This window comes from Pelagimonas sp. (assembly GCF_050633425.1).
Lineage (GTDB): Bacteria > Pseudomonadota > Alphaproteobacteria > Rhodobacterales > Rhodobacteraceae > Pelagimonas.
Window position 1 is genome coordinate 1 of record NZ_JBOEGM010000030.1, and the last position, 41,411, is coordinate 41,411.

A 41,411-nucleotide genomic window follows, 5' to 3' on the forward strand; every position below is an offset into this window, starting at 1 on the left:
CTTATTGGACATAGAAAAGATGTTTAAGGCGGGGCGGTTACTGCTTCATACGGTGGACGAAAGCGCCGTAGCGAGATAGTGTTGTGGCATGACCTACCAGCGTCCCACGACTTCGGACAACTCGAGTACCCTACCGAAACCGCCCGGCTGGGTCACCTCCCGTGCAGGCGAAACACCTCATAACGTTGCCTTTTTGTCAGGCGCGGGTTTTGCAATGCTGGATATGGTTCTAAGGCAATCCAGTGAATTGGTTCCTAAGACCCTGTTGGTCAACACCCTTGCGCTCAGGGCCGCCGTTGCGACCTCCAAACTGGAAGGACGGTTGGCACGAGAAGCTGACATCAGGGACGCCTATCATCTGACGCCACCCGATACCGATGGGATACGCCATTGGGGGCCGGACGGCGATGTGCTGGACTTCTGGCGGGGTGCTGTGCGTCTCCGGCTTGGTGGCTCGGACTGGATGCGAAATGTCGCGGATCATATCGACGCCGGTTTTGCGGATTCGGTTGAGGGCTGGCTGAGCGATGCAATGGAGCAAACCAAGTCGCAGGGGCCGTTGATGGCCGCCACAAACATCCTGCGGGCCGTGCTTGAGTCCGATGATCGCGCGGAGCGGATCGGTTGCCTGCTCGCCGATATGGTGCTTGCGAAGTTTTTCGGGTGGGAGCGTTTACTTCCACTCACCGCCCTTCAGGTGACCAAGGGAAATTTGCGTGACCTTGAAGATAGGGTCGGGGAGTTCGCGATCCATGATGCAATTTCAAAAAGCACTCAGACCACATATCGGCTTGCAATGACTCTTGCCGAACGCGCTACCGCCGTGCATGCAGTCGCCCCGAAGCTACGTTCCAAAGGATCGGACGCGGCCATCAACCTGTTCCTGTCCGAGGATGCGATCGCGCCCTCCGGCATGCTATCGCCGATAATCCGGGGCACGACGACGCCAATGACAGGTCGCGCCGCGCGACGGCTCTGCGATCGCCTCGTTGAATTGGGTGTCATCAAAGAGTTGACCGGCCGCTCGACATTCCGGCTTTATGGGGTGCCCCTATGAGCGTGGCTGCCAAACGAAAACCTGCCGGTGAAGGCGACACAGTATTCGACCGTGAGCTTGACGACTTGCCCGAAGACCTTCGGTGGCGGGAATGGATGGGGCGGATCGAGGCGGTGCTGTTTGCCAGCGGCTCGCCGGTTGGTCGTGAGGATCTGGCACGTGTTGTGGGGCAGGGCGCTTCAATCGATTCGCTGATTGATGACATCCAGGCCGAGCTCTCGGGACGTCCTTATGAAATCGCTCGCGTCTCTGACGCCTGGATGTTCCGGACTCGCACACGGTTTGCCGATGCGATCAAAGCCGCGGCCGATCTCGGCGACCGTTCGCTTGATTTCACCGAGATCGAAATGGCTGTGCTATGCGCCGTCGCGTACCACCAACCGATCGACCGGGCAGGGCTGGCCGACATCTTTGGCAAGGAGGTTAATCGCGATTTGCTTGCACGGTTGCGGTTTAAGAATCTCATTGCGTCGGGCCCAAGGTCACCGCGTCCCGGTGCGCCACATACCTTTGTAACAACAGCAGAGTTTCTTGCGACGTTTGATCTACAGACGCTGAGAGATCTGCCGGAGTTGGAACTGGCGGATGACTAGACTTATAGCGAGCTTATCGGTTCCCCGCATAAACTACCTAGAACTCATGATGATCGGGCAACGGCGATGACGCAGTGGGAATGGATCGTACCTTTCAAGGGGCGGAATCACTCGGGAGCCATCGAGCAAAACTTTCTTTGCCGTTCTGGCAACATTTATGTGATGGATAATCATCGAGCCGCGCTGTGGTGCTGGCTCCAAGAGCTTGATTTGAGCAAGCCGCATTCGCTCTTACATATAGATCGACATACAGACACCCTTCAGAGCCAGATGGACGAATGGCTCGATAATCTCCCCGACTGGACCGCCGGGATCGACGAACATCTTGGCAAGAATTACGATTGTGGCGGCTTCACGTGCCCGGTCATCCGGTGGGACAATTACCTTTCGATCTACTTGCACGAATTTGGTTCAAATCTGACCACGCTGAGATTTCTTACGCACAACGATGGCGATCCACCCAATTACGAAGGTACGATGTTTAGCCCGATCTGGGATTTGCCCGAAAACATATCGTACTGGCTCGGCGGAAACGAAGCCCCTTGGATCGTAAACGTCGATCTGGATTACTTTTTCTGTGATGCTGACGACGGTTCAGTCCGGATGATATCCGACGAGTATGTGGAAACAACTTTCAGCGGATTGAAAGATGCTATGGACCGAGGCGTTGTCGGGGCTGTGACGCTCTGCCTTACGCCAGATTCGTTCACTCCCGGATGGGAAGCAACCGAAGCTCTCGCTGCTCGCATTTTAGCCATTCTCGGTTTGGAGTTCCGACTTCCCGCCACGTGAGTTGTTCTGTTGTCAGCTCCTAAACGTCCTTGAACTTTCAATCAGACGCCTTTTCACTTTCAATCGGTCGGTCGTTGACTTTCAATCGGTCGGAGGTGTACTTTCAATCGGTCGAGAAAGGACACCCTTAAAATGTACCCCAGATTCGCTAAGTCCAGAGTAGAGGACGCCCTGTCAGACACCCGCGTGGTGCTCATCTCGGGCCCTCGCCAATCCGGGAAGACGACGCTCGCGACCGACATCGCCTCTGACAAAACTCCCTATCTCACGTTGGATGACGCGACCGTTCTTCGATCAGCACTCGAAGATCCGGTCGGCTTCGTCCGAGGATTGGATCGTGCCGTGATCGACGAAATCCAACGCGCACCAGACCTGCTACTGTCAATCAAGAGCGCGGTCGATGAGGATAAAACCCCTGGGAGATTCCTGCTAACCGGTTCCGCTAATCTTATGACCATCCCGAAGGTGGCGGACTCGCTTGCGGGCCGGATGGAGGTCATCCGACTACTTCCACTCTCTCAAGCAGAAATTTTCGGCAAGAAGTCCGACTTCATTGATAGAGCATTCGCGGCGCAAAAGCCCAAATCTGACCATATAGTCTTAGGGGGCGACCTGGTTGAGATAGTCCTTTCGGGCGGGTATCCGGAGGCTCTTGGCAGAAAGAGGTGGGCGCGAAAGCAGGATTGGTATCATGGCTATCTCGAAGCGCTCGTTCAGCGCGATGTCCGAGACGTAGCCCAAATAGACCAACTCGCCATCATGCCAAAACTACTCTCCGTCCTTGCCGAGCATTCCGGTCAGTTGACCAATTACACGGGCATCGGCGCCGCCGTTGATCTAAACCATGTAACCACACAAAAATATGTGCGGATCTTTGAAAACATCTTTCTGGTGCATACCCTCCAACCATGGTTCACCAATCGGCTGAAGCGATTGACCAAGTCGCCAAAGCTTCACTTCCTCGATGCGGGGCTCCTCGCGGCGATGCGCGATGTCTCACCGGAAACCGTACAGAAAGACAAAACGCCGTTTGGTCCAATCCTCGAAACTTTTGTGTTCAGTGAACTCCGTAAGATCGCGTCCTGGAGCGAGCAGAGTTGTTCGTTCTCGCATTACCGAGACAAGGACAAGAACGAGGTCGACATCGTGTTGGAGAACCGCCGCGGGGAGATCGTGGGTATTGAGGTGAAATCGTCAGCCACCGTTTCCGGTGATGACTTCTCTGGCATGCGCAAACTGGCAGAGGCATGCGGGAAAAAGTTTGTTCAAGGTTTGGTGCTTTACGACCATGATCAGGTCGTTCCGTTCGCGGACAACATGTTCGCCGCTCCACTCTCTTGCCTGTGGGGTGCGCCATGAGCTTGGTGGAGGAACAATGCGTCGAAGATCTAGCGGATCTGCTCTACAACTTCTTGCCGGGAAGCGGAAACTCCCGAACGGCATTTCCGCTTGCGGCGGCCAAGGTCCAGACCGAAGACTTCTGGATAAGAGGCAGTAAGCGCCCTGCAATCGTCCATCTCCTGTCCTCGACCCTCAGCCATCGCCGCCACAAATTCGCGCCACTTATGATGGCTATCGTACGCCAGTCAATGACATGGCGTCGGGGCAGAGGCGAGCCGCTGACACGCGACGAGATCGAACGGCTGAACCAATTGCTGCCGCGCCTCTCTCTAAAGATTCCTGAGTTGTGTGAGGCGGCGTTCCTTGACTCACTACATGCAGAGGAACCGAAGCCTCAAGAGCAGCCTAAGCCCTCGGGAATCACCCTATCGGATGATACAGCGACTTCTCTCTCGCAACGTCTGTTAGGTCTTTTCGAGCAGCAGCCGCAGCGTCGAGGCTATGAGTATGAGCGCTTCCTTACAGAGCTGTTCGCCGCCTATCAGCTGACGCCCCGGACGCCCTTCAAGCTGAAGGGCGAACAGGTCGATGGCAGCTTCAAGCTTCACGGAGAGACTTATCTTGTGGAGGCCAAATGGCAGGCGGGTTTGACCGGCCAGTCCGACCTCCTTGCCTTCTCGGGGAAAGTATCAGGCAAAGCGACTTGGTCGCGCGGTGTATTTATTAGTAATTCGGGGTTTTCTCAAGACGGATTGGCGGCGTTCGGCACGGGACGTCGAACCAATATCATATGTATTGATGGTCTCGACTTACATGAAATCGTCCACAACAGATTGTCGTTGATCGAGGTTGTCGAAGAGAAACTCCGACGCGCCGCCGAAACCAACCGGGCTTTCGTCCCAGTTCGAGAGCTTGGTATGATTTAACAAAGCAAATTTGATGTGTGGCATCATCTCGTACAATACTGAGGCGTTGTTCCCCCGGATGCTGGTATGACTTCCTCATCGCTTAGTTATTGTGTAATTATTTGAAACACATGCATTTCAAGCGAAAAATTTGAAGAACAGATAGAGACATTCCGACAATGATCATTCCCGACAACGAAACTGCGACCGACATGATCTATTTCGAGGCCATCTCGGCTTCGGTCGCCAGGGTGATCCGTGATGCGGGTGATGCCCCCTTGACCGTCGGCGTTCACGGCGATTGGGGCGCGGGCAAGTCGAGCGTACTCTTGATGCTCGAAAACGAGTTCGCCGACGATGATCGAACGTCCGTCGTCCGTTTTAACGGCTGGCTGTTTCAGGGGCTCGAGGATGCCAAAACCGTCGTTATCGAAACGATAATCGATCAGCTCTTGCGTGATCGCGCGACCAGCACAAAGCTGAAAGACGCCTCGCTGAAACTCTTGAAGCGCGTGGATCTCATGAAGGTCGCGTCAAAAGCTGGCGGGCTCGCTCTTACCGGTCTGACGGGCATCCCGTCCCCTGATATGGTTTCTAGCCTTATGGATATGGGCAAGGGGCTGCTTGCTGCTGGAAAGGATATTGACGTCTCAGACGTCACCGGATTTGTAAATAGTGTGACCGGCTGCCTCGGCGAAGCAGAGGCTGAAACTTTGCCGACCCACATCCATGCGTTCCGAGACGAGTTCTTAGAGCTTCTGCGGGCGGCCGATATTGATAGACTGGTCGTGGTAGTGGACGATCTGGACAGGTGTTTGCCCGAGACCGCCATCGAGACCCTCGAAGCAATACGTCTGTTCCTTTTCGTACCCGGGGCGGCATTCGTGATCGCGGCCGATGAGGGCATGATCGAGTATGCCGTCCGCTCCCATTTTCCAGATCTTCCGCTGTCTTCCGGCCCATCTACATATGCCCGCAATTATCTTGAAAAACTGATCCAGGTGCCGTTCCGGTTACCGCCGCTCGGCTACGTCGAAACTAAAACATATTTGAGCCTGTTGATCGCGGGCCGATCGTTTGCCGCAAACTCAAAAGAGTTTGGCGCACTGCTCGAACTCGGGCGCGAGTCTCTCCGACGGCCTTGGGACGGTGCTGGACTAAATCGTAGCCAGATCGAAGAGAAACTTGGCAGCGTTTCAGCCGAATTGGAGAACGCGCTCCAGCTCGCAGACCAGCTCGCGTATCCGTTGGCGGAGGGTGCCCAGGGCAACCCACGTCAAATCAAGCGGTTCCTGAACACGCTTAATCTACGTCTGGCTATCGCGGAAGAACGAAAAATCATCGACGACATAAACCCGGCTGCTCTGGCAAAACTCATGCTCGCGGAACGGTTCCAGACCGAATTCTTCGAGCGCATAGAAGCGGAGGCGGCCGTAAGCGGTTCATCGAAGATCGTCGAGCGGATAGAAGCCGCGATGAAAAAGGAGAATGACGAGCGGGACTCGATTAAGCCGAAGACTGCAACTAAAAAACCGGTTTCGATAGATACGCCGTCGGAGAACGACCCGCTCTCAAGTGATTGGGTCAGACGCTGGGCGGCGGTTTCCCCCGCGCTGACAGGTCAAGATCTCAGACCGTACTTGTTCGTCTCTCGTGATCGGAAAGCCCTCTTCACCAGCGGTTCCGCCTTGGCGCTGAAAGAGGATTGGATCGAAAAGCTTTGCGGCAGCACGCTCGGTGCGCGCGCCGCCGCCGTTGAAGTGGCGAAGCTCACACCCGGTGAGATCGAGCAGATTTTTGATGTAGTAGCGGCACGTGTCAGGACCGCAACCGACATGAAGAAGAAGCCGGCGGGTGTCGACGGACTTGTCGAGCTCTGTAAGATATCAGCACCGCTGCAAACACCGACTGTGCGTCTGCTCGCAGAGTTGCCAACCGGTAGTCTTGGACCCTGGGCGGCCACGGGCTGGGAAGCCATGTTGACCGATCAAAACGCAAAGACAGAGTTCAAAAAGCTCAAACAGGAATGGGCCAAACTGGATAGTAACGCGCCACTGCAACTTGCGGCGGGCGGGACTCGACGATCAAAGTCTAAGGGGGCCGGTTGATGGGTACGTCCAGTTCCTACTCGGGTCCTTCTTCCGGACTCGTGCCCGATTGGGTTGACGGGGTCGATTCAGGTATGGATGGCGGCGGTGACGATGACGGGCCGACGCAAGACGACTCTGAAGGCACCGGTGAAGCGGATCAAGGTCAAGATGCGGGGCAGACTTCGGACCTGGATGCGACCCCTCAGACGGCTCCGGCGGCAGCAGCCGCAGGCGACTTTCAATATCCGCGCGGGCAATTCACTCGGTTCACCAACGGTGGTGGACGAAAAGCGCTCGGTCGAGCGCTAAAGGGTTACGTTAGTAGCGCCGGGGGAGGAGCCGGGGCGGCCAGGCGGATGCCTAGTTCGACACGTGTCGCCTCCGGCGTCGCCGGTTTGGCGAGTACCTTCGCAAACGAGGGTCCGGCCGCGGCGCTCGCACGCTTCAATCTGCAAGACCTTGCGGGACGACCCGCCACGGAGGTTTTGGAATCTGTCGCGGAGATAATTTGTCCGGACGGTGGTACTATCGACGAGGCGATCGCACGGGATGCTATGCTAGAAGCGATCGGGGACCTCGCCGCCGAGGATCCTGGTGCCTTTGACGAATTATCATCCGATCAACTCAATGATTTCCTCTGTGATGTCATCGAGCGCAGTATCGTGACAAAGGTGTTGAACGAGATAGGCACCAATGCGCTACACGGCTCGGCAACCGATGCCGACTTCCGCGAAGCTGAGCAAATCACCCGAGACTACACACACGGCAGGGTACGAGACGCCTTAGGCAGCCGGTTCGATCCGGGATCGCAACCAACTCAAGCGGAGATCGACCGCAGCATTTCCAATGTCTTTGCTGACTCGTTCGAGATGCTGGGTGCCGTGTTGGAGAGCATGCAATGAGAAGAAACATCTTTGTCCGGATGGGAAAAACAGACGTTTCGCCGGTAACCGGCGGCGCGGACATCACTATCGATATGATCGATAATTTCAACACGCTCGACAGGGGGATGAACCAGCTCTTGGAAAGGCTGTTCAAGCTCAATGTGCGGCCCAGCGAATGCGCAATCGACCTCATGATCGTGGCCACGTCCGTCTATGCCGCCGACACCGGCGTGTCACGCGAACGCTACGCCGATGACAAATGGACGCGCATGATCAATCTCAGTATCCCGGTCAGCGATCCTGAGATTTGGGACGGGGTGAAGTCGAAACTGTCGGCAATGCTGCGTTTCCTGACCGGAGACCATTGGACATTCACTTTCCGGCCCAGACCTAAAGGGTTTGAAGAGATCGCGCGACTCCCAGAAAAGCTGGACCTTACCGATTTCACACACGTAAGCCTTTTCTCTGGCGGGCTCGATAGCCTCATCGGAACGATCGATCTACTCGCAGCTGGGGAGCGACCGCTCCTGATCAGCCATTACTGGGACGGCGAGGCATCGAGCGCACAAAGGAAGCTCCTTGATGTATTGGAAGCCCGACACGGTAACGCGTTCGAATCCATCCGCGCTTACATCGGATTCCGCAAGACAGATTTTGCTGAGGCTGGGAGCGATAATAATCAGAGAGCTCGTTCATTCCTTTTTTATAGTCTCGCAATCCTCGCGGCCGACGCTGTAGGCTCGACCGAAAAAGTTCTCATACCGGAAAACGGTTTGATCGCATTGAATGTGCCTATGGAATCTCTCAGGCTAGGGTCACTGAGCACACGCACCGCGCACCCACATTTCATCAACTCCATGTCGGACCTCATTGGCGACCTTGGCATCGGTGCGACCCTCGAAAATCCATATCGCTTCAAGACCAAGGGCGAGATGGTTGCTGGATGTCTTGATCCGAATCTTCTTGCCGAACTCTCTCTGATGTCCATGTCCTGCTCACACCCGGCACAGGTCCGGTTCGAGAGCGCCGCCCCACAGCATTGCGGACGTTGCGTTCCTTGCCTAATCAGGAGAGCGTCACTTAATTCCGGCTTGAAGATCCCCGACACAACCGAATATTTTTTGGACGATCTCCATTCGAATACGTTGGATTCGAAATCCGCAGACGGCAAAAACATCCGCTCTTTTCTGTTCGCCGCCGATAATTTGAGACGTAACCCGGAAAGGGCTAGATATCTTGTACTGAAGCCCGGACCGCTCGATCGCAGCGAGTTGGATCGCTATATCGACGTATACCGCCGCGGCATGGACGAAGTATCAGATCTTCTAAAGGGCGTGAGTGCGACACATGGTGGCTGATGATGGCTTGGGCCCGGTCGACTTTCATTGTCATCTGGATCTGTGTAAAGAGATGGAGAAAGCATACGCTGACTGCGATCAGATGTCTTGCATCACTCTGGCTGTCACAACTACCCCGAAAGCTTTTGAACGTAACAAGGTCATGGCCGAGCGCACGAAACATGTTCATGCGGCGTTGGGGCTGCATCCACAACTCGTTGCTCAACGAGCCTCCGAAATTACACTGTTCGAAGAGTTGGCGGCTAGCAGTCGATTTATCGGCGAGATAGGTCTCGATGCTGGACGTCGTTTCTATCCATCCTTTGACCGTCAAAAGCACGTGCTCGAGCGGGCCCTGAATGTATGTGCCAAACTTGGTGACAAAGTCATTAGTTTGCATAGCGTCCGGGCGGGTAAGCACGTCTTGGATGCGATCGAACGTACTGGAGTTCACTTAAATTGTCGGCCAGTTCTTCATTGGTTCAGCGCCTCTGACAGCGAGATACGCCGCGCGATCGACCTTGAATGCCTATTTTCGGTAAATGAACAGATGTTATTATCGCCAAGGGGAAAAGCCCTTCTGGGAATCGTTCCGCTTGAACGTCTGCTGACCGAGACGGATGCCCCCTTCCAATCCTCGCCAACAGCTACCCAAAAGGCACCGGGCGACGTCGCAGGCGCCATCAAACTGATTGCTGAAGCACTTCGCAAAGATCCTAAGTTGGTGAGGCGACAGGTTAGGCAGACATCAGTAGCGTTAGTCTCTCATCTAGTCACCTGAATGAAATCTTATAGCGGATCTTACAACCACAGACCAAGGCATCAATTCAGCTTTCTAGCAACGCTAGGTAGTCAACATGATCGTGTCGGGACAAGGCTTCGAGCGCCGCAATCCGAGATTTCCTGGTAAGCTTCAGGTCTGGTTTTCGTGTCGTTTTCCGAAGATTATCTGCATGACCATCTGCAAGTTTGTGTTCGAGTACCCCAGCGACGATGAGTGCAAGATACCAGTCAAAAGGTATCATGTTGCTATGTCTTTCTGAGGCCAAGTAAGTCACAGCCTTTACGGAACCTTTGGAGGTCTCAATCTCAAAGTCATCTAGGCGGTCATAGCCTTTGCCTGCACCCTCGAACCGGTCGAGGTCGTTCAGTTCCCGAACATTAACCTCGAACAGCACACCTGGTGTGTGGATGGCTTCCGCGTTAGTTATCAAAGTCGCCTTTCCGGAGCCATCGATACTCTTCTTGGAAAACTCTAAGTCCCAGCCTTGGGCGACTCCATGATCAATGGCTTTGGCACTAGGACAGCGTGCAATCAGCCTGCTGCTCAACATGTTCGATCCATATGCGAAGTAAAGGAAACTCATTCTCGATCGCAATCCCACTTAATCTGGAAATTCTTTGCATTGTAAAAATCTTCTCTAGCTTAATACACAATCATGCAACAGCGGTTCGGCGGACTTTTCATCCTTCGCATAGCGTACTCCATTTGAGATTGTTCGTTGAGCGGAAGTTACGACTAGGTTCAGCAATCAAGCACTTGTAAGTAGTTTATGCTCTGTCGGTGTAAACTAACTTTAACCTCAGCTCTGATCGGCTTCAGCAGCAGCCTGCCCTTCGACATTGTCTTCAAATTTCAAAAACCGAGGATAAGTCTCAAAACGCACTCCGACACCACGCGATATCCCCACGGATTGCTGGCGTGTCAAAACGTGGTTCTCAACAAGAAGTAGTTCGATCACACGAGCAATATCGCCTTGAGCAGAACTCTCCACCTCCCGCAATCGAGCGACGAGATCGTCGGAGTTGATTGATATGGTTCTGGGGTCCTCCACCACGTCGAAGTCCTTGCAGTTTGCCGTTCATCTGGGCGCGCCGTGCCGGCCGCGCTCTAGGAGCTCACGCTCCCGAAGCCCGCTTTGCGGTCTTCGCCATCCGGTGACGATCGCTCGCGCATCACATGATCCTAACTCAAAATCGCTAAATGTCGAAGTCGACACCGATATATATAACGATATGATTGTGACCGAAGATGCGCATGTGCGGATCATCAAACGCACCATCTTCTATTGTTTTCATTGCAAATATTGCGCGAACGCAGCATAACACAGGCGCGCTCCGCACACGGAGGGTGAGGCTTAGAAACCTCTCTGTAACAGCCCCAAACGGCTTACGGGCCGGGTGGCGCTGCCATGTCCAAGGCGCTCGCGCCCAAAAGCGGCGCGCCTTTGTTACAGAAGGTTTCTAACACCCGGCTTTGGGTCGTGGCCTCGAACTGAGGAGGCGAACTATTGACGCAATCGACATTCACAAATCCCGACGAACGCGATGCGATCGTGCGCGCTCTGGAACGCGGCGATGCCCAACGGGCGTTCACTCTGCTGGCCGACTATCTGACCCGTAACAAGATCGCCCTATCTGATGAGCTGTTCCGCCTCTACCTCGAGCGTGAGCTCTTTGCCTGCCTGAAGGGCAGGGGTCATATCTTTGACACCATTTAAGTGCGTGATCTGCTTTTGATTGCATTCGGCACGAATTTGCTCAATTCGCACGTGAAGACAAAAACCTGTTTCTTTTCTGCCGCGCTGCAGCAAACCTGTGACCTTTACACCAAGTCGTCGTCACTTAAGTTTGCTTGTTTGTAACGGAGATATACACGTTGTGATGGAACAGGCGGCTTCCAAATCGCGTAATATATAGTATAGATAGTTATCGTTATATATTACGATATAGACGGTTTTTGTATGAGGAGCAGTGATTTGAAACAGCTCGACGACACATTCAGGGAAAGCTTGATGCTGGCACTGGATGAGGATCGCCATGACGACCTTGTCCTGATGATCGCCAACCGCCTGCGCAGTCGGCAACTCGTGGTCAGTAAACACGCCCGTGCCGCATTGCCCATCAACAAAGATCTTTGCCAACCCCTTTGCACCAACAGACTGACCCAGACGGAGATCGACAATTTCGACATCCGCGACAATGGCTGGCACATCATCGCTGTCCAGAACTGCCAGATCGCGGGGGCAGAACTGTTTCCCTACACCGTCAAAGATTCGGACTACCGCGCACGCATTGAGGAATATGTCGTCTCACTCAGTAGCTATTACGGCGACACTTCTGACATGTTTGGAGCCTACCATCTGAATGGTATGTTTCTCGATTTCCAGCACCTGCACGAGTTTCGCCCAGAATGTCGCGGGGACGCCTGAAGCATACGGCGCTCGCCGCTGCACTTATTCTTGGCGCTGTCTTTCCAAATCAAGGCTTGGCCCAAGACGTGATATGGCGTGTCTGCCTGCCGGATGAGCGCCGCGTCACATGCGTCGTTGATGGCGACACACTCTGGTATCACGGCACCAAGATACGTCTCATCGGGATCGATACGCCCGAGATCGAAGGACGCTGCGCTGCTGAGCGACAGATTGCGGCCCAAGCCACCCGATACCTTACGAATTTGCTCAATACCGGACTGCGCAAAATCGCATTCGACGGTGAAGACCGATACGGTCGCGCTCTCGCGCGGCTCTGGGTGACAGAAGGCGAGGTCGGCCCTGCCATGCTGGCCGCCGGTCTGGCAGAACCTTTTCCGCGGCGCGAACCGCCACCATGGTGCGGATGATGACTGAGTGTTCTGAAACGCATTTCCCGGAGCAGGACGCTTGAGCGGTTCTTTCACATGGGATGCCATCGTGCGCATCGGTACCATCAAGCCCTATGACAAAGCACTCGTTCTCACGGTCTATCATGAACTCGATGGCTACGGGACTGACGCCAGATCCCCGGCGCGGCCCGTCTGGAACACCATCATCTGTTTCAAGGACCGCTTGCGGGCTGAGCTTTCAGATCAGCTTGCACCGGGCGACCTGGTCCATTTTGAAGGCTATGTGCGCACCACCACGTTCACCGATGATGCCGATGCCAAACGGCGCGCGGTGGATCTCGTCATCACACGGTTCGATCTTTTGCATAAACATATCGACGGCCCAACCGACCATTGAGCGGGTCATCAAGCGACCCCGCCGGCGGGGAAATCCGGAGCAGTTCCCGGCATGAGAGCCATCCGGTCGCAGCCAGACTTCGGGGCAGGCCAGAGCGGTGGGCAAAAACATGTCACCGACGGCGACGCGCAATCACTTGAGTTGATGACCGATGCCAGCTTGGGGATGCCATTTTCGCAAGATCAGTCAGAACCGGTGAAGCGGATGTCTCCGGCGGCAATGCGATTGGATACCATAGGGCGCATGTGATGCAGGTCTGTTCACTATGGGCCTTTGTCAGGGGCCGGGATGTTGTGCAGGCTGGCCATAGGGGCGAGGGGGGTGCCTGACGTTTTCGTTCTGTTTTGGGTGGAGGTGCAAATTGCTCAAAAGATTTCCTCACTCAAATCGGCCGTCAGGGACCAGTTCCTGATTGACCGCCACTGGGCATGGGCGCTCCAAAACGCAATGTCGAAAAGCCCGACCGAGTTCTCGCCGGTCTGCGCTGCGCTTGCCCGGCTGCGAGCCGCACCACTCGGTTTTTCTCGGTGCGTTTTCTCGGCTTCACCCATGCTTGTCCAGTGTCATCAGGAAATGGTTCCTGACAACTTAAGAGGAAAATACCATGAGCAACAAACTCGCATCTCTCACCAAGAACGAAAAAGACATCTTCACCGGCACACTCGCCACAATGGCCGTTCGCTCCAAGATCACGATCGTCCCCAACGCAAAGGCCCACAGCGATCAGCCCGACTACCGCGTCTTCGCCAATGGCACCTACGAAATCGGTGCCGCCTGGAAGAAGACCTCCGAGACCACCGGCAACGACTACCTGTCGGTGAAAATGGCCGCCCCCGAGCTCGGCGCCATGGCGATCTACGCCAACGTCATCGCGCTCGACGAGATCGGTGATGACAATGTCACCCACCTGATGCTCTGGTCCGCACGCGAACCCCAGGCCGCCAGCAACCAGCAGGCAGCCTAACCTGAGAGGATCGGCCCCGGTGGACCTCCCACCATCGGGGCCGATTGACGATCCTCACGTCACACAAAAGGTTCAGGCACTTGGAGATGACAAAAACATTCAATTCCGTTAATGATTCCACCGATGTCACCAGGCTTGATGGGCAAAAAGGGAGACACACAGGGGAAACAGGGGTTGGGACATGTCAGATGCACGGGTGTACTGTGAGTGACGAAGAGACATTATTTGAAACCAAAAATGTGAAGTTCTTCGAAGGACCACCACAAAGCAAAGACCTGATTCCGGATCATTTAGGCGTGAATATCGACCTCTTCCGACAGGTCAAAGAGCACTACAACAAGGCCAAAGAAAACATTGCTTGCAGGGTACTTGCGGACATCTGTCAGGACATTCAGGACACCGGTTTTATCGGACGCATGGATGACAGTGCGGAGCGCCTTTCAACCACAACGGTGACCATCCAACGCTGGCGCTCCCGCTTTGCGGACGCCGGATTGCTCAAAAGACAGAACCGAAACGGGCTTTACTCAGTCGATCCGAAAGTTGCGATCCGGTTGGACGCAAAGGGTGACATCATCAAACCGGCCAATGAGCGAAAGGCCGTGTTCAAGTTTTAGGCGCTGCCAAGCCATCCCGACATTGGTCCCAATAGCACTCATCAGTCTGACATGGTCACCTGATGAATGACCTGCCGCATACACAAATCTCCCTCTGGATGGCAGGTTGTTTCCAGTTCCCCGTTTCTGACGCGAAACTGCCGGACATCCTCTGCACCTAGGTGGTCAAACGACAATGGTCGTCTCGCAAATGGATTATGAAACACCCGCATGCCATCCCTTAGGCTCTCTTTGTATGTGTCAATCGTACCGCCAACTTGGATCAACTCGTGATTGTTCCTGATCCGGACAGCTTGAAACACGAAGTCACCTTTGCTCTCACTCAACGCCCGAGCTTTCCCGAATGTTGCGACAGTGCTGTAGATAATCGCGCTCACATCTGACATCTCTTCATTGGCAAACAGACCCGTTGGTAAAGACACCTTGCCGTCCTTCATGAACGCCTTCTCATGTCTGACGTCATAGAGAAGCCGCTGCATCGCCACATCACCCAACTGATGGGCATCGGGCGTCCCAAAGTTCTGAATCGCAATCACATAGCTTTGATCTGCCATATGCGGCAGGTTGGAATAGCTCTTCTGGTACTTTCTAAACTTCGCGCTAATTGAGTTCGATAGCCTGACCATCGTTTCAATGTAGCGACCTTCGATATCATCATGGTTCGTGATATCCGCCATCATCTTCATCCACTCAGGGGTTGCATCTTGTGCATGGGCAGAGATTGTCGCTTCGACCGCAAACCCGGAATCGGGTATCACGAAATCGGGCGCATGATGAGAAAAGTCGACTGCATGATTGAGGCTCTTCAATACAGCAAACAGATAGAGTTCCCACCAGCTCGAGTTGAACGTCCTCTGGAACTCAGCAACAAACTTTCCGTCGCGGTCAATGAATCCAGCCGCCCAATCATTGAGTACGTTTCGCAGGGCATCGTCTTCTTCTTCGATGAGCCAAACAAAATTGGGATGCAGGGAGGACTGCGCGACAGTCGGTGTAAAAAGGTCTAGTGTCATCGCAGATCTTTGCGACACGGTCTTTATGTTTGCAAAGGATTTCTATGTTCCTAGTCCGCCGTCCCATTGCTACTCCCGTGACAAATCATAGCCTGGATCGTCGCGATCTCTTTCACCAAACCGCATCTCTTCTTGTGCGGTGATATCATCCTGTTTGGCGACTTCCGCCTCATCATCGAAAATTTCCCGCAGCCTCATCGTCCATGACGCGGGCTTTTCAGCCGCGCGCATGTCGACGGATTTCGAGTAGGGCACCAGCACGCGATAGATGTGTTTGCCGATCCCGCTGACCAGCACATAGACACCCTTCTTGTGCAAAAGTGGTCCAAGCTCGGTCTGGAAGTCGGTACGATGCACGACAGGTTCGCGCTTCTCCTCACGCATCCATTTGAGCCGTCCGCCGCCATCAGTGTCCCGCCGATGGGTGATCATGATCGTGTTGCCGAACTGCTCTTCGAGCCGCCGAGCCGTCTGGCCGACATTGATCTTGGCGATCACCTTGGTGCCGATCAAAGACTCGATCTGGTCTGCAACCTGTTGCGAGTATTTGGCGACCAGCTGTTCCACACCTTGTATCCCCAAAACGACAGCAAGACCCTTGGAGCGTCCGGTTTCCAGCATGGCCTCAAACCGATGGACTTTGGGCAGTTGTGCGAACTCATCGACGAACAGCCAGACCCTGCGGTCTGTGCTGTCGCCGAAGGAAACATCGGACACATTGGAGGACATCACCGTCAGGAAGGCAGATATCCAGCCTTCGGACTGATCCTGAAACCGCCCCGAGCGTTGCAGCACAAGCGTGCGATCCTTCGTCTCTTCATCGAGCAACCACTTGCGCAGGGAGAACGTCTTGCGCTTGCCTTCGCTCGACCGCCATCCATAGGCAAGCATGCGGACCGCACCCAGGCCTGCGGCCATTGTTGAGATGGTCGCGGACACCTGACGGTAGTCCGCATTGAGATAGATCATCGCGTCACGGTGATATTTCTTGGCGAAGGTCTGCAATTGCTCAAGCGGCAGCTGCGTAGTTTCCATCAGCTCCCACCACGTCCACTTTTGCGGCTTGGTCTTCATCAGTGTGATGATGCAGAGAGCCAGAACGGTCCGAGATGAGTCCGAAAAAAACCGATCCTTGGTTTCCGGGATGATCCGGTTCGCCACTTCGATTGCATCCTCTTCGACGATGAGGTCGTTGGCGATGTCCCAGATCACCGAGCGGTCATCATGGGGGGCGAGTAACAGTGGTGCTTGCGGCTCTTTCGCGCCCGTGGGCTTTGAGAAAGCCATGCGGGTGTAATCGCCTTTGAAGTCGAACACGACGGCCTTGTCGCCGCGTTCCATGACCGATCTGAGCAATGGCAGGATGGTCTGTGTCTTCCCGCCGCCAATCGCCCCAAAGACCAGAAAGTGGTTCACTTCGCGCAGCCGACTGACAAAGAAATCGCCAAACCAGTGCAGGCCCTTCGCGTCGCGTTTGATCTCCTTGTTGGACGCAGCAACAAGCTCTCTTGGACCGGCGATGGTCAGTCCGGCTTTGATAATTAGAAGTTTGACCCGTAATCCCCATTCCCAAACGAGATAGCCAAAACAGCCCAACGCCATCACGACAAATGCGGCAAACGTGGTTGTGCCGAGATAGAATTGTTGTTCCGAGTTTAGGGACATCGCCGCTTTGATCTGTCCGCAATAGGCTTGGTCGAATGGGTGTAGGCAGGCTTTCACATAGTCCCACTTGATGGGGATCGATGCACCGTCCGCTGTGCGATAGGCGGTGTATTGAAAGAAATACCAATACACCAATCCCGCACACAGAGCGCAGATGAGAATGCCGATTATGAGCCAGCGATAAGGCGCAACCTCCGGCTTATAGATCATTGCAACACGCTTTCGGAACGCACCATCGGCTCTATCTCGACATCGCCTCGGCCGGTCGCTTCGCTTCCGCCTTTGGCTAAGCTGCTATGAGCAGCGACAAAAGACTGGAGCTCTTTGCTGCCACCTGTGTTGACATAGTGGGCGAGAACCGCTTCGATCTCGTCGAGCGGCATTGCGGATGCGCCTGCGCGCATGGCAGCCTCACCAATCAGGACTTTTCTGCGCGTCCCTTGCTTTCGGTCTGCGTGTTTGGCGCGTTGCATCCGTTGGTCTCCCTTGGCGATTTTGGCATCAAACACTTGCAGGATTAGATGCAGAGGCCTTGCGGCGAAATCGCTCCGCAATCGCCTGAAACTCCTTCAGCAGTTCCGCATCACTAATGTCCAAGTTCGTCAGATCGGCCTTGGCCGCGATCTTACCGATCTGGTCCGCACGGGCCTCAAGAGCGGCAGCGCGCTGAGCCTTGAGGGCTTCGATCTCTTTGTCGATGTCGACAACGGATTTGGGTTTTCTGGCCATGGGTTATGTCTCCTGTCCCTGGACATTGAGGGTGTTGGAGCAGACGATACATCAATTCAAACTTCATCGCTATATATAACGATAGACATAACGGTAAATATGCGATAGAAAATTGAGGACAACGGCGCACTTATACGTCGCAAGCGACAGGTGCGGCCTGGGATGGCCGCATGAAGATGCGGGTGAAGCGGTACTTGAGCGACTGAGACAGTCTTGGTCGGCCGAAGTTGGACACTAGCGAACGCAGGCGGGCCGGAAAGGAGACGGGGTTTGGCGATCTACCATCTTTCGGCGCAGATCATCGGCAAGGGGGGCGGACGGTCCGCCGTTGCCGCTGCTGCCTATCGGCATTGCGCCAAGATGGAGCGCGAAGAGACCGCCGAAGAAATCGATTATTCCCGCAAAGGCGGCAATGCGCATTCGGAATTCGCGCTGCCGAAGGATGCGCCGGAGTGGATTGCAGCATTTGCCGAGGAACATGCGGCGCCGGAGGCAAGTGCGTTTTTCTGGAATGCCGTGGAAGCCAATGAGGGGCGTAAAGACGCGCAGCTGATGCGCGAGATCGTCCTGGCGCTACCCGTTGATTTGACCACAGAGCAGAACATTGAGTTGGTGCGAGACTTTGTCTCACGAGAGCTTTCGGCGCATGGCATCGTCGCGGACTGGGCTTATCACGACATGGCAGACAACCCGCATGTGCATCTGATGACGTCGCTCAGGCCGCTCACGGATGAAGGTTTTGGGGCCAAGCGTGTGCCAGTCCTGGGGGATGATGGCAAAGTGTTGCGCGGGTCAGACGGCAAAATCCGCTATGAGCAATTCTCGGGCAGTCAGGAGCGGTTGCGCGAGATGCGAGCGGCCTGGGCCGAGACGCAGAACCATCATCTGGCAAAACATGGCCATGACATTCGGGTCGATCATCGCTCGTTCGAAGAGCTCGGGATCGATGCGGTGCCAAGTAAGCATCGGGGTCCTGCGTCCGACAATATGGATGCGCGGGGCGAGGTGTCAGAGCTCGCCGAGAAGGCCAAGCTTGCGGCACGGGAAAACTATCTGCGCTATGCGGATGATCCGGCACTCATCCTGAACAAGATCACGACACAAAAGGCGGTGTTTACCCGTCATGACATCGCGCGGGAGATCCACCGGACCGAGTGTACACCCGCAGAGTTCCAGGCGCTTTTCTACCATGTGGGGGCGCATGAAGAGTTGGTGCCTGTGGCCGCACCTGCCTTCGATCCATTTACGGGCGATGCGACAAGCGAGGCGATGTTCTCGACCCGGACCATGGTCGAATTGGAGCATCAAATGCTGCAGAATATCGATGGTTTGGCCCGCCGGCAGTCAGCCCCGATCGCAGATAAGGACCTTGAGAAGGCCTATGCGGTGTTTGAGGCAAAGCGCGGGTTTGATCTTACCGATCAGCAGAAAATGGTTGTCCGGCACCTCACCCGTGAGACGGGTGCGGCAGCACTCGTGGGCTATGCGGGGGCAGGCAAGTCGACCGCAACCGAGGCCACGCGGATCGCGTTTGAAGCTCAGGGCTATACGGTTGTGGGTGGCGCTTTGGCAGGAATTGCCGCCGACAATCTGCGCTCGGAGGCGGGCATTGAAAGCCGCACATTGGCCTCCTGGGAGTATCAATGGGCCAAAGGGGACATGCTCCCAAACGCTAAAACCGTCTTTGTCATGGATGAGGCCGGCATGGTCTCTTCGCGCCAGATGGAGAGCATCACACGCACCCTGAACGAGGCCGGTGCACGGATGATCGTGCTCGGCGATGCGCGCCAGTTGCAGCCCATTCAGGCCGGTGCCGCCTTCCGTGCTTTTGTTGATGTGACGGGATATTCCGAACTCGACTCTGTCGTCCGCCAGCACGCGCCGTGGATGCGCAAGGCTGCGATCGCGTTCGGATCGGGCAGGGCGGGCGAGGGGGTTGCCGCCTATCTGGAGCACGACAAGCTCGGTTGGTTAGAAAGCAATGAGGATGCCAGGACTGCTCTAATTGCGGATTGGATGCCCTACCATCAGGCGTCAGCGGACATCACGATCATGGCACATCGCAACGAGGATGTGATCGCATTGAACGTCGAGGCGCGGGAGATGCTGAAGTCAAAGGATACGCTCGACGAGGAAGCGACGTTTGCCTCAGAGCGTGGCGAGAAACCCTTCGCAGCGGGCGATCAAATCCTGTTCCTGAAGAACGAACGCAGTCTCGGGGTGTTTAATGGATCGACGGGGCAGGTGGTTGAAGCCGAACGGAACCGGCTCAAAGTGCTGGTGGAGGGCCATGTCGATCCGATCACTCTGCGCGCCAACGAATACAACCACATTGACTATGGCTATGCGCGCACGATCCATAAGGAGCAGGGCAACACGGTCGACCGCGCCTTCGTCTATCTGTCGCCAACGATGGATGCGCAGCTCTCCTATGTGGCGCTGACCCGGCACCGCGATGATGTCTCCCTCTACGCGTCCCGCGAGGATTATCGCAGCAAGGGCGAGCTGGTCGAACTGATGTGCCGCGACCGGCTGCAGGACTCCACCGCGCTCTATCGCGACCGGGTCGACTACAAGGACATCGTGCGCGGTTTTGCCGAACGGCGCGGCTTCTCAACGACGCGCGTCATCACCGACTTTGTCAAAGCCAATGTGCAATATCTGCGCGAGCGGTTCGACAGATTGGCGGAACGCTTCGGCCGGTTGCGCCATCCCGCGCCGGACCGTGAACCGATCCTGGTGCCGGAAAGGGATGGGGGCAAGGAGCCTGCGCGGCGCGTGCCGCCGGCACCGCGGCCGCCTGAAATGTCCGTCCACTTGCAGCACGCCGTCAACCGCCTGTCGCACAACCTCGCATCGGAAACCATTCGCGGTCGAAAGGCGCGCGGGTTTGAACGCTCCGCGCATTACGAACTCAACCTTGCGCTGTCTGCGGGCGAACTGCGATCGTTCAACGCCGATCTCAGATCGGTCTTTCCGAAAGACGCCATCCTGACCCATGGATCCCATCAACCGAATGAGGATGCGCCGGTGCTGGATGGGTTGCCCAACGGCTGGAAGTCCTTCGCCCGTGAAAGCTGGGAGCAAGTCTTTGCCGCCCAATGGGCCGAAACGCAGGCCACCCTGCAGCCACTGACCGAACGGGTGCGGCCTTGGGATCTCGCGCGGGCAACGGCCTTCACGGAAGGACCGGATCGCGCGCCGACCCAAACTCCTGACCGTTCCACCGACCAAACACCAGCTAAAGTGAGGTCCAACATGCCGCCAGAAAAACCACTGATCGATGCTGTGCCCGATCTACCGCCTTTGGAAGATAGAGACATCCGCACGCGCGCTGCCGCGGACATCGCCGCCCGGCCGAGCCTCGCCCTGGCGCAGGATGCGGCCTACCGGATTTACGTTGAACCGGACCAGGCAGTGGACCGGATGGTTGCGCACTACACCGCGCAGGGAGACCGCAAAGCCTTGGTCTCCGAGATCGAACGGTCCCCGGAAAGCTTTGGCGAGATGCAGGGCAAGACACGGCTTGGGATCGCCAATGGAGATCGCCGCACGGCGCTGGAATTGACGCCCACGATGGCCCGTAAGGTAGAGGAGCATTTGACTGAGCTCGACAGGATCAAACTGAACATCGTCGACCGGCATGAGGCAAGACGCGCTGCGATGCGTAAACCGATCCCTGATTTGTCTCCTGAAGCGCACGCTTACATGGCGCGGATGGCGCAGGTGCACCAGATGCCGTCCGGACAGGAGAAGGACGATCAGACGCGGCTCCTGATGACGGATAAAGCATCGGCGCAGGAAGTCGTGCGGTTCCGTCAGGGTCTGGCCGCGCGCTACGGCAAGGGGGACGAAGCCATCCGGAAAGGGATCGAGCAGGACCCGGCTTTGGCGTCGCGATCAGCGTTGGCGCGCAAGTCAATTCAGGAGCGCGCCGACGGGGTCGCCCACGCAATACCGGTTATGAGTCAGATGCGTGAGCAGATCCAAAGGCTGGATCGCACACCGGATCGCGGCAAGGATCAGTATCGCGGAATTGAGCGATAGGACGGAGCCTGCTGCGGATTGCACGTTCGTCCGTTAAACCCAGCTGATTGGCTTGAGGATGATGTCATCGAGCGTGTTTTGAAGGCGGGTTGCAAGATGCGGACAGAGCGGCGTGTGCAAGCCGCGCGCAACGGGCGAGGCGAGCAGACCACGTGTATGAGCCGCCTTTCGGCAGAGCATCTCGCGGGTGTCGATGTCATGCCCGTTCATGATTGCGATCAAGGGTGCGAGCTGATTGTGGATGGCCTGGGCCTCATGGAAGCGACCATCGCGGGAGGCACTGTAAAGCGCTGCCACTTCATGCGGGGCTATATAGGCCAGCGATGACAAGACGCCGTCGCCACCGGTGTTGAGATTGTGGAAGAGGGCACCTTCCGAGGACGGCAGCAAGGCCATTGGCCTGTCGGTCCCTTTGAGCGTGTAGTAATCTTGGTCGTAGCGCAGGACATTATCATCATGGCCCATGTCGAAGCCGAGGATCTGACGACCGGTGGTGGCTATCAGGGCAAGGTCTTCGGGCGCTTCGGCCCATCGGTTCTCACCGTTGCCCAAGGCGAGGATAACGGGCAGGGCAAGGCGGTCGGTCAATGCCGCCAGATGCGTGATCCGTTCGCCGAGCGTCTGACCCTCAAACCCTGTCTTCCATTTGACCGGGAAGGTGATGATCGCATCAGCCCCTGCCGCCTTGCAGGCGATCACATTGTCAAACACGGCTTCGGACAGTTCTCCCACACAGGAGACCAGGATCTGACCGTCCTTGAGACCGGCACGGGTACAGCGGATGACCTCAAGGCGCTCTTCTGGAGTTAGTGTCAGCCGTTCCCGCACCGTTGTATTGACGGCAATCCCGATGACGCCATCGATACGTGTCAGCCTGCGGGCCTGGTCGGTGATGGCAAGGCACAGGACATCGCCTGCATCATCGAAGGGTGTCAATGTGGACGCAATGATCCCGCCGGCAAGGGCTTCGAACGTTATACCTTGTTTTGCAAAGCACATGTCACTTGTCCTCTGATATCAATTCCATAAAAGACTTTTGATCTGTGAATTCAGCCTAAGTTTCCCCGGACCTTTAAATTGAACTGCCGACATGCCCAATCTCTGCGCAGCGGCGCAATTTTCCTCGTTGTCATCGATAAATAATACGTCTGAAGCCTCGAGACCAGAGCGATGCAGAAGCACCTGATAAATTTCTGGATTAGGCTTCACGATACCTTCATCAGCGGAAACAATGATATCCCGCATGAGATCTAGTTCTGGAACAGTTTGTCTAATGTGATCGACGGCGCCAAACGGCGCATTGGTCAAGCCAAAGAGCGCAAACCCTTGCCCATGAAGACTGCGAACGAGTTCCCGCATGCCAGGTATCGCTCGACTGACCGTCCTGTGAAGGTTCTGATGATAGGCCTCGAAGATATGCCGGTGGTTAGGATGTTCATTGGTAGCGATGATTAATCCTTCCTGCCATGAGCGTCCTCGGTCTTGCTCCAGATTCCAATCGTAGAAACCGATCTGAGCTAAGCAGGTTTCCATCTCATCGTGGTCAGCGAAGTGGGCCTGTAACGCAAGGAATGGTTCCCAATGAACGAGTACGTTTCCAAAATCGAACGCGATGGCCCGAGGATCAGTATTTAGCTTAGACAATACGTTTGCTCCTTCGAGAAGAGGACTGCGGCAGGGACTAATAAGTGCTGCGATTGTCAGTAACAGGCGGTTACAATGTCGCGGTTGCTTAACGCGTTGTTCACTTACGGCTACGCCGCGGCTTCAATGCCATGTCTGGGGATAGAATATGTTCCAAGAAGTCCAGCATCGTTGCCTAACTCGCTCGCACGAATGTTTGCTTGGTCGGCGAACATTTTCCACGCATACCGACTGACTTTTTTTTGAATTGGATCGATCAAGAAAGCGCCTGCCTTTGAAAGACCGCCGCCGATTATGCACTCGGTCACACAGCTTGCGTTAATGAGCCCACCAATGGTCTGCGCCAACTGATCCGTAGCATCTTCAAAAATTTCGATGGCAATCTTGTCGTCACGGAGTGCCATCTCTCGGAGAGTGTTCACATCAAGGGGATCATCATCCCAACCGGCCTTGCGCTTATATGTTTCGACCAGAGCACGACCCCCGGCGAGATCTTCGATTGATCCTCTCAAACCACGGCTGGAATGGCCTTGTCCCGGCCGCACGCAAATAGCACCGAACTCTGGTGGTTCACCGTTTGGGCCCTCCAACACCCGGCGCTCGTGCACAATTGCGCCGCCAATACCTGTTCCGATACACATGTAGATAAAGGAAGGCTTTGTACGGCCTACTCCAAACTGAAGCTCGCCTTGTGCGGCACAGGTTCCATCATTTCCAATACCAGCAGGTACGCCAAGGACGGCGGATAGCGCCCTGGATATCGATCCTGTTTTAAGGCTGGGAACCGCGCCGGACCCATCTACGAGGACGCCTGTCTTCGGGTCTGGATATCCCGGAGCGCAGATTCCAACGCTTTGGGGTTTTACATCTGCTGTGTCTGCGATCTCGCGAAGATGTAGGCCAATATTTTTGGCAAGTGTTGGAAGCGGCATGTCCTTTGCGGTCTTCAGAGATGATCGTGCTAGGATTGAGCCAGTATTGGAGACGATGCCGAGCTTTATTGAAGTGCCACCGATATCAACGGCGAATGCAAGATTTTCCATTAGGCCGCTGTCCCAACCTTGATTTTCAAGAATTTACCCATGGTCGGATATCGCATTTTCTCTGGATCGATACCCTTCACAAGGGCTGTGTGCATCGCAAGGAACTGAAACGGAAGAGCAGCAATGATCGGAGCAAGAAGTGGGTTGGTGTCCCGTGATGTCCACCTCAAACCCGCCACTTCTGCTGGCTTACCTGATGCACGAAAATCAAGGATTTCTGACCCAATTGAAAAGTATTTGATGGCGGCCTTCATGCGGCAGGCAAAGTCGTATTCCGCATCGGTTGCTGTGATGAAGCAGACGAGAGATTTTTCTGTGAGGCCGTGAAAGCGCCCATGAGACATTTCTTCGGTTTCCAGCCCGAAGCTGGGCAAACCACTCATCTCAGCGATCTTAAGTGATCCTTCGCTTGCCGTCCCAACATGTTCCTTTTGGCCAAGAACCACGAGCACATCGCTTTCAGCTGCACGTTGCGCAAAGTCGACCGCCCACCGCTCCGATTGAAGGGCGAAGGTTTCCATATCGGAGAGTGCATTCTTAGTGTCCGCAGGTATATCTTGGCGTGTCAACGCATGTCCGAAAATTTGAAGGGCGAGAGCTGTTGCCGAGTAACCCTTTGTCTTGGGACCAATCTGTTCATCTGCGACCGGCATGGCGGCCACGGCTGCCCCTGTTTGTGCAAGTGGACTATCGGGATTCCCAGTTAGGACGATAACCGAGCCTTCCCTGCGTAGAAGTGCTTCAGTCGTATGAAGCGTGTCAATGCTTTCGCCTGACTGCGACACAACGATTGAGAGCACCTTTCCAGATGGCATGGTATCGAGGCTTTCGAGGCATTCTTGAGGGCTGACGAGCACCACAGGTACGCCGGTTTTCCGAAATAGAGGAAGTGCCGTCATCAAGGCGTTCATTGAGCTGCCAGTGCCGACCAGAAGAACCGCTTCAGGGGGAGAGGCTGGTAGAAGTCCCGCATAGGCGGCAGGCAGCTCGTCAATCATGCGGCCGGCCAATTTTGGCTGCTCCTGGATGTAGTCTTTTACGAGCATATTGGTCCTGCCTGTGATATTGAAAATATGTGTCTTGGCGAATAACACAAATCGTTAGCATTATTCAAGGCATCATTGTAGACTTGGGGATGTCTAAGAGTGCATTTGCAGGCTATATCTTGTAGGGCGCGCGGTACGGTCGTAACCGTAATCGCTTGTAATGGGAGGAAGAACCAAAATGCTAACGGGGGCTAATTCGGATTTCGCCAAAAGCCTGAATCGACGGGTAGCGTTGGAATCAATCCTCCGAAACGGGCCTATCTCCAGAACTGACATCGCTGAACAAACAAGACTGACGCCGCAAACTGTCTCCAACATTGTCGCTGAGCTGATGCCCTTCGGGATCATTATCGAACGGAACATACACACCGGTAAAAAGGGTAAGCCAGCTCGCGAGTTTCTAGTGGACTATGATGGCTTTGCTTCCATCGGCCTCCACATCGATCAGCATCGAATTATCGGCTCCCTTGCCAACGGGAAAGGCGATGTACTGGCGGAGGTTCGCCACGAGCTGTCTGAACAACGCCCCGATGATGTCAAAGACCTCGCAAATACGCTGATATCGCAGCTGTGCGCGGACCAGTCTTCGATCCGCCAGAAGTTAATTGGAGTCGGCGTGGCAATGCCGGGTTTGTTCCGAGAAAAGAGGTTCTTTTCGGGGTCCGCACTCACAATGCAAGAATGGGATGATTACCCGGTTGCAGACGACTTTTCTGCTGCTTTCGGCTTGCCTGTCTTTGTCGAAAACGACGGCACGGCCGCAGCAATAGGCGAGAACCTTTTCGGAGACGCCCGTAACCTATCATCGTTCCTGTATTTTTACTTTGGTCTCGGTCTTGGCGGCTGCGTCTTTGTAGAGGGAAAACCGGTCAGCGGCGCTAACAGCCGAACCGGAGAATTCGGACATATACTTGTTGAGCCAGGTGGACGGAGTTGTCCATGCGGCGCGGCTGGATGTCTCGAGCGTTATGTCTCACGTCTCGCAGCCTTTCAGGCGATCACAGGATCGAGCGAAGAATTTACCTCTGTCCCCATGGGCGAACTAGCAGCTGCTTATGAGAGAAAAGATCCGCTGATCCGTGATTGGCTCGAAACTGCAGCGACCTATCTCGCGACAGCAGTGAGGAGCGTGACTCATACAATGGATCCGCAGAAGGTATTCTTTGGGGGCCAACTTCCTCATGACCTTCTAGCTGAAGTGGTCGTAAAAACTGAAGCGGAATTGGACCGCGTAAAGCCGACACGCGGCCACATTCCAATGCCGGATTTACAGATGGCTTCGGGAGATGTCGCACGCGGGGCTGCCGCGTTACCGCTGTCCGTCTTGATCAATCCACCACAGAACCATCAACACACCGGGATTGGCTATGTTCGGCCAAAGGAAGAGAACAGTCTCTACAATCTCCTGACGGGAGCATAAACGTCAGAGCTTCATTCAGGCTCGAACCCTTAGTCCATCTGCGTCGAAGACAAACATTGAAGTTGTATCCGCCACAGCAAACCCTGTCAGTCCGTCGCCGTGCCGTCCGTCCTTTTTCTGCAGCGAAAGGCGGGTACCCGTATCGGTATCAACATATACATAGGTGAGATCGCCAAGTTCCTCGACAAAAGCCACAGTCACGGGAACAGCCAGATCGCCCGTCCGCTCCGCGCTGAAATGGAGGTGATCGGGGCGAATACCGATGCTTACCTTAGCACCTACCGCCAGTGTTCCTGCACTGAGAGGCAACACAATTTCAGGAGCATTTTTCTCGTTGTGAAACCGCAGGGTCGTCGTTTTGTTGGAAACGTCAATCACTTCAGCGGGCAGGAAGTTCATGCGAGGAGTGCCGACAAAACCTGCCACAAACATGTTGGACGGATCATCATAGAGTTCGAGCGGTTTGCCAACTTGCTGGATGTTGCCGCCTTCGAGGACCACCATCTTGTCGGCCAGCGTCATGGCTTCGACTTGATCGTGCGTCACATAAATCATCGTTGTGCCTAGCTTCTTGTGGAGTTGAATCAATTCTGCCCTCATTTCAATTCGTAGCTCGGCATCGAGATTCGACAGCGGCTCATCAAAAAGGAATACTTTCGGATTGCGTACGATGGCACGTCCAATTGCAACGCGCTGTTTTTGGCCGCCGGACAATTGGCTGGGTTTGCGATCCAGTAATTTCTCAAGCTGCAGGATTGCGGCAGCGCGTTGAACCTTTTCTTTGATTTCCGTCTTTGGTGCCTTTGCAAGTTTCAAACTGAAGCCCATGTTCTCCGCGACCGTCATATGTGGGAACAACGCGTAAGACTGAAACACCATTGCAATACCGCGCTTGGCGGCGTCGATGTCGTTGACGACTTGGCCATCGATAATCATCTCCCCACCCGTAATGCTCTCTAGACCTGAGATCATACGCAGTAAGGTCGATTTTCCGCAGCCGGATGGTCCGACAAGCACGACGAACTCACCCGACTCAATGTCGAGATTGATGTTACGCAGAACATCGACATTTCCGTAGCTCTTGAAGGCATCGTTGATTTGAAGGTCAGACATTGGTTAGCTTTCTTAGTATTTCATGCAGGTCTTCTCCTCAGGTCAGCCTTTGGAGCCGGACATCTGAACACCTTCAATGATTTTGCGCTGGAAGATGATGAAGAATATGATTGGTGGGATTGCAGCCAGAAAGTTGGCCGTCATGACGACATCGACCGTTGTGTGTGAGAACGGCGAGTTGAATTGATTGATGACCTGACTGACGGTGTAAACATTCTGCTTGCTGGACACGACCAATGGCCAGATGAAGTTGCCCCAGGTTTTCATGAAGGTCAGGATTGCGAGGGTTATCATCGCGTTCTTGGAAAGTGGCAGCGCGATGTACCAATAGAGCTGGTAGTGGTTTGCCCCTTCCAGACGCCCCGCTTCGAGCGTTTCTTTGGGAATACTCTGCATAAACTGAGTGAGCATAAAGAGACCAAAGGCAGAGGCCAGACCGGGCACCACAAGACCCTGCATGGTGTTAAGCCAGCCCAATTGCGCAACGAGCAAGTAGGTGGGGATCAGTGTCACGGCGAGGGGCACCATCAAGGACAGCATGACAATGCTAAACAGAATCTTCTTGCCGGGAAATTCAAAGAGGGCGAACTCAAAAGCGGCCATAGAGCTGATCAGCAGGACGCCTACGATCGTCAGGATCGTATACATGATCGAGACATAATAGGCCTGTAGATAGCCGGTCTCTTCAAAGACTTCCCAGATCTTGGTAAATCCATCAGCAAAGGATGTTGGATAAAGGCGTGGGTTCACCGCGACGGGAACGCCCGCTTCCGCAAAGACGACACTGAACATCCACCACAAAGGAAAGAGCGCAACGACGGCAACGCAAAGGGCTGCAATCCATTTCAGAACAGTCCAAAGAGACGGTGCCTTTATCCGACTTGCGGTAGAACCAACGAAAATTTGGCTTGCGGTAGTGTCCGTCATTTGAGCCTCCCACGGATGAAGAAGAGTGCGGCAGTCACCGACATAATGATCACCGTCAGAATGAAGCCATAGGCTGCAGCTTCACCGAATTTGAGTGCGCCAAAACCACGTCCAATCATGTCCATGACCGGGAAGAGAAGGGCTTGGCGACGACCGCCGTAGCTGTCGAAGGCTGATGTTGTCAGGAGCCACGGGACGTCAAATACTTGCAGAGCAGAGATGAAGCCGTAGGTGATGACGAAGAACAGGACCGGTGCGATCATCGGGATCGTCACGTAGCGGATTTCCTGAAACTTGTTTGCTCCATCAAGACGTGCAGCCTCATAGAGATGCTGAGGCACGTTTTTCAGCCCCGCGAGAATGATGACCATGTTGAAACCGGCCGACACCCAAACGTCGACTGCAATCATGGCGTAGAGCATTGTGCCGGTATCATTGAGGAAATTGACAGAACCAATGCCGAACCAGCCCAGGATCGTGTTCAAGATTCCAAAGTTGGGCGCATAGATCCAACGCCATAGTGTGGCGGCTAGGAAAAGCGGCATCATGACAGGGACGAAATAAGCAGAGCGGAAAATTTTGGCCCAGATTCCATCGAAACTGTCGACCAACACCGCCAACAAGAATGCCACAGTGATCCCGAGCGGCACTGTAATCGCCACGTAGGTCAGAATGTTTGTGATGCCTTTTTCAAACTTACGCGACCCGATAATATCGCTGTAGTTTTCAACGCCGACATAGGTCGGTGTGTTGATCGCGTTCCATTCGAAAAAGCTGTAGTAAAAGCCACTTGCGATTGGGTAGAGAAAGAATACCACGAAAATCGCGAAGAAGGGCATGAGCATCACGTAATGCGGTGCGATTGTACGGGCGGAGCGGTTCATCATAATTCCCTAGAGAAAAGAAAGGTGGCGACCGGTGGCCGCCACCTTCTGGGAGGAGTCTATTCTAGCTGTCTGCGAGAAGCTTGTTGAGGGCTTCGACAGTCGCCTTCGCGGCCTCTTCAGGTGTCATATCACCTTCAACGACCTCTTGGGCAAAATCGACCATCGTTTGATAGTAGTCAGCCGGATAGATACCTGAGAAGAATGGCGGACGGTTGTAGAGGGACCCAGGGATCGCTTCACCTGTGATCTTGATCAATGGATCATCAGCCACGGACGGATCATTCAAAGCCGCTTCGTTGGAGTTGTAGCGGCCAAGCTCACGTGCCCAACGGACCATTTGCTTCTTCTCCACCACGTGCATGGCGAACTTGAACGCAGTCTCCGCATTGTCGTTTGGTGCGATTCCAATCATCTCATAACCTTGAACACCGCCCGGTGATCCGGCCACGGGGCCTGGAACGAGGACATAGTCGTACTTGAAGTCTGCGTTGGCTTCGGCAGCTTTCGCATAACCTGGAGCAGCCCATGGACCGTTCAGTGAGAACGCTAGTTCACCGCTGGTAAAGAGGTCATTTGTCGCCTGATCCCAAAGCGACGTTCCGCTCGAATACGGTTCCATCTTAGCGATCACTTCGAGAGCTTTTGCATAAGGGACAGGGTCGATTAACGTCTTCTTCGCATCCCAATCGATTCCCCATTTGCTCTCATCGACTAGGCCGGCATAAATGTCGAGAATCGAAAACCAGATAAGAGACATGTCCGGTACGGCGGTTTTCCCAGCACCTTTGATTTTCTCCATCTGAGCCAGCCATTGGTCCCAGGTTTCAATCGGAGCATTTGGATCTATGCCAGCGGCTTCCAGCACACCAAGATTGCGGTACATGAATGACCCATAGCCGGTGTATGGAATGCACAACATTTTTTCTGGTGCCGGAGTGCAAAGGTCGATCAGATCTTTGTTGAACTGCGCTTTCACATCTTCAGGTAAAGCTTTCCAATAAGGATAGATGTTCGCCAAAGCACCGGCTTGATCCAATTGAGCGCCGACGGCAGTTGTATTCATGAAGATGTCTGGGATGTCACCGCTGGCCGCACCTGCAATGGTTCCTGCGGTCAGATCACCGCCGCCACGTCCGGTCATATTGATCGTCACGCCAGGGTTGGCGTCCTGAAACTCTTTGATGAACGTTTCTTGTAAGTCGCCTGCGGCTCCGGTCGCGAAGTCGGCATACACCCAGTAGTCGAGTTCTACGTCTTGCGCGGATACGCTCGACGCCGCAGTCATCAGCATAGCGGCTGATACGCAAAGTGTGGTTGTCTTGAGACCCATCGGTCTTCCTCCGTGTTATGTTGCTGCGTCTGTGCGCAATATCGCCGCATGCGACGGTCCTCCCTCGCCAACGGCCTTCATTTCACGGCGTCATCCGGCATGGGAGACCAGCAGAAATCTGCCGCTGCACTTCTATTTACGCAAATCGTTTGTATTAATCAATAGCGATCGACACAATCTTGTCGCAATGGGACAATCAGACATCATCACGTGACATCGGGCTGAGGTTTATCTGTGCTTTCACTGTTAGAATATTGAACCAAACCTGGCGGGTTGCACCCATACTGTTGGGGGGCTTTCAAGCTGCGCGAAATGGGCCCGAACAAGTCTTTGACAATCACTGTTTGGTCCACTCGAACCCGTCGTTCGCCAACAGGTGAGCATGTGTTCAAACTAGACTTCCCTCAAACCCAGCTGATCGGCTTGAGAGCGATGTCATCGAGTGTGCTCTGAAGTCTGGCGGTGAGATGCGGGCAGAGCGGTGTGTCCAGTCCGCGTGCATCTGGAGAGGCGAGCAGACCACGCAGATGGGCCGCCTGTCGGCAGAGCATCTCGCGGGTGTTGATGTCATGACCATTCATGATTGCGATCAAGGGTGAGAGCTGATTGTGGATGGCTTGGGCCTCATGGAAGCGACCATCGCGGGAGGCAATGTAGAGCGCTGCGACTTCATGCGGTGCGATGTAGGCCAGTAATGACAAGACACCATCACCACCGGTATTGAGATTGTGGAAGAGGGCACCTTCCGAGGACGGCAGCAAGGCCATTGGCTTGTCGGTTGCTTTGAGCGTGTAGTAATCCTGATCGTAGCGCAGCACATTGTCGTCATGGCCCATGTCGAAGCCGAGGATCTGACGACCTGCGGTGGCCAAGAGGGCGAGGTCTTCGGGTGCTTCGGCCCATCTGTTCTCCCCGTTACCGAGGGCCAAGATAACGGGCAGGGCAAGGCGGTCGGTCAGGGCCGCAAGGTGCGTGATTCGCTCACCGATTGTCTTTCCGTCGAACCCAGTCGTCCATCTGGATGGGAACGTAATGATGGCATTAGCGCCAGCCGCCTTGCAGGCGATCACATCATCAAACACGGCCTCAGATAGCTCCCCAACACAGGAGACGAGGATCTGACCGTTCTCCAAACCGGCACGGGTGCAGCGGATGACGTCGAGCCTCTCTTCGGGCGTCAATGACAGGCGCTCCCGCACGGTCGTGTTGACGGCAATGCCGATGACGCCATCGATACGCGTTAACCTGCTGGCCTGGTCGGTGATGGCGCGGCACAGAACACGATCCTGCTCATCAAAGGGTGTCAGCGTGGATGCAATGATCCCGCCAGCGAGGGCTTGAAAGGTGATCGGCTGTTGTTCAAAGCACATATCACTTGTCCCCCTGCGCCATACGATCCAGCAGTGCTGAAGAGGGTTTGAAGGTGATCCGCTGACACTCGCAGATCAGTGCTGGCTCACCCGTTCTGGGGTTTCGGCCCATACGCTCAGGCGACACATGGGTTCGAAAGCTGCCAAAGCCCGAGAGTTTGACGTCTTCACCGCGCGCTAAAGCGTCTGACATCTGCTGCAGTATCGCATCCAATATCTCTTTGGAGTCCCGCATGTCGATTGAACACTCGATGGAAACGCGTTCGGCGATCTGTCGGCGTGTCTTGGACATGGGGGCACCTGTTCAGCTTGTCATTCTTCTATCTGGTAGCCCGGCGGTTCGCAGCACTGCGCCCACGCCGGGCCCTTTCAGCCTTGGGAGGTAGGCTGTGACGCTTGTGATCGAAACGCGAGCATCAACCCCAGTGTCTGAACAAAAAAGGCCACCAGACGATTGCTCGACTGATGGCCAGGTTCAGGGAGATTGGTTGAAGAAATCACGCGTAATTCCTAATTTTTGGAAAGCCCTGCTTGGTCCGGCTTGATTTTAGATTCGTACCCTAAACCACCGCGATAACCGCAAACGAAAGTCGCATTCTCAGCACCCTTCTGAAGCGCTTCAGACAGGGTTGCACCATTCAAGTGGGCGACCAGAAATCCCGCAATGAGGCCATCTCCTGCACCGAGCGTATCGACGATGTGCCCAGAAACGATGCCCTGTTTGTAGAATTTGTTTCGGTCGTAAGCCATAGACCCCTGATCACCACGGGTAACCACCACAGTGCTTGGTCCGCGGGTTGCGACTTCACGGCAAAGCTGCTCACAGGCCTCTTCGCTCGCGCCGGGGTTAGATAGAAATGCGATGTCGACATGTTGGGCGGTTTTATCGAGATAATCCGAACTGAACTCATCTGCATAGTCGAACGACAGAATTGGCGCGGCACGTGAGATGTCAGCGAGATCATTGTCCAGCTTGCCATAGAGGCAACCATGCGTCAGATCGTGGGCTGCGATATAATCAAAATCGCGCGCCGTAAGATTATACATCCCTTCCATCGTCGGATTGCTGCCATCAAACATGCGATCGTTACCGTTGTGTTTGATACGCGTCCACGCATTTGGATAGTCGATCCGCCGCATTTGCGAAGTATCAATCTTTTCGGACTTCAACATGTCACGGATGATGTCGCCGAGATCGTCGTTTCCAATGCAGCCCAGGTAAGATGCTTGTGCGCCTAATCGTCTGCTCATCACCGCAACGTTGATCCCGTTCCCGCCGGGATACTGGACGCCGTGATCGACATACATATCGATCGTATTGTCACCAATGCCTAAAATGCGCGCCATCACTCAGTATTCCGTCTTCCACATGTAGCGGCGTGTGGTCAGTGGCTGATTGTGCCATACTGCCAGTCGTTCTGCGAGGCGATCCAATCCACACTGCATCACAAACGGGGCAACATATTTCCGTATATCCGGATCAATGCCTTTCATCTCGAAATCCTTCGAGTCGTAAACCATCACACGCTCAGTATACTTGTTGCAGAAGCGAACGACGCGCTCCATGAGCGGTCGGCTTGGATCCTCACCAAGATAAAGCATCAAGGGAAGGTTCTCATCGACAACTTCGAATGGACCATGGAAGAATTCGGCGGCTTCGATGGCATTGGAGTGCATCCATTGCATTTCCTGAAGCATGCAAACGCCGAAAACATAAGCCGTGTTAAACACCGGGCCGGAACCGACATGATAAAGGACACGGTCATCTTTGTAGAGCCGAGCCTCTTCCTTGGCACGCGGATCGACATCGACCTGTGCTTGGCCACAGGCTTCGGGCATTGCCTTGAGCGACGTCAGCATCTTGTCAAGCAACGGCCAATTGTCTTTTTCTGTCACAAGGCCGCTCACAAATGCCTGCATCAGGATATACATGCTGATATGCGCCTGCGGCGTCTCGCCGGTAAAGAACGGGTGTTTGACCGCTTTGGCCAATGGCTTGGTTTCGTCCTGTGTGAAGCCAACGGTGATGCCTGGCTTATCTTTCAAGAACTCCGCAGCCGCAACGGTCTCGGCTGTGGTGCCGGATTTTGATCCCAAAATGATAAGTGTTCGGTCGTCGAGACGCGCAGGAACTTGCGTCATAAATTCGGCCGGGAAGAACCGGTCGACTTCTAGAGATTTGCTTTCGTGCTTGAGCCAGTACTCAAGCGTCAGCATTGTCCTGTTAGGAGCGCCGCAGCCAATGAAGTAGATGCGATCTACCTTGTCAGCGAGTGACTTTCCAAACTCCGCGACTTGATCGACCTGGTCAGCTGAGTGCCGCAAATAAGAGGCGATTTGACCTGCGTTAACATCTACTGCCATGACATCCTTCATAAACTGGTATAGTATACCAGACAATAGTCCCGGAGCGTTGCGGGAGTCAACCGGCTGCGCAGAATTCGGCGTGAAAAAGTTGGGAGTGCCGGAATTACAGGGACTTCGCGACAGAATTTTTACGGGCATTGACCATTGGTCTATGAAAATGGAATGTATCTGGGAGGGCAAAAGGTGAAGATAATCGTAGTCCCGACAAGTGATTAGGGATAGACCAATGAGCGCATCTGTTTTGGAGGGGACGAATTGACGAAACTGGCACGTGAAGCAGACGGGTCTCTGGTCTACGAACAGGCACAGAGCGCAATCCTCAAGATGATAGAGGACCGCAGTTACAACGCAGGGGACAAGATCCCGTCAGAAAGAGATCTGTCTGAGCGTTTTGAGATCAATCGTCTGACTTTGCGCAAGGCGATAGCTAATCTGGTCAAAGAAGGCCGGTTGGAAAAAAGAGGCACCAGTGGAACCTACGTTCCGGCCCCAACAGTCCTCAGACCGATATCTGCACATTCAAGCACCCATTCAATTTCGCAGATTGTCCGTGATTGCGGTGGACAGCCAGGCAACAAGCTTTTGTTCTTTGAAGAGGCAGAGGCAAGCGCTCGACTGGCCGAGAAACTGATGATCAAAAGCGGTGACCCCGTGATCATGATCAAACGGGTTCGCAGCGTGAACGGGCTTACCTTTTGCATCGAGACCACCTGGTTACCCGGCGAGCGCGTGCCGGGGTTGGCGGCGGGTGACTTGTTGGGCGACGAGTCCCTCTACAGCATTCTCAACAGTCGCTATGGGATCAAGACCGGCACCGGCACGGCAACCGTAAGCGCCGCCAATATCTCGAAAAAGGATTCCGAACTCTTGGGACTGTATGGCGGTGAATTTGCACTGATCATACATTCGGTGATCAAGGATACCGACGGAAAACCTATCGAGTTTCTGGCGTCCCTGAACCATCCCAATCGTGTTCAACTTACTGCAGAGTAAGGGCATGCTAATACGAATAGACCGCCCATTCGCAGTGTTGGTGACGGGTTGTAATCAATTCTGTTTTTGGTTTCTCAGTCGGTACTCTCTGAACCAGACATAAAGCCCCGCACTCACGATGGTACAAATTCCAAACACAGTTTGTGTGTCCGGCCATTCAGAGAAGTAGCCGATACCAATGAGCGTCACGCCAATGATCTCGAAATACCAGAAGGGCGCCAAAATCCCTACCGGCGCGCGTTGTATCGCTGCGATCGTGAGCATCTGGACACCTGTCGCGAGTGCGCCAATCGCCAGCAGCCCAAGCGCCTGATTGGAGGATGGCATGACGAACTGAAGCGCTTCGATTGGCCCCGAACTCCCGAGTAGTAAGCCGCACCCAATCACAACGGCACCTGCGATACAGATCCAAAACTGCATCGGGCGAGGCTCCTCTTTCCCATTTTGAGCGCGCGTGATCACGACACAAATTGCTGTGCAAACAGCCGCTGCAAGCGGCAACAGAGCTGGTGCGCCGACTGTAACAAAACTGGGCCTGATCACGATCAGCGCGCCGATGAACCCAATGATGAGTGCAACCGAACGGCGTAGACTAATGCTCTCTTTCAAGAAGGCAGCACCAAGAATTGTGAGAATGAGGGGCTCTGCAAAAGAGATTGCAATGGCGTCCACAAGCGGCATGAACAGCAATGAGCTGAAGAGGGCTAAAGCTGACACGCCTAAGAGTGCCCCTCGAATAAAGTAGGACAAACGAGGCCTTATGTCTCCCTTTGGACGCCAGACGACAAACAATAGTGAAAGCAGGACAGCCTGCACAAAAAACCGAGCAAAGGTGACAATGCCTGCCGGCAAGCCATCAACCAACTCCTTAGCCATTGCGACCATGACTGCAGCAGACAAGGCTGCAGCTACAACAAAGGCGACACCGGTTGTGTGCGAGGCTTCAGCCGCTTGGTCCACCGGTTGTGTCATGCCATCAACTCCGTATTGCCGCCAGCGGCGGTTGTGTCCACGCAAATTTGTCTTTCGAGGATAAGCCAACGCTCAAACTGCTTCATTGTGAGCAGGGGGACGATAGGACCTGGTCGCTCTGCGAGCGCCTGACGTACTGCTTGGGCGTCACCGGACCAGTCGACCACAGCAGCAAGATTGGACACTTTGCGCAGCGTGTCCGGATCAATTGTCCCGTCAAGCCCGTCCTCAACGCCGGTTGCAACCGCGAGAGCTTTACAGCCTAGTTTCTTCGCGATTGCAGATTGCTTTTCAGCCTGTTCTTTTGTCGGTCCCAGGCACAAAACGCGGCCTCGGGCATAGGTATTGAGACGATTAGACTCACCTGTCGGACCAGGTAAGCTAGATTGAGTCAAAGGCGATGTAGACGTCTGTTGCTCGAGCCGATCAAATGCGCGCTCAATATCGGTTGTGGAAAGCGACTTCGAACCCTGGTCGGCCTGGTAACAAACGTTTTCCGGTTTGAAAAAGCGATAAAGATAATGTGGCCCGCCTGCTTTCGGCCCAGTCCCACTCAATCCTTCACCACCAAACGGCTGTGAGCCTACGACTGCCCCGATCTGGTTACGATTGACATAGATGTTGCCCGCTTTGACACGGCTGACGATATGCTGAACCCGATCATCGATCCGGCTATGGATGCCAAAGGTCAGGCCATAGCCTGTCGCATTGACAGCGTCGACAACCGAGTCCAGTTTTTCCGCTTTGAACGTTGCGATATGAAGGACAGGACCAAAGATTTCCTCTTTCAGATGATCGATGCCAGACACGGCTATCGCGGTTGGACCAATAAACGTTCCTTGGTCGGGTGTTTGGATTTGCTTAAGCAACCTGCCTTCTGTCTCAGCCTTTTGGACATGGGCCATGATGCGCATCTTTGCTGTTTCATCAATGACCGGTCCGACATCAGTCGAAAAACCATTTGGATCTCCGACCTCGAGTTCGTCCATCGCGCCAAACAGCATAGTCTTAAAGTTTTCTGCGATGTCTTCCTGTAGGTAGAGCACTCTTAGTGCTGAGCAGCGTTGCCCTGCTGACTGAAAAGCGGATGCGATAATGTCCCCAACAGCTTGTTCCGGCAGTGCGGTACTATCAACGACCATGGCATTGAGGCCGCCAGTCTCCGCGATCAGAGCAGCTGAAGGACTCAAGTGCTGGGCCATAGATTGATCAATGCGTTTCGCGGTCGCCGTGGAACCGGTGAAACAAATTCCGTCGATCTTGGCGTGAGACGTGATGGTGCTTCCCACCACCTCACCAGTTCCAGGCACCAAGGTCAGGACGTTGTCTGGGACGCCTGCCTCCTTGAGTAATCCGACCGCGAATTCGGCGATGAGCGACGTGCTTTCAGCTGGCTTGGCGACCACACCGTTTCCGACGGCAAGGGCCGCTGATATCTGTCCGGTGAAGATCGCGAGGGGAAAGTTCCACGGTGAGATACAGGCAAAAATGCCAGCAGGCTGACCATCGATTTTCTTCGCTTCGGACGCATAGTACCGCAGAAAATCAACAGCTTCACGAAGCTCACCAACGCAGTCATTGATCGTTTTTCCGGCTTCACGGATCAGCAAAGAAAATAGGGAAAACGCGTTTTCCTCGTAAAGATCGGCTGCCTTGTTCAAGATATCCGCACGTTTCTTAGCGTCGACCTCTGCCCAGGCTTTCGTCTGATCGATAGCTGCCGTTGTTTCTTTGCTCGTTAGAAACCCAATGCTACCGATTACTTTTCCATCTTGGGGAGAGATCACGGGAACGACACTTCCTGTTCCTGACCCAAGGTTCCAATCCTTCGCTGAAAGCTCATCGAGTTCCGTTCGAAGCGTTTCAATCACAAACGGGTCCTCAAGATCATAGCCTTTTGAATTACGTCGAGACGGCGCAAAAAGCGCTTCAGGTAACGCAATAACATTTGATCCTGAATGCGCCGTGATGCTTTCCAGTTGCTCGAAAGGATCTGCCGCCACTCGCGCTACCGGCACGCTCTCGTCGACAATTTGATTGACGAAGGAGCTGTTGGCACCATTCTCCAGCAGTCGTCTCACCAAGTACGCAAGTAGATCGCGGTGTGCACCGACCGGTGCGTAAATTCGGCAGCGCGTCTTTTCTTGACTATGCACTGCATCATGCAAGGCCTCGCCCATACCGTGCAATCTCTGGAACTCGTAGGCGTTAGGGTCGTCCGCCAACTCCAGGATTGCAGCTACGGTATGCGCATTGTGTGTAGCGAACTGAGGATAGATGCGATCGGTCATACCCAAGAGCATTTTGGCACAGCAAATGTAGCTGATATCGGTGGCCGGCTTGCTCTGAAACACGGGATAGTCTGGCAGCCCCTCCACCTGAGCGTGCTTAATCTCTGTGTCCCAATAGGCACCCTTGACCAAACGCACCATGATCTTTCGGTCCAGTCGCTTTGCCAGCCCGTAAAGCCAATTTAGAACGAATGGTGCGCGCTTTGAGTAGGCTTGCACGACAACGCCAAACCCGTCCCAATCTTCGAGTTGAGGATCTGAAAGAACCCGCTCGATGACATCCAAAGACAAATCAAGGCGACCGGCTTCTTCGGCATCAATGTTCAGACCGATGCCGGCCGTTTTCGCCAGGGCGGCAAGATCACGGGCACGCGGAACAAGCTCGTCAATCACACGAGCATGTTTCAGTAGTTCATATCGCGGATGAAGGGCTGAGAGCTTGATCGAAATCCCAGGGTTCGCGCGGATATCGTGTGAGTGACTTGCTTGCTCTAGTTCCCGGATCGCGTCTGCGTATGAATCGTAATATCGCTGAGCGTCGGCGGCCGTGCGTGCGGCTTCGCCAAGCATGTCATATGAATAGGTGAAGCCGTCGTTTTCCTTCTTGGCCGCACGTTTCATGGCAGATTGAATTGTCTCGCCTAAAACGAACTGACCGCCCAATTCCTTCATGACACGCAAAACAGCTTGACGGATGACGGGTTCGCCCAGCCGCTTCACTACTCCATGCAAAGTTTGAGCAACTGGCCGTGAAGCTGTCTCATTCAAGACTTTCCCGGTCACAAACAAAGCCCAAGTGGACGCATTGACCAAGGACGACGATGACTTGCCGAGATGCTCGCCCCAATCACTCGGCGCGATTTTGTCTTCGATCAGCGCATCTATCGTGCCGCTATCGGGTACGCGCAACAATGCCTCCGCGAGGCACATCAGCGCGACGCCTTCCTCTGTCGAGAGACCGTATTCCGCCAAAAACAGCTCCATCATGCCAGGACGGCTTTCAGAGCGAATGTGTTTGACTAGTTCGACCGCGCGGGCTGTAACAGCTCTTCGCGTAAACCCTGAGAGACTGCATGTATTTGTCAGTTGAGTGAGAGCTTCCGCATCTGAAGCATGTAAGGCATGGCGGATCGCGCTCCGCTCTTCATCTAAGTTGTTTTGCATCGTTCAGTCCGCAGCAGTATCGGCACGACGCACCATTCCGAAAAGATCGCGAGGATCGTCAGGATCGGCCAGCATATCCAGTTCCACAAAATGGCCTGTTCGCTCGAGCTGATCGCGGACATAGCGAAGTGCTGAAAAGTCCTCGGTCGCGAAGCCCACACTGTCGAAGAGCGTGATCTGTTCGGGAGACGTGCGGCCTTTCGCCTTGCCTGACATCACTTCCCAAATTTCAGTTACAGCGTGGTCATCGCCCAACTGTTGGATTTCGCCTTCGATCCGCGTTTGCGGCGGATACTCGACAAAGATATCGGAGCGCAGAAGGATGTCCTTGTGAAGTTCGGTCTTGCCTGGGCAATCGCCGCCAATCGCATTGATATGGACCCCGGATCCAACCATATTGTCGGTCAGGATCGTGGCACACAATTTGTCGGCGGTGCAGGTTGTGATAATGTCTGCTCCGCTGACGGCCTCTTGCGAGGATTTGCACGCAATCACTTTCAGGCCGCTGTTGGCAAGATTTGCGGCTGCTTTGACGGTTGCTTCAGGATCCACATCATACAGTCGGACCGTATCGATCCCGACAACTTCTTGAAACGCGAGCGCCTGGAACTCGCATTGCGCGCCATTCCCGATCATTGCCATGATTTTTGAGCCCTCGGGCGCAAGATATTTCGCAACCAGTGAAGATGTCGCCGCCGTCCGCAACGCTGTCAGGATTGTCATTTCTGACAGAAGCACAGGATAGCCATTGTCTACGCGGGCTAAAACGCCAAATGCTGTGACCGTCTGAAACCCCCTCGCCATATTGG

The 41,411-nt window shown here is 54.5% G+C and carries 40 protein-coding genes; 19 read left to right on the plus strand and 21 right to left on the minus strand.

The window, feature by feature from the left end; genetic code table 11:
* The first annotated feature begins 88 nt into the window (after positions 1 to 88).
* The 9 genes from ACRBB0_RS22380 to qatD all read left to right on the plus strand — a co-directional run bounded on the left by ACRBB0_RS22380 (position 89) and on the right by qatD (position 9,780).
* A complete protein-coding gene (locus tag ACRBB0_RS22380) occupies positions 89 to 1,057 on the plus strand; it encodes a DUF1403 family protein (RefSeq protein ID WP_431376696.1) in 969 nt (322 codons plus the stop codon).
* Complete coding sequence (gene scpB, locus ACRBB0_RS22385) at positions 1,054 to 1,650, plus strand: SMC-Scp complex subunit ScpB (protein WP_431376697.1); 597 nt, start codon at positions 1,054 to 1,056, stop codon at positions 1,648 to 1,650. Before ACRBB0_RS22380 ends, scpB begins: the two co-directional genes overlap by 4 nt.
* A gap of 66 nt (positions 1,651 to 1,716) precedes the next feature.
* Positions 1,717 to 2,442, plus strand: a complete 726-nt coding sequence (locus ACRBB0_RS22390; protein WP_431376698.1) for a UPF0489 family protein — start codon at positions 1,717 to 1,719, stop codon at positions 2,440 to 2,442.
* Positions 2,443 to 2,574: 132 nt separating this feature from the next.
* Entirely contained in the window at positions 2,575 to 3,801 is a 1,227-nt protein-coding gene (locus tag ACRBB0_RS22395) for an ATP-binding protein (RefSeq protein WP_431376699.1), read from the plus strand.
* Positions 3,798 to 4,709 (plus strand): restriction endonuclease, encoded by a 912-nt coding sequence (locus ACRBB0_RS22400; RefSeq protein ID WP_431376700.1) that lies wholly within the window; start codon positions 3,798 to 3,800, stop codon positions 4,707 to 4,709. Before ACRBB0_RS22395 ends, ACRBB0_RS22400 begins: the two co-directional genes overlap by 4 nt.
* A 158-nt stretch (positions 4,710 to 4,867) precedes the next feature.
* Positions 4,868 to 6,796, plus strand: coding sequence for a Qat anti-phage system ATPase QatA (gene qatA / locus ACRBB0_RS22405; RefSeq protein WP_431376701.1), 1,929 nt, complete (start codon positions 4,868 to 4,870; stop codon positions 6,794 to 6,796).
* Between the two features lie 41 nt (positions 6,797 to 6,837).
* Entirely contained in the window at positions 6,838 to 7,680 is an 843-nt protein-coding gene (qatB, locus tag ACRBB0_RS22410) for a Qat anti-phage system associated protein QatB (protein WP_431376702.1), read from the plus strand.
* Complete coding sequence (qatC, locus tag ACRBB0_RS22415; RefSeq protein ID WP_431376703.1) at positions 7,677 to 9,020, plus strand: Qat anti-phage system QueC-like protein QatC; 1,344 nt, start codon at positions 7,677 to 7,679, stop codon at positions 9,018 to 9,020. The genes qatB and qatC overlap by 4 nt, the downstream gene beginning before the upstream one ends.
* A complete protein-coding gene (qatD, locus tag ACRBB0_RS22420) occupies positions 9,010 to 9,780 on the plus strand; it encodes a Qat anti-phage system TatD family nuclease QatD (RefSeq protein WP_431376704.1) in 771 nt (256 codons plus the stop codon). The genes qatC and qatD overlap by 11 nt, the downstream gene beginning before the upstream one ends.
* 46 nt (positions 9,781 to 9,826) lie before the next feature.
* Here qatD and ACRBB0_RS22425 read toward each other — a convergent pair whose 3' ends face one another.
* Both ACRBB0_RS22425 and ACRBB0_RS22430 read right to left on the minus strand, forming a co-directional pair.
* Complete coding sequence (locus ACRBB0_RS22425) at positions 9,827 to 10,366, minus strand: gamma-glutamylcyclotransferase family protein (protein ID WP_431376705.1); 540 nt, start codon at positions 10,364 to 10,366, stop codon at positions 9,827 to 9,829.
* 216 nt (positions 10,367 to 10,582) lie between these two features.
* Positions 10,583 to 10,837: a hypothetical protein gene (locus ACRBB0_RS22430; RefSeq protein ID WP_431376706.1), complete on the minus strand. Its 255-nt coding sequence runs from the start codon at positions 10,835 to 10,837 to the stop codon at positions 10,583 to 10,585.
* Between the two features lie 453 nt (positions 10,838 to 11,290).
* Here ACRBB0_RS22430 and ACRBB0_RS22435 point away from each other — a divergent pair, with 453 nt between their 5' ends.
* From ACRBB0_RS22435 to ACRBB0_RS22465, 7 genes are all read left to right on the plus strand, one after another.
* Complete coding sequence (locus tag ACRBB0_RS22435; protein WP_431376707.1) at positions 11,291 to 11,500, plus strand: hypothetical protein; 210 nt, start codon at positions 11,291 to 11,293, stop codon at positions 11,498 to 11,500.
* 258 nt (positions 11,501 to 11,758) lie between these two features.
* On the plus strand, positions 11,759 to 12,211 hold the full coding sequence (locus tag ACRBB0_RS22440; RefSeq protein ID WP_431376708.1) for a hypothetical protein: 453 nt from the start codon (positions 11,759 to 11,761) through the stop codon (positions 12,209 to 12,211).
* On the plus strand, positions 12,193 to 12,621 hold the full coding sequence (locus ACRBB0_RS22445; RefSeq protein WP_431376709.1) for a thermonuclease family protein: 429 nt from the start codon (positions 12,193 to 12,195) through the stop codon (positions 12,619 to 12,621). Before ACRBB0_RS22440 ends, ACRBB0_RS22445 begins: the two co-directional genes overlap by 19 nt.
* A gap of 40 nt (positions 12,622 to 12,661) precedes the next feature.
* Positions 12,662 to 13,000, plus strand: a complete 339-nt coding sequence (locus ACRBB0_RS22450) for a hypothetical protein (RefSeq protein ID WP_431376710.1) — start codon at positions 12,662 to 12,664, stop codon at positions 12,998 to 13,000.
* A gap of 51 nt (positions 13,001 to 13,051) precedes the next feature.
* Positions 13,052 to 13,249 (plus strand): hypothetical protein, encoded by a 198-nt coding sequence (locus ACRBB0_RS22455; RefSeq protein ID WP_431376711.1) that lies wholly within the window; start codon positions 13,052 to 13,054, stop codon positions 13,247 to 13,249.
* 355 nt (positions 13,250 to 13,604) lie between these two features.
* A complete protein-coding gene (locus tag ACRBB0_RS22460) occupies positions 13,605 to 13,964 on the plus strand; it encodes a DUF736 domain-containing protein (RefSeq protein WP_299506120.1) in 360 nt (119 codons plus the stop codon).
* A gap of 203 nt (positions 13,965 to 14,167) precedes the next feature.
* The gene (locus ACRBB0_RS22465; RefSeq protein ID WP_431376712.1) at positions 14,168 to 14,581 is read left to right on the plus strand and encodes a hypothetical protein; all 414 of its coding nucleotides are present in this window, start codon (positions 14,168 to 14,170) and stop codon (positions 14,579 to 14,581) included.
* 41 nt (positions 14,582 to 14,622) lie between these two features.
* On the opposite strand, the gene ACRBB0_RS22470 is transcribed toward ACRBB0_RS22465, so the two are convergent.
* The 4 genes from ACRBB0_RS22470 to ACRBB0_RS22485 all read right to left on the minus strand — a co-directional run bounded on the left by ACRBB0_RS22470 (position 14,623) and on the right by ACRBB0_RS22485 (position 17,988).
* Complete coding sequence (locus tag ACRBB0_RS22470; RefSeq protein ID WP_431376713.1) at positions 14,623 to 15,594, minus strand: hypothetical protein; 972 nt, start codon at positions 15,592 to 15,594, stop codon at positions 14,623 to 14,625.
* Positions 15,595 to 15,663: 69 nt separating this feature from the next.
* Positions 15,664 to 17,469, minus strand: coding sequence for a type IV secretion system DNA-binding domain-containing protein (locus ACRBB0_RS22475; protein WP_431376714.1), 1,806 nt, complete (start codon positions 17,467 to 17,469; stop codon positions 15,664 to 15,666).
* A complete protein-coding gene (locus tag ACRBB0_RS22480) occupies positions 17,466 to 17,732 on the minus strand; it encodes a hypothetical protein (protein ID WP_431376715.1) in 267 nt (88 codons plus the stop codon). Before ACRBB0_RS22480 ends, ACRBB0_RS22475 begins: the two co-directional genes overlap by 4 nt.
* Positions 17,733 to 17,760: 28 nt before the next feature.
* Entirely contained in the window at positions 17,761 to 17,988 is a 228-nt protein-coding gene (locus ACRBB0_RS22485) for a TraC family protein (protein WP_431376716.1), read from the minus strand.
* A 270-nt stretch (positions 17,989 to 18,258) separates the two neighbouring features.
* Here ACRBB0_RS22485 and traA point away from each other — a divergent pair, with 270 nt between their 5' ends.
* A complete protein-coding gene (traA, locus tag ACRBB0_RS22490) occupies positions 18,259 to 22,035 on the plus strand; it encodes a Ti-type conjugative transfer relaxase TraA (RefSeq protein ID WP_431376717.1) in 3,777 nt (1,258 codons plus the stop codon).
* Between the two features lie 33 nt (positions 22,036 to 22,068).
* Here traA and ACRBB0_RS22495 read toward each other — a convergent pair whose 3' ends face one another.
* The 4 genes from ACRBB0_RS22495 to ACRBB0_RS22510 all read right to left on the minus strand — a co-directional run bounded on the left by ACRBB0_RS22495 (position 22,069) and on the right by ACRBB0_RS22510 (position 25,768).
* Positions 22,069 to 23,034, minus strand: a complete 966-nt coding sequence (locus ACRBB0_RS22495) for a dihydrodipicolinate synthase family protein (RefSeq protein WP_431376718.1) — start codon at positions 23,032 to 23,034, stop codon at positions 22,069 to 22,071.
* 18 nt (positions 23,035 to 23,052) lie between these two features.
* Complete coding sequence (locus tag ACRBB0_RS22500; RefSeq protein WP_431376719.1) at positions 23,053 to 23,679, minus strand: HAD family hydrolase; 627 nt, start codon at positions 23,677 to 23,679, stop codon at positions 23,053 to 23,055.
* Between the two features lie 110 nt (positions 23,680 to 23,789).
* Positions 23,790 to 24,722, minus strand: a complete 933-nt coding sequence (locus ACRBB0_RS22505) for an ROK family protein (protein ID WP_431376720.1) — start codon at positions 24,720 to 24,722, stop codon at positions 23,790 to 23,792.
* Positions 24,722 to 25,768, minus strand: a complete 1,047-nt coding sequence (locus tag ACRBB0_RS22510) for an SIS domain-containing protein (RefSeq protein WP_431376721.1) — start codon at positions 25,766 to 25,768, stop codon at positions 24,722 to 24,724. Before ACRBB0_RS22510 ends, ACRBB0_RS22505 begins: the two co-directional genes overlap by 1 nt.
* A gap of 178 nt (positions 25,769 to 25,946) precedes the next feature.
* On the opposite strand from ACRBB0_RS22510, the gene ACRBB0_RS22515 reads away from it, so the two are divergent.
* On the plus strand, positions 25,947 to 27,188 hold the full coding sequence (locus ACRBB0_RS22515; protein ID WP_431376722.1) for an ROK family transcriptional regulator: 1,242 nt from the start codon (positions 25,947 to 25,949) through the stop codon (positions 27,186 to 27,188).
* Between the two features lie 15 nt (positions 27,189 to 27,203).
* On the opposite strand, the gene ACRBB0_RS22520 is transcribed toward ACRBB0_RS22515, so the two are convergent.
* From ACRBB0_RS22520 to ACRBB0_RS22555, 8 genes are all read right to left on the minus strand, one after another.
* Positions 27,204 to 28,301 (minus strand): ABC transporter ATP-binding protein, encoded by a 1,098-nt coding sequence (locus ACRBB0_RS22520; RefSeq protein WP_431376723.1) that lies wholly within the window; start codon positions 28,299 to 28,301, stop codon positions 27,204 to 27,206.
* Positions 28,302 to 28,343: 42 nt separating this feature from the next.
* The gene (locus tag ACRBB0_RS22525; RefSeq protein WP_431376724.1) at positions 28,344 to 29,228 is read right to left on the minus strand and encodes a carbohydrate ABC transporter permease; all 885 of its coding nucleotides are present in this window, start codon (positions 29,226 to 29,228) and stop codon (positions 28,344 to 28,346) included.
* A complete protein-coding gene (locus tag ACRBB0_RS22530) occupies positions 29,225 to 30,112 on the minus strand; it encodes a carbohydrate ABC transporter permease (protein ID WP_431376725.1) in 888 nt (295 codons plus the stop codon). Before ACRBB0_RS22530 ends, ACRBB0_RS22525 begins: the two co-directional genes overlap by 4 nt.
* Positions 30,113 to 30,176: 64 nt before the next feature.
* On the minus strand, positions 30,177 to 31,445 hold the full coding sequence (locus tag ACRBB0_RS22535; protein ID WP_431376726.1) for an extracellular solute-binding protein: 1,269 nt from the start codon (positions 31,443 to 31,445) through the stop codon (positions 30,177 to 30,179).
* A 404-nt stretch (positions 31,446 to 31,849) separates the two neighbouring features.
* Complete coding sequence (locus tag ACRBB0_RS22540; protein WP_431376727.1) at positions 31,850 to 32,815, minus strand: dihydrodipicolinate synthase family protein; 966 nt, start codon at positions 32,813 to 32,815, stop codon at positions 31,850 to 31,852.
* 1 nt (position 32,816) lies between these two features.
* Complete coding sequence (locus ACRBB0_RS22545) at positions 32,817 to 33,107, minus strand: HU family DNA-binding protein (RefSeq protein ID WP_431376728.1); 291 nt, start codon at positions 33,105 to 33,107, stop codon at positions 32,817 to 32,819.
* A gap of 218 nt (positions 33,108 to 33,325) precedes the next feature.
* On the minus strand, positions 33,326 to 34,162 hold the full coding sequence (locus tag ACRBB0_RS22550) for a PfkB family carbohydrate kinase (protein WP_431376729.1): 837 nt from the start codon (positions 34,160 to 34,162) through the stop codon (positions 33,326 to 33,328).
* A gap of 3 nt (positions 34,163 to 34,165) precedes the next feature.
* Positions 34,166 to 35,179: an SIS domain-containing protein gene (locus tag ACRBB0_RS22555; protein ID WP_431376730.1), complete on the minus strand. Its 1,014-nt coding sequence runs from the start codon at positions 35,177 to 35,179 to the stop codon at positions 34,166 to 34,168.
* A gap of 258 nt (positions 35,180 to 35,437) precedes the next feature.
* On the opposite strand from ACRBB0_RS22555, the gene ACRBB0_RS22560 reads away from it, so the two are divergent.
* Positions 35,438 to 36,175, plus strand: coding sequence for a GntR family transcriptional regulator (locus ACRBB0_RS22560; RefSeq protein ID WP_431376731.1), 738 nt, complete (start codon positions 35,438 to 35,440; stop codon positions 36,173 to 36,175).
* 54 nt (positions 36,176 to 36,229) lie between these two features.
* On the opposite strand, the gene ACRBB0_RS22565 is transcribed toward ACRBB0_RS22560, so the two are convergent.
* The 3 genes from ACRBB0_RS22565 to ACRBB0_RS22575 form a co-directional block, all read right to left on the minus strand.
* Positions 36,230 to 37,147, minus strand: coding sequence for a DMT family transporter (locus ACRBB0_RS22565; protein WP_431376732.1), 918 nt, complete (start codon positions 37,145 to 37,147; stop codon positions 36,230 to 36,232).
* Positions 37,144 to 40,602, minus strand: coding sequence for a bifunctional proline dehydrogenase/L-glutamate gamma-semialdehyde dehydrogenase PutA (gene putA, locus ACRBB0_RS22570; RefSeq protein WP_431376733.1), 3,459 nt, complete (start codon positions 40,600 to 40,602; stop codon positions 37,144 to 37,146). Before putA ends, ACRBB0_RS22565 begins: the two co-directional genes overlap by 4 nt.
* Before the next feature lie 3 nt (positions 40,603 to 40,605).
* A partial coding sequence (locus ACRBB0_RS22575; RefSeq protein WP_431376734.1) for an ornithine cyclodeaminase occupies positions 40,606 to 41,411 on the minus strand: 806 nt, incomplete at its 5' end.

Coding starts and splice junctions, on each gene's coding strand:
- ACRBB0_RS22380 (WP_431376696.1), top strand. CDS start 89: ATGACCTACCAGCGTCCCACGACTTCGGACAACTCGAGTACCCTACCG.
- scpB (WP_431376697.1), top strand. CDS start 1,054: ATGAGCGTGGCTGCCAAACGAAAACCTGCCGGTGAAGGCGACACAGTA.
- ACRBB0_RS22390 (WP_431376698.1), top strand. CDS start 1,717: ATGACGCAGTGGGAATGGATCGTACCTTTCAAGGGGCGGAATCACTCG.
- ACRBB0_RS22395 (WP_431376699.1), top strand. CDS start 2,575: ATGTACCCCAGATTCGCTAAGTCCAGAGTAGAGGACGCCCTGTCAGAC.
- ACRBB0_RS22400 (WP_431376700.1), top strand. CDS start 3,798: ATGAGCTTGGTGGAGGAACAATGCGTCGAAGATCTAGCGGATCTGCTC.
- qatA (WP_431376701.1), top strand. CDS start 4,868: ATGATCATTCCCGACAACGAAACTGCGACCGACATGATCTATTTCGAG.
- qatC (WP_431376703.1), top strand. CDS start 7,677: ATGAGAAGAAACATCTTTGTCCGGATGGGAAAAACAGACGTTTCGCCG.
- qatD (WP_431376704.1), top strand. CDS start 9,010: ATGGTGGCTGATGATGGCTTGGGCCCGGTCGACTTTCATTGTCATCTG.
- ACRBB0_RS22425 (WP_431376705.1), bottom strand. CDS start 10,366: ATGAGTTTCCTTTACTTCGCATATGGATCGAACATGTTGAGCAGCAGG.
- ACRBB0_RS22445 (WP_431376709.1), top strand. CDS start 12,193: ATGTCGCGGGGACGCCTGAAGCATACGGCGCTCGCCGCTGCACTTATT.
- ACRBB0_RS22455 (WP_431376711.1), top strand. CDS start 13,052: ATGAGAGCCATCCGGTCGCAGCCAGACTTCGGGGCAGGCCAGAGCGGT.
- ACRBB0_RS22460 (WP_299506120.1), top strand. CDS start 13,605: ATGAGCAACAAACTCGCATCTCTCACCAAGAACGAAAAAGACATCTTC.
- ACRBB0_RS22470 (WP_431376713.1), bottom strand. CDS start 15,594: ATGACACTAGACCTTTTTACACCGACTGTCGCGCAGTCCTCCCTGCAT.
- ACRBB0_RS22475 (WP_431376714.1), bottom strand. CDS start 17,469: ATGATCTATAAGCCGGAGGTTGCGCCTTATCGCTGGCTCATAATCGGC.
- ACRBB0_RS22480 (WP_431376715.1), bottom strand. CDS start 17,732: ATGCAACGCGCCAAACACGCAGACCGAAAGCAAGGGACGCGCAGAAAA.
- ACRBB0_RS22485 (WP_431376716.1), bottom strand. CDS start 17,988: ATGGCCAGAAAACCCAAATCCGTTGTCGACATCGACAAAGAGATCGAA.
- ACRBB0_RS22495 (WP_431376718.1), bottom strand. CDS start 23,034: ATGTGCTTTGCAAAACAAGGTATAACGTTCGAAGCCCTTGCCGGCGGG.
- ACRBB0_RS22505 (WP_431376720.1), bottom strand. CDS start 24,722: ATGGAAAATCTTGCATTCGCCGTTGATATCGGTGGCACTTCAATAAAG.
- ACRBB0_RS22510 (WP_431376721.1), bottom strand. CDS start 25,768: ATGCTCGTAAAAGACTACATCCAGGAGCAGCCAAAATTGGCCGGCCGC.
- ACRBB0_RS22515 (WP_431376722.1), top strand. CDS start 25,947: ATGCTAACGGGGGCTAATTCGGATTTCGCCAAAAGCCTGAATCGACGG.
- ACRBB0_RS22520 (WP_431376723.1), bottom strand. CDS start 28,301: ATGTCTGACCTTCAAATCAACGATGCCTTCAAGAGCTACGGAAATGTC.
- ACRBB0_RS22525 (WP_431376724.1), bottom strand. CDS start 29,228: ATGACGGACACTACCGCAAGCCAAATTTTCGTTGGTTCTACCGCAAGT.
- ACRBB0_RS22530 (WP_431376725.1), bottom strand. CDS start 30,112: ATGAACCGCTCCGCCCGTACAATCGCACCGCATTACGTGATGCTCATG.
- ACRBB0_RS22535 (WP_431376726.1), bottom strand. CDS start 31,445: ATGGGTCTCAAGACAACCACACTTTGCGTATCAGCCGCTATGCTGATG.
- ACRBB0_RS22540 (WP_431376727.1), bottom strand. CDS start 32,815: ATGTGCTTTGAACAACAGCCGATCACCTTTCAAGCCCTCGCTGGCGGG.
- ACRBB0_RS22545 (WP_431376728.1), bottom strand. CDS start 33,107: ATGTCCAAGACACGCCGACAGATCGCCGAACGCGTTTCCATCGAGTGT.
- ACRBB0_RS22550 (WP_431376729.1), bottom strand. CDS start 34,162: ATGGCGCGCATTTTAGGCATTGGTGACAATACGATCGATATGTATGTC.
- ACRBB0_RS22555 (WP_431376730.1), bottom strand. CDS start 35,179: ATGGCAGTAGATGTTAACGCAGGTCAAATCGCCTCTTATTTGCGGCAC.
- ACRBB0_RS22565 (WP_431376732.1), bottom strand. CDS start 37,147: ATGACACAACCGGTGGACCAAGCGGCTGAAGCCTCGCACACAACCGGT.
- putA (WP_431376733.1), bottom strand. CDS start 40,602: ATGCAAAACAACTTAGATGAAGAGCGGAGCGCGATCCGCCATGCCTTA.